The organism is Pseudomonas sp. V88_4 (assembly GCF_029967985.1).
Lineage (GTDB): Bacteria > Pseudomonadota > Gammaproteobacteria > Pseudomonadales > Pseudomonadaceae > Aquipseudomonas > Aquipseudomonas glycinae.
In genome coordinates, this window is the sequence record NZ_JASCAF010000002.1 from 284,467 (window position 1) to 340,588 (window position 56,122).

General features: G+C 59.1%; 55 protein-coding genes and 1 pseudogene (2 of these 56 running past the window's edge). 17 read left to right on the forward strand and 39 right to left on the reverse strand.

The annotated features are described in order from the left end of the window. Together QLG12_RS03925 and QLG12_RS03930 are read right to left on the reverse strand one after the other, a co-directional pair. Positions 1-399, reverse strand: the beginning of a protein-coding gene (locus QLG12_RS03925; RefSeq protein WP_197868187.1) for a phosphoethanolamine transferase CptA. The gene continues 1,347 nt to the left of window position 1, outside the view; the window shows 399 of its 1,746 coding nt (coding positions 1-399); the start codon lies at positions 397-399; the stop codon falls past the left edge of the window. 211 nt (positions 400-610) lie between these two features. Next, positions 611-793 carry a DUF6026 family protein gene (locus tag QLG12_RS03930; RefSeq protein WP_007957508.1) on the reverse strand — a complete coding sequence of 61 codons (183 nt, stop codon included), beginning with the start codon at positions 791-793 and terminating at the stop codon, positions 611-613. Between the two features lie 273 nt (positions 794-1,066). Between QLG12_RS03930 and gnd the strand changes: the two genes are divergently transcribed. From gnd to QLG12_RS03945, 3 genes and pseudogenes are all read left to right on the forward strand, one after another. Beyond that, the gene (gene gnd / locus QLG12_RS03935) at positions 1,067-2,047 is read left to right on the forward strand and encodes a phosphogluconate dehydrogenase (NAD(+)-dependent, decarboxylating) (protein WP_282473955.1); all 981 of its coding nucleotides are present in this window, start codon (positions 1,067-1,069) and stop codon (positions 2,045-2,047) included. Next, positions 2,044-3,567 (forward strand): glucose-6-phosphate dehydrogenase, encoded by a 1,524-nt coding sequence (gene zwf, locus QLG12_RS03940; RefSeq protein WP_197868185.1) that lies wholly within the window; start codon positions 2,044-2,046, stop codon positions 3,565-3,567. The genes gnd and zwf overlap by 4 nt, the downstream gene beginning before the upstream one ends. Continuing rightward, positions 3,564-4,281: pseudogene (locus QLG12_RS03945) on the forward strand (HAD family hydrolase). The gene zwf and the pseudogene QLG12_RS03945 overlap by 4 nt, the downstream one beginning before the upstream one ends. 45 nt (positions 4,282-4,326) lie before the next feature. On the opposite strand, the gene nhaB reads toward QLG12_RS03945, so the two are convergent. The 3 genes from nhaB to QLG12_RS03960 form a co-directional block, all read right to left on the reverse strand. After that, the gene (nhaB, locus tag QLG12_RS03950; RefSeq protein WP_197868183.1) at positions 4,327-5,829 is read right to left on the reverse strand and encodes a sodium/proton antiporter NhaB; all 1,503 of its coding nucleotides are present in this window, start codon (positions 5,827-5,829) and stop codon (positions 4,327-4,329) included. 74 nt (positions 5,830-5,903) lie between these two features. Next, positions 5,904-7,193, reverse strand: coding sequence for a hypothetical protein (locus tag QLG12_RS03955; RefSeq protein WP_282473956.1), 1,290 nt, complete (start codon positions 7,191-7,193; stop codon positions 5,904-5,906). Positions 7,194-7,478: 285 nt separating this feature from the next. Beyond that, complete coding sequence (locus QLG12_RS03960) at positions 7,479-7,745, reverse strand: hypothetical protein (protein WP_064381767.1); 267 nt, start codon at positions 7,743-7,745, stop codon at positions 7,479-7,481. Between the two features lie 345 nt (positions 7,746-8,090). Between QLG12_RS03960 and QLG12_RS03965 the strand changes: the two genes are divergently transcribed. Next, on the forward strand, positions 8,091-9,416 hold the full coding sequence (locus QLG12_RS03965) for a sigma-54 dependent transcriptional regulator (protein ID WP_064381766.1): 1,326 nt from the start codon (positions 8,091-8,093) through the stop codon (positions 9,414-9,416). An 82-nt stretch (positions 9,417-9,498) separates the two neighbouring features. On the opposite strand, the gene QLG12_RS03970 is transcribed toward QLG12_RS03965, so the two are convergent. The 9 genes from QLG12_RS03970 to QLG12_RS04010 form a co-directional block, all read right to left on the reverse strand. Beyond that, a complete protein-coding gene (locus QLG12_RS03970) occupies positions 9,499-10,803 on the reverse strand; it encodes a transporter (protein ID WP_039768189.1) in 1,305 nt (434 codons plus the stop codon). 45 nt (positions 10,804-10,848) lie between these two features. After that, entirely contained in the window at positions 10,849-11,595 is a 747-nt protein-coding gene (locus tag QLG12_RS03975) for a hypothetical protein (RefSeq protein ID WP_108561815.1), read from the reverse strand. A 43-nt stretch (positions 11,596-11,638) separates the two neighbouring features. Beyond that, on the reverse strand, positions 11,639-12,319 hold the full coding sequence (locus tag QLG12_RS03980) for a C39 family peptidase (RefSeq protein ID WP_108561817.1): 681 nt from the start codon (positions 12,317-12,319) through the stop codon (positions 11,639-11,641). A 63-nt stretch (positions 12,320-12,382) separates the two neighbouring features. Continuing rightward, complete coding sequence (locus QLG12_RS03985; RefSeq protein ID WP_197868181.1) at positions 12,383-13,387, reverse strand: heme utilization protein; 1,005 nt, start codon at positions 13,385-13,387, stop codon at positions 12,383-12,385. 71 nt (positions 13,388-13,458) lie between these two features. Next, entirely contained in the window at positions 13,459-14,028 is a 570-nt protein-coding gene (locus QLG12_RS03990; protein WP_108561821.1) for an adhesin, read from the reverse strand. Continuing rightward, on the reverse strand, positions 14,029-14,478 hold the full coding sequence (locus QLG12_RS03995) for a hypothetical protein (protein WP_108561823.1): 450 nt from the start codon (positions 14,476-14,478) through the stop codon (positions 14,029-14,031). 356 nt (positions 14,479-14,834) lie between these two features. Beyond that, on the reverse strand, positions 14,835-15,359 hold the full coding sequence (locus QLG12_RS04000) for an AAA family ATPase (protein ID WP_282473957.1): 525 nt from the start codon (positions 15,357-15,359) through the stop codon (positions 14,835-14,837). Beyond that, positions 15,356-15,919, reverse strand: coding sequence for a nicotinamide riboside transporter PnuC (gene pnuC / locus QLG12_RS04005; protein WP_064381759.1), 564 nt, complete (start codon positions 15,917-15,919; stop codon positions 15,356-15,358). Before pnuC ends, QLG12_RS04000 begins: the two co-directional genes overlap by 4 nt. A gap of 81 nt (positions 15,920-16,000) precedes the next feature. After that, on the reverse strand, positions 16,001-17,635 hold the full coding sequence (locus tag QLG12_RS04010) for a methyl-accepting chemotaxis protein (protein ID WP_064381758.1): 1,635 nt from the start codon (positions 17,633-17,635) through the stop codon (positions 16,001-16,003). 303 nt (positions 17,636-17,938) lie between these two features. On the opposite strand from QLG12_RS04010, the gene QLG12_RS04015 reads away from it, so the two are divergent. Together QLG12_RS04015 and QLG12_RS04020 are read left to right on the forward strand one after the other, a co-directional pair. After that, positions 17,939-18,769, forward strand: coding sequence for an undecaprenyl-diphosphate phosphatase (locus QLG12_RS04015; RefSeq protein WP_197868177.1), 831 nt, complete (start codon positions 17,939-17,941; stop codon positions 18,767-18,769). Further along, a complete protein-coding gene (locus QLG12_RS04020) occupies positions 18,766-19,194 on the forward strand; it encodes a DUF1294 domain-containing protein (RefSeq protein ID WP_282473958.1) in 429 nt (142 codons plus the stop codon). The genes QLG12_RS04015 and QLG12_RS04020 overlap by 4 nt, the downstream gene beginning before the upstream one ends. Here the strand turns inward: QLG12_RS04020 and QLG12_RS04025 are convergent. Both QLG12_RS04025 and QLG12_RS04030 read right to left on the reverse strand, forming a co-directional pair. Further along, complete coding sequence (locus tag QLG12_RS04025; RefSeq protein WP_127798052.1) at positions 19,191-19,550, reverse strand: MmcQ/YjbR family DNA-binding protein; 360 nt, start codon at positions 19,548-19,550, stop codon at positions 19,191-19,193. The two genes, QLG12_RS04020 and QLG12_RS04025, sit on opposite strands and share 4 nt — an antisense overlap. Next, positions 19,547-20,455: a LysR substrate-binding domain-containing protein gene (locus QLG12_RS04030; RefSeq protein WP_236192927.1), complete on the reverse strand. Its 909-nt coding sequence runs from the start codon at positions 20,453-20,455 to the stop codon at positions 19,547-19,549. The genes QLG12_RS04025 and QLG12_RS04030 overlap by 4 nt, the downstream gene beginning before the upstream one ends. Positions 20,456-20,582: 127 nt before the next feature. Here QLG12_RS04030 and QLG12_RS04035 point away from each other — a divergent pair, with 127 nt between their 5' ends. Together QLG12_RS04035 and QLG12_RS04040 are read left to right on the forward strand one after the other, a co-directional pair. After that, a complete protein-coding gene (locus QLG12_RS04035; protein WP_282473959.1) occupies positions 20,583-21,194 on the forward strand; it encodes an FMN-dependent NADH-azoreductase in 612 nt (203 codons plus the stop codon). A gap of 235 nt (positions 21,195-21,429) precedes the next feature. Continuing rightward, positions 21,430-22,467, forward strand: a complete 1,038-nt coding sequence (locus QLG12_RS04040) for a hypothetical protein (RefSeq protein WP_064381753.1) — start codon at positions 21,430-21,432, stop codon at positions 22,465-22,467. A gap of 4 nt (positions 22,468-22,471) precedes the next feature. On the opposite strand, the gene QLG12_RS04045 is transcribed toward QLG12_RS04040, so the two are convergent. Then, entirely contained in the window at positions 22,472-23,659 is a 1,188-nt protein-coding gene (locus tag QLG12_RS04045) for an MFS transporter (protein ID WP_282473960.1), read from the reverse strand. Between the two features lie 144 nt (positions 23,660-23,803). After that, a complete protein-coding gene (locus tag QLG12_RS04050) occupies positions 23,804-25,390 on the reverse strand; it encodes an ABC-F family ATPase (RefSeq protein ID WP_039768209.1) in 1,587 nt (528 codons plus the stop codon). A gap of 392 nt (positions 25,391-25,782) precedes the next feature. Here QLG12_RS04050 and lpxO point away from each other — a divergent pair, with 392 nt between their 5' ends. Continuing rightward, positions 25,783-26,682, forward strand: coding sequence for a lipid A hydroxylase LpxO (gene lpxO / locus QLG12_RS04055; protein ID WP_236192925.1), 900 nt, complete (start codon positions 25,783-25,785; stop codon positions 26,680-26,682). 42 nt (positions 26,683-26,724) lie between these two features. Here the strand turns inward: lpxO and QLG12_RS04060 are convergent, their stop codons facing one another. Continuing rightward, positions 26,725-27,585: a Ku protein gene (locus QLG12_RS04060; protein ID WP_282473961.1), complete on the reverse strand. Its 861-nt coding sequence runs from the start codon at positions 27,583-27,585 to the stop codon at positions 26,725-26,727. A gap of 191 nt (positions 27,586-27,776) precedes the next feature. Here QLG12_RS04060 and QLG12_RS04065 point away from each other — a divergent pair, with 191 nt between their 5' ends. Both QLG12_RS04065 and QLG12_RS04070 read left to right on the forward strand, forming a co-directional pair. Then, positions 27,777-28,118: a hypothetical protein gene (locus QLG12_RS04065; RefSeq protein ID WP_282473962.1), complete on the forward strand. Its 342-nt coding sequence runs from the start codon at positions 27,777-27,779 to the stop codon at positions 28,116-28,118. A 50-nt stretch (positions 28,119-28,168) separates the two neighbouring features. Continuing rightward, the gene (locus QLG12_RS04070) at positions 28,169-29,314 is read left to right on the forward strand and encodes a PQQ-dependent sugar dehydrogenase (RefSeq protein ID WP_282473963.1); all 1,146 of its coding nucleotides are present in this window, start codon (positions 28,169-28,171) and stop codon (positions 29,312-29,314) included. Here QLG12_RS04070 and QLG12_RS04075 read toward each other — a convergent pair. Next, entirely contained in the window at positions 29,307-30,407 is a 1,101-nt protein-coding gene (locus tag QLG12_RS04075) for a GNAT family N-acetyltransferase/peptidase C39 family protein (RefSeq protein WP_282473964.1), read from the reverse strand. The two genes, QLG12_RS04070 and QLG12_RS04075, sit on opposite strands and share 8 nt — an antisense overlap. Positions 30,408-30,499: 92 nt before the next feature. On the opposite strand from QLG12_RS04075, the gene QLG12_RS04080 reads away from it, so the two are divergent. Together QLG12_RS04080 and QLG12_RS04085 are read left to right on the forward strand one after the other, a co-directional pair. Beyond that, on the forward strand, positions 30,500-32,074 hold the full coding sequence (locus QLG12_RS04080) for a RimK family protein (protein ID WP_007957450.1): 1,575 nt from the start codon (positions 30,500-30,502) through the stop codon (positions 32,072-32,074). Between the two features lie 7 nt (positions 32,075-32,081). Further along, positions 32,082-33,005, forward strand: coding sequence for a magnesium transporter CorA family protein (locus tag QLG12_RS04085; RefSeq protein ID WP_085683743.1), 924 nt, complete (start codon positions 32,082-32,084; stop codon positions 33,003-33,005). A 56-nt stretch (positions 33,006-33,061) separates the two neighbouring features. On the opposite strand, the gene QLG12_RS04090 is transcribed toward QLG12_RS04085, so the two are convergent. After that, positions 33,062-33,367 (reverse strand): NIPSNAP family protein, encoded by a 306-nt coding sequence (locus QLG12_RS04090; RefSeq protein ID WP_197868167.1) that lies wholly within the window; start codon positions 33,365-33,367, stop codon positions 33,062-33,064. A gap of 20 nt (positions 33,368-33,387) precedes the next feature. After that, positions 33,388-33,873 carry a serine protease inhibitor ecotin gene (gene eco, locus QLG12_RS04095; protein ID WP_197868166.1) on the reverse strand — a complete coding sequence of 162 codons (486 nt, stop codon included), beginning with the start codon at positions 33,871-33,873 and terminating at the stop codon, positions 33,388-33,390. A 371-nt stretch (positions 33,874-34,244) separates the two neighbouring features. Between eco and QLG12_RS04100 the strand changes: the two genes are divergently transcribed. Beyond that, a complete protein-coding gene (locus QLG12_RS04100; protein ID WP_039768222.1) occupies positions 34,245-34,514 on the forward strand; it encodes a DUF1652 domain-containing protein in 270 nt (89 codons plus the stop codon). Here QLG12_RS04100 and QLG12_RS04105 read toward each other — a convergent pair. Next, positions 34,511-34,909: a hypothetical protein gene (locus QLG12_RS04105; RefSeq protein ID WP_282473965.1), complete on the reverse strand. Its 399-nt coding sequence runs from the start codon at positions 34,907-34,909 to the stop codon at positions 34,511-34,513. The genes QLG12_RS04100 and QLG12_RS04105 overlap by 4 nt on opposite strands. A gap of 90 nt (positions 34,910-34,999) precedes the next feature. Beyond that, the gene (locus QLG12_RS04110; RefSeq protein WP_282473966.1) at positions 35,000-35,260 is read right to left on the reverse strand and encodes a DUF2790 domain-containing protein; all 261 of its coding nucleotides are present in this window, start codon (positions 35,258-35,260) and stop codon (positions 35,000-35,002) included. Here QLG12_RS04110 and QLG12_RS04115 point away from each other — a divergent pair. After that, a complete protein-coding gene (locus QLG12_RS04115) occupies positions 35,253-35,390 on the forward strand; it encodes a hypothetical protein (protein WP_282473967.1) in 138 nt (45 codons plus the stop codon). The genes QLG12_RS04110 and QLG12_RS04115 overlap by 8 nt on opposite strands. Before the next feature lie 363 nt (positions 35,391-35,753). Further along, a complete protein-coding gene (locus tag QLG12_RS04120) occupies positions 35,754-36,050 on the forward strand; it encodes a hypothetical protein (protein WP_282473968.1) in 297 nt (98 codons plus the stop codon). A 150-nt stretch (positions 36,051-36,200) separates the two neighbouring features. On the opposite strand, the gene QLG12_RS04125 is transcribed toward QLG12_RS04120, so the two are convergent. Genes QLG12_RS04125 through QLG12_RS04135 form a run of 3 tightly spaced genes read right to left on the reverse strand, consistent with a single transcriptional unit; the run spans position 36,201 to position 39,491 of the window. Further along, positions 36,201-36,734 (reverse strand): hypothetical protein, encoded by a 534-nt coding sequence (locus QLG12_RS04125; RefSeq protein WP_232253667.1) that lies wholly within the window; start codon positions 36,732-36,734, stop codon positions 36,201-36,203. After that, positions 36,731-37,294: a transglycosylase SLT domain-containing protein gene (locus tag QLG12_RS04130; protein ID WP_197868164.1), complete on the reverse strand. Its 564-nt coding sequence runs from the start codon at positions 37,292-37,294 to the stop codon at positions 36,731-36,733. The genes QLG12_RS04125 and QLG12_RS04130 overlap by 4 nt, the downstream gene beginning before the upstream one ends. 1 nt (position 37,295) lies before the next feature. Next, on the reverse strand, positions 37,296-39,491 hold the full coding sequence (locus QLG12_RS04135; protein WP_282473969.1) for a type VI secretion system tip protein VgrG: 2,196 nt from the start codon (positions 39,489-39,491) through the stop codon (positions 37,296-37,298). Between the two features lie 363 nt (positions 39,492-39,854). Here QLG12_RS04135 and QLG12_RS04140 point away from each other — a divergent pair, with 363 nt between their 5' ends. Then, complete coding sequence (locus QLG12_RS04140; RefSeq protein WP_282473970.1) at positions 39,855-41,156, forward strand: OprD family porin; 1,302 nt, start codon at positions 39,855-39,857, stop codon at positions 41,154-41,156. 144 nt (positions 41,157-41,300) lie between these two features. Here the strand turns inward: QLG12_RS04140 and QLG12_RS04145 are convergent, their stop codons facing one another. The 12 genes from QLG12_RS04145 to QLG12_RS04200 form a co-directional block, all read right to left on the reverse strand. Further along, positions 41,301-41,921, reverse strand: a complete 621-nt coding sequence (locus QLG12_RS04145) for a hypothetical protein (RefSeq protein WP_282473971.1) — start codon at positions 41,919-41,921, stop codon at positions 41,301-41,303. A 44-nt stretch (positions 41,922-41,965) separates the two neighbouring features. Beyond that, positions 41,966-42,904: a carbohydrate kinase gene (locus QLG12_RS04150; protein ID WP_282473972.1), complete on the reverse strand. Its 939-nt coding sequence runs from the start codon at positions 42,902-42,904 to the stop codon at positions 41,966-41,968. Positions 42,905-42,917: 13 nt separating this feature from the next. Then, on the reverse strand, positions 42,918-44,414 hold the full coding sequence (gene xylB / locus QLG12_RS04155) for a xylulokinase (protein ID WP_282473973.1): 1,497 nt from the start codon (positions 44,412-44,414) through the stop codon (positions 42,918-42,920). A 204-nt stretch (positions 44,415-44,618) separates the two neighbouring features. Further along, entirely contained in the window at positions 44,619-46,091 is a 1,473-nt protein-coding gene (locus QLG12_RS04160; RefSeq protein ID WP_282473974.1) for a mannitol dehydrogenase family protein, read from the reverse strand. A 16-nt stretch (positions 46,092-46,107) separates the two neighbouring features. Next, the gene (gene ugpC / locus QLG12_RS04165; protein WP_197868157.1) at positions 46,108-47,211 is read right to left on the reverse strand and encodes a sn-glycerol-3-phosphate ABC transporter ATP-binding protein UgpC; all 1,104 of its coding nucleotides are present in this window, start codon (positions 47,209-47,211) and stop codon (positions 46,108-46,110) included. 23 nt (positions 47,212-47,234) lie between these two features. Next, positions 47,235-48,065: a carbohydrate ABC transporter permease gene (locus tag QLG12_RS04170; RefSeq protein WP_007957423.1), complete on the reverse strand. Its 831-nt coding sequence runs from the start codon at positions 48,063-48,065 to the stop codon at positions 47,235-47,237. Between the two features lie 8 nt (positions 48,066-48,073). Next, positions 48,074-49,000 (reverse strand): sugar ABC transporter permease, encoded by a 927-nt coding sequence (locus tag QLG12_RS04175; RefSeq protein WP_039768250.1) that lies wholly within the window; start codon positions 48,998-49,000, stop codon positions 48,074-48,076. Positions 49,001-49,153: 153 nt separating this feature from the next. Then, on the reverse strand, positions 49,154-50,464 hold the full coding sequence (locus tag QLG12_RS04180) for a sugar ABC transporter substrate-binding protein (RefSeq protein ID WP_197868156.1): 1,311 nt from the start codon (positions 50,462-50,464) through the stop codon (positions 49,154-49,156). 226 nt (positions 50,465-50,690) lie between these two features. Next, positions 50,691-51,596 carry an AraC family transcriptional regulator gene (locus tag QLG12_RS04185; protein WP_011334055.1) on the reverse strand — a complete coding sequence of 302 codons (906 nt, stop codon included), beginning with the start codon at positions 51,594-51,596 and terminating at the stop codon, positions 50,691-50,693. 75 nt (positions 51,597-51,671) lie between these two features. After that, complete coding sequence (locus QLG12_RS04190) at positions 51,672-52,511, reverse strand: phospholipase (protein ID WP_282473975.1); 840 nt, start codon at positions 52,509-52,511, stop codon at positions 51,672-51,674. A 133-nt stretch (positions 52,512-52,644) separates the two neighbouring features. Next, complete coding sequence (locus QLG12_RS04195) at positions 52,645-53,952, reverse strand: glycosyltransferase (RefSeq protein ID WP_282473976.1); 1,308 nt, start codon at positions 53,950-53,952, stop codon at positions 52,645-52,647. A gap of 82 nt (positions 53,953-54,034) precedes the next feature. Continuing rightward, a protein-coding gene (locus QLG12_RS04200; protein WP_282473977.1) for a hypothetical protein crosses the window boundary here: on the reverse strand, positions 54,035-56,122 show its 3' portion. It continues 1,779 nt past the right edge of the window; the window shows 2,088 of its 3,867 coding nt (coding positions 1,780-3,867); the start codon falls outside the window, past its right edge — the gene reads right to left on this strand; the stop codon is at positions 54,035-54,037.

Here is a 56,122-nt window from a genome sequence, read left to right on the forward strand (position 1 = left end):
GTGCGCGAGGAACGCCGGAACCATCCACCAGGCGAAGTACTGGGTCATGTACTCGCCGGCTTCGGACACGTTCGACTCGAACATGATGAAGATCACGCTCTGGGAAAATTCCTGCTGGTAGATGAAGAAGTAACCCAGGCTGGCCATCGAGCAGGCCCACAGCACCAAGCCGATCACGGCGGCGAGCAGACGGGTGCGTTGGGGGAACAGCAGCATCGGCGCAAGCCACACGGCGCTCATCACGAAAGCCTGGCGGAACCCGGTGAAGCCTGAGGTGCCCGTCAACTGGATCAGCAGTTGGGTGATACCGGAGAAGTACCAGAAAAACACGAACAGCCAGATAAAACCGGCCCAGTCGAAACCTGTCGCAGTCGTTTTGCTGCGTTTGAACACCGCCATTCAGCACTCCAGCTCAGTCGTCACATCCACCGCCGGGCGCTTCATGCAACCGGCGCATGAACCCGACGAACGGAGGCCGTGCACACACGCACGGCCAGAATGCGCCGGAGTATCAACAAGCGGATGTGAAAACTTTGTTAGTTGCCGAAATGGGCCAGAGGTGCAGCATGTCGGGAACGGCGATGGCCGCTCCCGAAGCGGGCGGGGGAGATCAGGCGTGGGGCGAGCGCTGTACGCGCGGCAGAGGCTGTGGCTCGGCGCCCTGGGTCAGCAGGCGCAATTGCGCGAGTTCCTGCTTGAGCTGATCGCGTTCATCTTTCAACTGCCGCAATTCATCGCGACGGATAGTGACGTACAGGGTTTGTGGCGGCATTGCTGTGTGTACTGTGCCCATTGCTCACCTCGCAAATGGCGTGTCTCAACTGCGGATCAGCCCCCGGTTTGGAGCCTTGATCTGCTATCGGCGCCGATTTTGATTTCTTTTGCTCGTGAATGGAACTTTTTTATTTTTCATGGTCGTTGTGTCTTCGGCACGTTTCCCGACGTTATCAGTCTGGATCGGGCACAATGCCCGGAAACTTCAACCCGACGCTCTGGACTAACCTCCATTAGTCGCGTTGGGCTATACCTTTGACACACTTTTATTTGTAGTAAGGAGCATCAGCACATGCAACTCGGGATTATTGGACTGGGCCGCATGGGCGGCAATATTGCGCGTCGTCTGATGCTCAACGGTCACACCACCGTTGTTTACGACCGCAATACCGCCTTTGTCGACACCCTGGCCGCCGAGGGCTCTACCGGCGCCGCCGATCTGCCTGCACTGGTCGCAGGCCTGGCCAAGCCGCGTGCGGTGTGGGTCATGCTGCCGGCCGGCGCACCGACTGAAGACACCATCGAAACCCTGAGCCATCTGCTCGAGGCGGGCGACACCATCATCGATGGCGGCAACACCAACTACAAGGACGACATCCGTCGGGCCAAGACCCTGGCCGAGAAAGGTCTGCACTACATCGACGTCGGCACCTCCGGCGGCGTCTGGGGCCTGGAGCGCGGTTACTGCATGATGATCGGCGGCGATGCCGAGACCGTTAAGCGTCTGGACCCGCTGTTCGCCGCGCTGGCGCCGGGCATGGGCGACATCCCGCGCACCAGGGACCGCAAGTCCGATGACCACCGCGCCGAGCACGGCTACATCCACGCCGGTCCCGCCGGTGCCGGTCACTTCGTCAAGATGATCCACAACGGGATCGAGTACGGCATGATGGCGGCCTTCGCCGAAGGCTTCGACATCCTCAAGACCAAGTCCAGCGAGTTTTTGCCGGAGGACCAGCGTTTCGACCTGAACGTGGCCGACATCGCCGAAGTCTGGCGTCGTGGCAGCGTGGTGTCGTCCTGGCTGCTCGACCTGACCGCCGATGCCCTGGCGGTCGACCCGAAACTCGACGGTTTCTCCGGCTCCGTGGCTGACAGCGGCGAAGGTCAATGGACCATCGAAGCGGCCATGGAACAGAAGGTGCCGGTACCGGTGCTGTCCAACTCGCTGTTCTCGCGCTACCGCTCCCGCGGCCAGGGCACTTTCGGCGACAAGATTCTTTCGGCCCAGCGCTTCGGCTTCGGCGGCCATGTGGAGACACCGAAGAAATGACCCATACGATCCGCAGGAAATCCAAGGCAGAACCCGCGCCACCGACCACGCTGTTTCTGTTCGGCGCCCACGGTGATCTGGTCAAGCGCCTGCTGATGCCGGCGCTGTACAACCTGAGTCGCGACGGCCTGCTGGATGATGGCCTGCGGATCGTCGGCGTTGACCACAACGCCATCACCGATGAAGCCTTCGCGCAAAAGCTTGAAGACTTCATCCGCACCGAGGTGGCAGCCAAGGTCGGCAAGGGCGATCAGATGCTTGATCCGGCCTTGTGGGCCAAGCTCGCCAAAGGCATCAGCTACGTCCAGGGCGATTTCCTGGACGACAGCACTTATTCGGCCCTGGCGGCGAAAATCGCCGACAGCGGCACTGGCAATGCGGTGTTCTACCTGGCCACCGCGCCACGTTTCTTCAGCGAAGTGGTGCGCCGTCTCGGCAGCGCCGGGTTGCTAGAAGAAACCCCGGAAGCCTTCAGAAGGGTGGTGATCGAAAAACCGTTCGGCTCCGACCTGCAAACCGCCGAGGCGTTGAACGCCTGCCTGCTCAAGGTCATGTCGGAAAAGCAGATCTACCGGATCGATCACTATCTGGGCAAGGAAACCGTACAGAACATTCTGGTCAGCCGGTTCTCCAACAGCCTGTTCGAAGCGTTCTGGAACAACCACTACATCGATCACGTGCAGATCACCGCCGCCGAAACCGTCGGCGTCGAAACCCGTGGCAGTTTTTACGAACACACCGGCGCCCTGCGGGACATGGTGCCCAATCACCTGTTCCAGCTGCTGGCCATGGTGGCGATGGAGCCGCCGGCCGCGTTCGGCGCCGATGCGGTGCGGGGCGAGAAGGCCAAGGTGGTCGGCGCGATTCGCCCCTGGACCACCGAGGAAGCGCGAGAAAACTCGGTACGCGGCCAATACGGCGCCGGCGAAGTCGCTGGCAAACCGGTGTCCGGTTATCGCGATGAAAACAATGTCTCGCCCGACAGCACCACGGAAACCTACGTGGCGCTGAAAGTAATGATCGACAACTGGCGCTGGGTCGGCGTGCCGTTTTACCTGCGCACCGGCAAACGCATGAGCGTGCGCGACACCGAGATCGTCATCTGCTTCAAACCGGCGCCGTATGCGCAGTTCCGGGATACCGAGGTCGATGAATTGCAGCCGACCTACCTGCGTATCCAGATCCAGCCCAACGAAGGCATGTGGTTCGACCTGCTGGCCAAACGGCCGGGGCCGGCGCTGAACATGGCCAACATCGAGCTGGGGTTCGCCTACAAAGACTTCTTCGAAATGCAGCCGTCCACCGGCTACGAAACCCTGATCTATGACTGCCTGACCGGCGACCAGACGCTGTTCCAGCGCGCCGACAACATCGAGAATGGCTGGCGCGCGGTGCAGCCGTTCCTCGACGCCTGGCAACAGGACGCAAGCGTGCAGAGTTATGCCGCTGGCGAAGACGGGCCGAAAGCCGCCGATGATCTGCTGACTCGCGATGGTCGCGTCTGGCATGGTCTGGGATGAGCGAGCCGATCCGTTTTCTGTTGAGTGACATGGACGGCACGCTGTTGCTGCCCGACCACGCTCCAGCAGATCGAAGCCCTGGGCGTCGATCTGCCGACGGCGGCGTTCAATGGCGGTACGATCGTCAATCCGGATGGCAGCATTCTGGTCGCTCACTACCTGCCGACGACGGCCGCGCTGACAGCGCTGGCACTGTTCGCCGATCAGCCGGACGTCGAAATCTGGGTGTTCAGCGGCGGCGACTGGCTGCTCAAGGATCCGCACGGGCCGATGGTGCCGCGCGAGCAGCATGGGCTCGGTTATCCGCCGGTGGTGGTCGACAGTTTCGAGCCTTACCTGGAGCGCATCGACAAGATCGTCGCGACCAGCAACAACACTGATCTGTTGATCGAGCTGGAGGCGCGTTTGCTGCCGAAGGTCAAGGGCATGGCGCAGGTGTCGCGCTCGCAGCCGGTGTATCTGGACGTGACGGCGCTGGAGGCCAACAAGGGCTCGGCGCTGGTGACGCTGGCTGAACATCTGGGCGTGCCACTGGCGCAGACGGCGGCGATTGGCGATGGTGGCAATGATCCGGCGATGTTCCATGTTGCCGGTCTGTCGATTGCCATGGGCCAGGCAGAAGACGCGGTGAAGCGTCAGGCCGACGTGGTGACCGGGCCGAACACCGAGGACGGTGTGGCGCAGGCCATCGAAAAGTACATCTCGCCGCGCTGATCGAGGCATAAAAAAACGGGAGCCCCAAGGCTCCCGTTATTGTTTCTACAGCCAGTAGCTCACGGCATACCAGCCCAGCAATCCCATCACCACGGTGTAAGGCAACGCCATCCATACCATTCGCCCGTACGACAACCTTACCAGCGGTGCAATCGCCGACGTCAGCAGGAACAGAAACGCGGCCTGACCATTGGGCGTCGCCACGCTCGGCAGGTTGGTGCCGGTGTTGATCGCAATCGCCAGTGTCTCGAAGTGTTCTCGGCTCATGTGGCCGGACAGGAACGCCTGTTTGACCTCGGTGATGTAAATCGTCGCCACGAACACATTGTCACTGATTGCCGACAACAGACCGTTGGCGATGAATAGCATTCCCGGTTGTTGCTCGGCCGGCAGTGCCAGGACCCACTGGATCAGCGGCGCGAACAGTTGCTGGTCGTGAATCACCGCGACCACGGCGAAAAACACCACCAGCAATGCGGTAAACGGCATGGCGTCCTTGAATGCACTGCCCAGTCGGTGTTCGTCGGTGATCCCGGTGAAGGCGGTGATCAGCACGATCACCATAAGGCCGATCAGGCCGACTTCCGCGATATGGAATGCCAGACCTGCAATCAGGATCAACGCAGCGCAGCCTTGCACCAGCAGGGCGGCGCGTTGACGCGGGGTGCGTTCGGCATTGTCTTCGGCGGCGTAGTTGGCCAGCACGGCACGTACGTTATCCGGCAGCAGCGTGCCGTAGCCGAACCAGCGCAGTTTCTCCAGCAACACGCACGTCACCAGTCCCGCGAGCAGAACCGGCAGGGAAACCGGTGCGACCTTCAGGAAAAACTCGGCGAAGTGCCAACCCATCTCGTGGCCGATCAACAGGTTTTGCGGTTCGCCAACCAGTGTGCAGACGCCGCCCAGTGCAGTACCGACGGCGCCGTGCATCAACAGACTGCGCAGGAAGGCGCGAAACTGTTCCAGATCCTCGTGATGCAGCGGGGGCAGATGCCGGTCATCGCTGAATTCGCTGTCCTGGCGCGGATCGTTACCGGAGGCCACCCGGTGGTAAACCGAATAGAAGCCGACGGCGGCGCTGATGATCACTGCGGTCACGGTCAGCGCATCGAGAAATGCCGAAAGAAATGCCGACAGAAAGCAGAACATCAGGGCCAGCAGCGCCTTCGAACGCACGCCCAGCAACAGGCGCGAGAACAGGAACAGCAACAGGTCTTTCATGAAATAGATGCCGGCGACCATGAACATCAACAGCAGAATCACCGGGAAATTGTGCTGCAACTCTTCGTACAGTGCCTGGGGCGTGGTCATTTTCAGCAGCAGCGCTTCGATCAGCAGCAAGCCGCCGGGCATCAGCGGGTAGCACTTGAGCGCCATGGCGAGGGTGAAAATGAACTCGATCACCAGCAACCAGCCAGCGGCGACCGGGCCGACGCTCCACAGCACCAGTGCGTTGAGGATCAGGAACCCGACGATGCACGCCTTGTACCAGCGGGGCGAATGCCCGAGAAAATTGTGCGCGAACGCCTGGGCCATCGAACCGGACATCAGCTGCTCCTTGTCTTAAGAAGCGCGCAAGTTGCCGTAAGCCATGGGGAAGATCAAGTGTGGGAAGATTCGCATCAGTGATTCAGATAGCGCGCCACTACTGCGCGGTAGTTGCCATCGAGCGAATAGCCGCCCACCAGAATCGCGCCATCGGGCTGTATCGCCACTGATGTGGCGGTATCGAGGCTGCGGCCCAGTCGCGTGCGCAACCAGCCATTGCCGGAACCGAAACTTCGATCCAGGCGGCCGTCGACCAGATAGCGGGCGATGATGAAGTCGGCCTCAACTCCGCCGATCGTCGCGCCAACCGCTACGATGCGACCGTCCGGCATTACCTGCGCCGCGCTCCACTGGCAGCCGCTGGGTCCGATATCCAGCAGATGCGGCTGACCGTCATTGCAGTGCAGATCGGGGCGACCGTTGCCGTGGACAGACAGGGCCATGCATCGGATCGGATCGCGACTGCTGCCAAAACAATGCAAATGCTCCGCTGATTCGATGACTTGATTGACCAGAGCACTGCGTCCCTGGACTTTGAAGGCCATGAAGCCGTCCACCGCAAAACGTTCGTCGAGCTGCCCGTCCGGCAGATAGCGTGCAAGCAGGCCTTCCTGCGGAAAGTCGATGGAGCCGCCCACCACGATTCTTCCGTCTTCTTGCAGCAGCACGCTGCCCAGCCAGGTATTGAGCAGCAAGTGGCGAACCATGACGAAGCCGCGACCATTGAAGGATGGATCCAGGCTGCCGTCGGGTTTGAGGCGGATCAGCATGCCGACGTGATCGGCCAGCTCGAAGTGATGATTGGCGATCAGCAGGATGTGGCCGTCCGGTTGCACTGCGAAGTCGCAGGCTTCTGCGCCCGGAACGCCCGGCGGCAGCCAGGCGTCACGGGTGCCCATGGAGAGGTCACCGGGCAGGCGGACGATTTGCCGACCATTGTCGCCGAAGTCCGGGTCAGGTCGGCCCTGGGCATCGAACATCGCCAGGGCGGGCAGGGTGCGATGTTCTGATTCGTAGTGCAGGCCCGCCAGCAGAATCCGCCCGTCGGGCAAGACTTGAACCTTGCCGCCGGTGGCTTCGAAACCGGCAGCGAACCGGCCTATCACGCTGCCTTGAAAGCCGAACCCCAGATCCGCCGAGCCGTCCTCAAGCAGACGGGCCAGACCGAAACAACTGCCTTGAGCAGTGCCCACCTTGGCGGCGACCAGGATCCTGCCCTGCGCGTCGAGCGCCACGTTCTGGATCAGGCTGGACGTACTGCTGGCGAAATAAACCTGAGCCAGGCCGTTGCTGGAAAAGGTCTTGTCGAGTTGTCCGGCGTTATTCGCTAGCGTCGGGAGTGCGATAGCGGTCTGGGTTGACATGCATGCTTCTCCTTGCGAGTCGACCGATTTCCGGGAGGCGGAACGGGTAACTGCATGAGGGAGACATTCAATCCCTGAATACACGCAAGTACAACTGACAGAATTAACAGGTGGAGGGTCGCACTGTGCCAGAACAGTGTCTTTTTGAACCAGTCGCAAGCCTGCCAAGTATTCAGGCGCGAAAGTATTGAGGAAAGTTGTACAGAAAGACTGAAGTTGGAAATGGATTCGCAACTAGCAGAAGAGGGCGGATGACTTGAACGTCATCCGCATTACCCACAAATATCAGTGTGGCATCGACCAGGATTGCAACGCATAGCCTTCTTCGCTTAGTTCGGCGCGGGCCTGTTGCAGCAGGTGTTCAAGTTGCGCCGGATCGGAGTAGGCGCTGCTCGGGATCTGGGTGCGACCGATGTGGGAATTGGTGCGGTCGATCACGGTGAGGCAGAGTTCGCCATTCCCGTCTTGTGGGGCCCAGGCGACGCATTGGAAAGGTTTGAATGCGCGGTTGGCGATCAAAAGAGCTTCGTTGATACGGAGCGGGGCGTTCATTGGGGTCTTCTCTCTATAGTGCCCAATCAAGTGATGTGCCGTCGGTTGGGCTGACCGTTCGGCGAGTTACTTGTACTGATGCACGCAACCCGCTGACAGGTCACACGGAATCTGAAGAAATTTCGACTTTCTTTCATACACTCAATATTCAGACAGATTTTGAAAGCCTGGCGAAAGAATCAAGTCGATAGCTAACTAATAAAGCCGCTTCTTATAACCGCTTCACTTGTATACCTATAAGCAATCGATACAAGACGCCGTCAAATTCTTGCTAATGTAACAGTCAGGTTTGCCAAATGACTGTTTTTACGATCATTTCCTAAAATTTGGCGCCAAGGAACAGTCATGAACGAAGCGCCTGCATTACGACGTTTACTGGTCGTCGACCCGTGCGACGATTGTCACCGATTATTGCCGGGTTTACGTGCTGCAGGTTGGGACGTCGACAGTTGCAGCCTGGAAAATGCCGCCGACCGAACGTGCGATGTAGGCCTGTTGCGTTTACAGCCTTTTCATCTGGAACGTCCCGAAGCCGTCAAAGAGCTGATCAGCCGCAGTGGTACCGAATGGATAGCCGTGTTGAATCAGGAAGTGCTGCGTTTGCAGAACGTCGGTGATTTCGTTTGCGAGTGGTTTTTCGATTTCCACACCTTGCCGTTTGACGTGTCGCGGGTGCAGGTCACCCTCGGTCGCGCGTTCGGCATGGCGCGCCTGCGCGGTCAGGGCACGATACACGTCGATCAGCAGGAACATGAGCTGCTGGGTGACAGCAAACCGATCCGCGAGCTGCGCAAGCTGCTGAGCAAACTGGCCCCCACCGAGTCGCCAGTGTTGATTCGCGGCGAAAGCGGTACCGGCAAGGAACTGGTCGCCCGCACCCTGCACCGGCAGTCGCAACGCCACAGCAAACCGTTTGTGGCGATCAACTGCGGGGCGATTCCCGAGCATTTGATCCAGTCCGAACTGTTCGGTCACGAGAAAGGCGCGTTCACCGGCGCCCATCAGCGCAAGGTCGGGCGTATCGAAGCGGCCAATGGCGGCACCTTGTTTCTCGATGAAATCGGCGATCTGCCGCTGGAACTGCAAGCCAATCTGTTGCGCTTTCTTCAGGAAAAACACATTGAACGGGTCGGCGGCAGCCAGCCGATTCCGGTCGATGTGCGGGTGTTGGCGGCGACTCACGTCGATCTCGAAGCCGCCATCGAGAAGAAGCGGTTTCGTGAGGATTTGTACTACCGGCTCAATGTGCTGCAAGTGGTGACCGCGCCGTTACGTGAGCGCCACGGCGATCTGTCGATGCTGGCCAACCATTTTTCCCATTTCTACAGCCACGAAACCGGCCGTCGTCCGCGCAGTTTCAGTGAAGACGCGCTGATCGCCATGGGCAAACACGACTGGCCGGGCAATGTCCGTGAACTGGCCAACCGTGTGCGTCGAGGCCTGGTGCTGGCCGAAGGGCGGCAGATCGAAGCCCGTGACCTGGGGCTGATCAGCCAGCAGTCGATCGCGGCACCGATGGGTACTCTTGAAGACTACAAGACCCGTGCTGAACGCCAGGCGTTGTGTGATGTGTTGAACCGGCACAGCGACAATCTCAGCGTTGCCGCCAAAGTGCTGGGGGTTTCCCGGCCGACTTTCTACCGATTGCTGCACAAGCACCAGATCCGCTAGGGCGCGGCGCTTCCTGGCTCCAGGAAGCTGAAAAGGCCCGCTGTGATGCAAGTCGCAGCGGGCCTTTTCATGCTGTCGCGGTTTAGAAGTAGTACGGGAATTTCAGGCTGAAGGAGAAGTCCGGGGCATCGTCCGTCATGCCGATGGACAGGTTGGGCACGATGGTCAGGTTGTCGGTGGCCGCGATGGTCATGCCGACGTTGAAGTAACCGGCGTTGGCGTCGCTGGACACCACCGATTCCCAATCCCCGCCATCCTGTTTCAGCTTGCTCTTGCGTTGCACCAGGTCAGACACGGAGAACGACATACTCATCTTCTCGTTCAGTGCGAAGGCAACACCGGCACCAATCTGGAAACTGTCGCCGATGCGAACCTTGCCCGGGTTTTTCTGGTTGACCGTGGAGCTGATGTCGTCGAACGACTCCTCGAAGTTGTGGGTGTAGGACAGACTGCCGAACAGCACGGCCGGGTCAAACGTCTTGACCAGCGAGATGCCCGGGGTGATCGACCAGACGCCGTTGCCGGTAGGCAAGGTGTCAGGCACGAACAGGTTCGAGTTGGCATCGGTCTGGCGCAGCTTGATCCCGAACGGGTCCTTGCCCGTAGGCGCCTTGACCCGTAAGGAAACCACGGCGTCCGGAGTGTTGACCGACTCGTCCAGGAACTTGTACGCAATGCCGAAGTTGACGTCGCCGAGAGTCGGGTCGCGGCTGACGTCCTGTTCGGTGGTGACGTTGGATGCACCGCCATTGCCGCCACCGGACTGATAGGTCGATTCGCGGTAGACCACCGGCACGTTCAGGTCGAACTGCCAGCGGTTGTCGAAGTTGTAGCGGCCCGTCAGGTCCAGGGTCCAGGTGTCGGCCTTGATCCGGTCGAGGTTGATGTTGCCGAGGAAAATCGAGTCCAGGGCGAGGAAGCCGTTGAGAATCAGCTGGCGGGTGTCGTAGCGCGAATAGGTCACGCCGGTTTCAAAGCTGAACTTGCCGCCGCCGAAGAAACCGCTGGCTTCGTCGTACAGGTTGGACACACTCTGTGCCGGTTGCGAATCGTCGGCCAGTGACTGGCCATAGGATGCGCCGCTACCCCCAGCGGCGCCCCCCGAAGCCGCTGCAGCCCCGGTGCCGGTGGCGACCCGGTTGCCTTTCATGTCCGAAGGCGATTTGGCCAGGCGTTTTGGGGGTGGAGAAGCGGGTTGTTCTTCGACCTGCCGGACCCGCTGTTCGAGCACCGCCAGGGCTTTCTGTTGTACTTCGTATCGTTGCTTAAGCTCCAGAAGTTCCTGTTTCAGGGCTTCTACGTCGGCATCGGGTGCTGCTTGCAGCATCGCCGCCGGTAGAAGAGTACTCAAACATACAGCGGCACGCAGTGATACTGATCGATACATGAATAAGCCGTCCCTTTAAGCCCAATGATCGAGACTCAGCGTAGTTCAATATCCGATGTTGCGTAGTGCCCTGAGTTGAGTCAGGTTGCAGTCCAGTGCGCCGGCACTCATGCCGTTATTGTTAAGGACAACGTTGAGTTGCGTCAGGTTGTTGACTACGTTCGCGTTACCCAGCAGACGGGTGTTTTGCAACAGTCCACCCTGGGCGACCTGTTGCAAGGCTGTACCCTGATTGCCGGAGGCCTGAATGGCCATTTGCACACCGCCATTTGTGGCTGAAACCGCGACGCTGCCGGCACCGTTGCTGCCGGAAATGGTCTGGCCTGCCATCAAGGCCTGGCCTTGGGCGGGCGCCAGGGCGGGTGCCTGACTGGCTTCTTTGACGTTGATCGCAACGTTGTTGTAGGCGGAGTTGCCGTCACCAGCGGCGCGCACACTCTGCGTTACGCCCTGGCTGGAGTTGAGTCCCGCGCCACCCACGACCGAGCCAGTCCCCAGTTCCGGGGTATTGCCGTTGCCGTGTTCCTTGATGGTCGAGACGTAGAATTCAGGTTTTACCGAAGCGGCCTGCAATTGCATCGTGGCCGATGCCCCGATCAGGTCGCCACTGGCGTTGCGCCAGGTACTGCTCATGACGACGCCGAAGCTGATGATCCGCCCCGGCATGACATAACGACCGCGCAGCTCTGCGAGCTCCTGGTCCTTGATTTCGATGGGTTTGAATCCTGCATTGGCATAGCCTGATGCGCTCGCTGCCAGGCAGGCGGCGGCCAGCCAGTATGAGGTTTTCATCTGCTGCTCCCGGGACATCCAGCCCCAATCTTGTAATCGGCGATTAAAAGAAGTCGCTCTGTATGAACCCGAAGTCCATCAATTCAGCATCTTTGACCGGGTTGAATCCATCCAGCTTGTTTTTGGCCGTCAGCGGTGTCGGAGGACTGCGTAATGCATTGGTCTTGTCGTATCCGGGGCCGACGATGGCAAAGACAATGCCGTTCCAACCTTTCACAAAGTCATCATGGGAGTAGCGTTTGTGTCCTAAAACCGGGTCTCCGATGTAAACCCAATCCTTGTCCGCCCGCTGCATCACCACGAAATGCTTGTAGCCGCGAATTTCCATCAGTACCACCACCGGGATCGTGACTGCGTCGAGTTTTTCCCGGGGAATCTTGTAGCCCCTGGCGCGCATGCCGATGCTTTCTATGTAGCGCTTCATGTCGAGCATGGAGAAACCTTGAGTACGGACAAGGTCCTGGTCAGCGTTGACCAGCATGCCTTTGATGATGTGCTCTTCATCGACGTCGAGCCAATAAGCCTGGCGCAATACCGTCGCCAGTGCGGCGGCGCCGCAACTGAAGTCGGTTTTCTGTTCGACGATGTCGGCAAACTTGCGCTCACGAATGCTTTGCACGTTCTTGTAGACAAGCGTGCCGCCCGGCAAGGCAGCAACCGGCATCTGGGCAGCCTGGGTCAGGCCACAGAAGCAAAGCAGAGCGAGAAGGGCAGTCTTACGCATGATCGATACGCCTTTGCGGACTGAGGAAAAGCCCCGTTTCCGGGGCTTTCGTTTCGATCGCGATTACATGCAGGATTTGCAACCTGCGGCGATGGACAGCGTATTGCTTTGTTGGTTGCTAACGCCAGCGGCGTTGTTGTAACCAGCGTTACCCGAGAAGTTGTTACCAACATTGGAGATGGAAGCGTTGTTGGTCACAGGGTTTTTCCAGCCATCAGGGGTCATCACTTGTTGAGTGGTCACACCTGCCAGGCCGAATACGCCCACGGCTACGAAGTCAGATTTCTGATCTTTGCCGCCGCCGTTACCGCCATGGCCCCGGTCGTTGTTGCCATAGCCGCCACCGCCGTGACCGTGATCATCATCTTTGGTGGTTGCAGTGCCTGCGGCCACGAAGGCGCCGACAGCGTTGACAGTGCCGGTGAGGGTATCTTTTTTGTAGGTTTGAGTGCCATTGTTGGCCACAGTCAGGCCAGTGGAGCTTTGGTTCGCAGCAGCAGCGGCGTTAGCTACACGACCACCCGATACAGCAATTGCCAGGTTGTTTTTCTGTTGGTTGAAGTTGCCGGCACTGTTGTTCACGCCAATGTTGCCGGAACCGCCGTTACCCACGTTGTTGAGGTTGGCGTTGTTGGTGGTGGAGTAGTTGGCAACAGCGTTGTTGTTGTTGACCTGAGTTGCGCTGGAAACAGACACCGCAGAGCCGAAGATGAAGCTTTCGTCGGCAGTGGCCAGAGCGGCGGCGTTGTCTTGCTGGTTGCCATCGCCGGCGGTGTTGTTCATGCCAACGTTGCCGTTGGTGCCATTGGCAGAGTTGTTGACGTTGGCATCATTCTTGGTGCCTTGGTTGCCAACCAGGTTGCCATCGCTGTTTTGAGTGTCGAGCACTGCAGCCCCGGCGCCAGCGCCGATTTGCAGCAGTTGTTCCAGGGTTGGGCCTTTTGGTTCATGGTTGCCATGCCCGTTACCATGACCGTGATTATCATCACGACCGCCTGCCTGTGCTGCGATTGCCATCACTGCTGCGAGTGCGAAAACCAGTGGTTTGAGGGCCATTGTAGGTTTCATGGTGTTTCTCCGTCGTGCTTATTAGTTGGTTAAGTGTTGGTACTTTCTAATTGCACTGCTTCTTGTTTGGGTCAGTCAGCGACCCGGATGCTCAGGGTGTTAGCCATTCGGTTCCCCACCCCGGCACTCTGGTTCACCTGGATTACCCCGCGACTGCCGGTGAAGGCCTGATCACTTGTCGTGACCTGGCGACTGCCGGGGGTACCAGTTGCTCCTGAGCTCGGTAACAACGCCACGTTCTGTTGAGAAAGGGCGCTATCGTCAACGCTCTGCGGGGCAGCACTGATGCTGACGCGCGTCACGTTGGCCATCTGGTTATTGGCCCCGGCGCCCTGGTTCACGCCCAGGATCCCGTTGCCATTGCTAAAAGAGTTGCCGCCAATGTTGGCGCTGGCATTGCCAGTGCGGTCGGCGGGCGTATTGATGTGCTGAATGACACTCGTGGTCGCGCTGGCACTGGTGCCGATGGCGATCGCTTTGGTGTTGGTTTGTTGCATCTGGTCGCCGGCCGCCTGGTTGACGTTGTAGTTGCCGCGGTACTGGATGCCGGTTTCCTGAATGTTCGCGTTGTTCACGGAACTCGGGTCAGCCATTGCGCTGGCGCAGCCGAGGAGGGCGAGCAGGAGCAGGGAGCGATTCATTTATTGACCTCCAGCCATGCGAGTCAGAGGGGCAAGACCGGAGCTCATGGCACGGTTGACGGTATTGGAGATCGAGCCGCCGGCACCGCCGCCGTGGCCGCCTCCCATACCAGGCAAGCCATTCGGATTGGTCACAGTGTTCATGCCGGGGATGTTCGAAGTCGGGGTGGTGATATTTCCGCGAATCGAGGATCCGCTGGCTACACTGGCAAATTCACCGTCGTTGAGTTCGGTGCTGGTCATTGCTTGACCGATGCGGCCCGAAGGATTGGCATTGACGGTGGTGGGGTACGGGTCTTTGCCGCCGCTGCGGCCGATCGGGATCGGCTGGACGTCACGATTGAGCACGATCACGCCATTGCCTTCGGCCTGAACGTTGAAACTGAGGAAAGTGCTGGCAGCTGATCCGATCAGCAGAAGGCAGGTGAAGGCTTTATTGATATTCCCCACGACGGCAATTCCTTCTTCAGCGGGCTGAGCCTGTTCAGCGTTGTGAAGGAGAGAGCGAAAGCTGTGCCGCTTTTGGAATGTCTTTAAATTTCAATGCGTTGGGTTTGACGAGCGCAGGCCTGATACAAAAGCTGTTTCATCGTTGAAACAAGTCACTGCCTTCGCAACGCCCTAAAGCCATTGCAAAGCTCTGGAACAAGGGTTTGCGCGCAGGTGTTTCAATTGCGTAACACGTCGCATGACAAAGGGATGAAGGGCGCTGAGACGGGCACTTTGCACCCGCAGGAGTGTTTCAGGAACGGACACTTTGACCCCAAAACAGGGGATGCACCGGGTCAACCAGCCCGAAAACCGGGTCAGTTCGCGAGCAGGTCGCGAACCGCTTTGAAGGCTTGCTGCTGGCGTTCGGCCCAGTTGCCCTGAATGATCTGCAAGGGCCGATGATGTTTCTGCAGCCAGGTTCGAGTGGCGTGATAGAACGCGAGCCGTTCATCCAGGTCAGGCTGGCAGCGCTGACCATCGTCCGTCCACTCGATCTGTTCGGGAGAGAGCAGCAGGTGCAAGTCGTAATGACGGGCCAGTAATTCGCTTTCCAGCCACGGTGGGCAGTCGTCAAACAGGGTCTGGCTCCACAGAATGTTGCTCAACAGATGCGTATCGAGAATCAGCAGGCGTGGCTGCTGCGCGCGTGCCGCATCTTCCCACTGCAACTGGCCGCGAGCGATCTCGGGGATGTCGGCCAGGCAGGTATCGCGAGGGTTCTGCTCCATGAACCAGCGCACGTACTCGTCCACCCGCAAACCGCCGAATTGCTGTTGGATTCCGGCCGCCAGCCAGCTCTTGCCCGTGGACTCGGGGCCGGTCAGGACAATCACTTTCATCGTTGCAAAGCCGGGTCGGCACGCCATTCGCGCCAGCCTTGCACCGCGATCAGGGTGAACAGTGCATACAGCGCCGCCGTGAGGTATAGCCCTTTATAAAGGAACAGGCCGACGAAGATCACATCCAGCACGAACCACAGCGCCCAGCATTGCAGACGCTTGTGGGCCATCCAGAATTGCGCGACCAGGCTGAAACCGGTCAGCGCAGCGTCGAGCCACGGTTGCGCCGCGTCGGTCCAATGGGCCATGGCAGCGCCCAGCAGCAGACTGCCGACAGTGCCGATCGCCAGTCCCTGTACTATCGAGCGCGTGTCGAGCCGACTGACCTCGCGCCCGTCATGCATCGTCCCGGCTCGGGTCCATTGCCACCAGCCATAGATTTGCAGCCCGGCATACACCACCTGCAGCAGCATGTCCGAATACAGTTTCACCTCGAAGAACACCCAGGTGTAGAGCGACACCATGACCAGCCCGATCGGCCAGCACCACGGATTCTGTTTGACCGTGAGCCACACGGCGATCACGCCGAGGGCGGCGGCAAACAGTTCTAGCCCGGACATGCAGGATCCTTGGAGGAATAAAAGAGGGAGCGGATTGTACCGAAAAACAGGTGGGAAACGAGTTCCCACCTGTTGCAGGGATCAGACTCGGAACTGGCGCAGCAGCCCGTTCAGTTGTTCGCTGAGCTGGCCGAGTTTCACGCTGGCCACGCTCGACTGCTCGGCCGCCAGCGCGGTGCTGTGGGACAGGCCCGCCGCCTGGGTGACGTTCTGGTTGATGTCTTCAACCACGTGCGCCTGTTGCAGCGTTGCGCTGGCAATCGAGGCGTTCAGACCATTGAGGTTGCGCAGCGCCTGGCCGATGGCATTCAGGCTCGCACTGGCCAGGCCGGCCTGTTCGATGGTCAGTTGCGAAGCCTTGCTGCTGTCGCCGATCACCTTCACGGCGGCCTCGGAATGATTTTGCAGGCGTTCGATCATCGTCTGGATTTCCGCCGTGGACTTCTGTGTGCGCTGAGCCAGCAGACGTACTTCGTCAGCAACCACCGCGAACCCGCGACCCTGTTCACCGGCGCGAGCTGCTTCAATGGCGGCGTTGAGGGCGAGCAGGTTGGTCTGCTCGGCAATCGAGCGGATCACCTCCAGCACGCTGCCGATCTGCGTGCTCTCGGTCGCCAGTGTGCGAATCACTTCGACGGCCTGATCGATGGTGCCTGACAACTTGTCGATCTGCTGCAGGCTGCCGTCGATGTTGACCTGGCCTTGCTGGGCCTGAGCCTCGGCGTCACGCATTTCGCTGGCAGCGTGCTCGGCGTTTTTCGCCACGTCCTGCACGCCGTAGGTCACTTCGTTGACGGCGGTGGCCACCAGCTCCATCTGCTGCGACTGCTGCTGGCTGCGTTGCTGCGCTTGCGCCGCGTCGTTGCCCAGTTCGCTGGATGATTGGCCCAATGCGCTGGCGGACACCTGCAAGTCACCGATCACCCGGCGCAGCTTGGCGGTGAAGGCGTTGAAGTGATGGGCCAGCTGAGTGACTTCGTCCTGGCCGTGGGTATCGAGACTTCGGGTCAGGTCGCTTTCGCCGCTGGCGATGTTGGCCATGGCGTTCACGGTCTCCTGCAACGGACGGACGATGCTGCGGGCAATCAGAATCACCAGCAACGCCATGATCACCGCGATGACCAGACCTACCACCGACGCCTTGATCACCTGGCCCTGGAACTCGGCCTGCACGTCATCGACGTAAACGCCGGAACCGATCACCCAGCCCCAAGGCTCGAACAGTTTCACGTACGACGTCTTGGCCACCGGTTCACTGGCGCCCGGCTTGGGCCAGCGGTAGTTGACCATGCCGGCACCTTTGGCCTTGGCGATGGCGACCATTTCGTTGAACACCGCAAAGCCGTCAGGGTCGCGGATAGCCGAGAGGTTCTGGCCTTCAAGCTTTGGATTGGTCGGGTGCATGACCATCACGGGCGTGAGGTCGTTGATCCAGAAGTAATCGTTCTGGTCATAACGCAGGCCACGGATCGCGGTCAGCGCCTGTTTCTGCGCTACGTCGCGGGTCAGGGTTCCTGCTGCTTCGAGGCTCTGGTAGTAAGTCAGCAAACCGCTGGCGGTCTGCACCACATGCTGGGTTTTCTGGGCCTTGGCATGGTAGAGGTCATCATGGATCTGCTTGAGCATCAACACGCCCAACGTCAACAGCATGACCACGGCCACAATCAAGATGAGCCACAAGCGTCGGCTGATCGACACACTGCGCAAGCTGTTCATAACGCTGTCACTCCGGATTCTTTTTCTTGTAATAAACCACCGCCAGCATCCAATCACGTTTCGGTGACCGGGCATACGCGACCCAAGTCGTAGAACGCGGCAGCGCTATTACGGCTTGTCTGTTAGGATTTCGGCCCCGCGCGTAAAAACCTGAATCCAAATTGTTTTTTCACGGAATTTTGACTGTTTCGTGTGGATCCTGTGCGTGCGGAATCGGTACAGCTTTAACCAGCTACGCTGAACGCAGTGAACGTAAAAAATACTATCGGGGCATGCCTCTGTGCATCGCTCTCTGGGGGATTGATGGATCTTTGGACGGCCTTGCAGGCACTGATTCTAGGAGTTGTAGAGGGGCTGACGGAGTTTTTGCCCATTTCCAGTACCGGACACCAGATCATTGTTGCCGACTTGCTCGATTTCGGAGGCGAGCGGGCCATGGCGTTCAACATCATCATCCAGCTCGGTGCGATTCTCGCGGTGGTCTGGGAATTCCGCCGCAAGATCCTCGACGTGGTGATCGGCTTGCCGACCCAGCCGAGTGCCCGGCGTTTCACCGCCAACCTGCTGATCGCCTTCCTGCCCGCCGTGGTGCTGGGGGTGATCTTCGCCGATCTGATACACCATTACTTGTTCAACCCGATCACCGTGGCCGCCGCGCTGGTGGTGGGCGGGATCGTGATGTTGTGGGCCGAGCAGCGTCAGCATGAAGTGCACGCCGAAACGGTCGATGACATTCGCTGGACGGATGCGCTGAAGATCGGATTCGCTCAATGCCTGGCGATGATCCCCGGCACTTCGCGCTCCGGCTCGACCATCATCGGCGGTCTGTTGTTCGGCCTGTCGCGCAAGACTGCCACCGAGTTTTCGTTCTTCCTGGCGATGCCGACCATGGTTGGTGCGGCAGTGTATTCGGGCTACAAGTATCGCGACCTGTTCGTGCCGGCAGATTTTCCCGTGTTCGCGATCGGTTTCGTCACCGCGTTCATCTTCGCCATGATCGCGGTGCGCGGCCTGCTCAAGTTCATCGGCAGCCACAGCTATGCGGCGTTTGCCTGGTACCGGATCATTTTCGGTCTGGTGATTCTGGCGACCTGGCAGTTCGGCTGGGTCGACTGGACGGCCGCCCAGCCATGAGTGACTCCCGCGCACGCCGCCCGGATCGCGGTCCTTCCGGTGGCAATATCCAGCACTTGAAATTGAAGCTGGTGGTGCTGCTGATCGTCTGCGCGCTGCCACTGTTCGGCTCGTTGTCGATGTGGCTGCGCGGGATTTCTCTGGTGCCGCTGACGGCTTACGGGCTGGTCAGCGTGCTGGCGTTTTTTCTGTACTGGGCGGACAAGCGCAAGGCGCGGGCCGACGCCTGGCGCACACCGGAAAACATCCTGCACGCGGTAGAACTGGCGGGAGGCTGGCCGGGTGCGTTGATCGCCCAGCAGGTCTTCCGGCACAAGACGCGCAAGGTGTCTTTTCAGGTGCTGTTCTGGATGATCGTGGCGTTGCACCAGGTGTTCTGGGTCGATCAGTTGTTCCTGGGTTCGAACCTGCTGGCGCTGTTCTAGAGCAACAGCCCGACCTGCACGCGCTTGGGCAGCTTGCTCACCACCAGTTGATGGGAACGCTGCAGCAAGCCTTGCAATTCCTCGGCGCCCAGCGGGTAGGGCGGGTGCATGATGATCCACTGCGCCCGGGCCAGATACGGCGCCGGGTGAATGCCAGGCCGGTCGCAATGACCGAGAAACAGATCCTTGTCGACCTTGAACGCCAGCGAATCACCACGCAATCCCTGTAAGGCGAACATCTTGTTGCCGGCAATCGAAAACACCCGCACGCCACCCCATTTGTAGTCTTCCCGGGCGCCGGGCAGGGCCAGGCAGAACTCTGCGACGTCCTGCTCGCTCATCTTCCCTTGTTTCATAACAGCCGTTCTCCACAGGCATTGAACGATTCGACCAGATGATCGATCCACGCGCGCACCGCCGGCATCACCCCGCGCCGATGCGGATACACCGCTTGCAGCCAGCCGCCGGGCAGTGACCAGTCCGGCAACAATTGCACCAACGTGCCGTTGTTCAGTTCCGTTTCGCAATACATCATCGGCAACAGGGTGAAACCCTGGCCGGCCAGCACGCACGCCTTGCGCACAATGAAATCGTCGATCCCCAGGCGGGCTTCCAGCGCCAGATCACAACTCTTGCCGTGCTGATCAAGTAGGCGCACATGCACCATGCGATCGGCCTCCAGAGCGCCCAGCACCGGCAGGTTTTTCAAGTCCTGCGGATGATTGATTTCCAGACCCCGGACAAAGGAAGGGCTCGCCACCACCACCATTTGCGCCTGACGCAAGCGGCGGGTCACCAGCATCGGTTCTTCATCGCCGTGTTCGCGCACGCGCAGGGCCACGTCGATGCCTTCGGTAATCAGGTCGACCCGGCGATTGATCAAGGTGACCTCCAGTTGCACCTGAGGGTACTTGCCAAGGAAATTGCTGATCACCACCGGCAACATTTCATGGGCCAATCCGGTGGGGCTTGACACTCGCAAGCGTCCGCGAGGCTCGCTGGACATGCTGGCCACCGTTTCATCAGCCATTTCCGCTTCCAGCAGCATTGCCTGACAGTGGCGCAGGTAACGCTCACCGACCGCCGTCAGCTTCAGTTGGCGAGTGGTGCGCTGCAGCAAACGTGCGCCGAGGCGCTCTTCCAGCTCGGCGATGCGCCGCGAAAGCCGTGATTTGGGGATGCCGAGCAGGCGGCCGGCGGCGGCGAATCCGCCGGCCTCCACCACTTTGGCGAAATAGTAGAGATCGTTGAGGTCTTGCATCTGGAAGTCCGACTGTTCTATCAGTGGGACAAACTATCGCATTGTTGCCGTCTAATCAGCTATTGGTTTCGTCGGTAGGATTGTCTCCATTCCGTCGCCACCGGCGATTCATTCCAGGAGATTCCACATGAAACTGCTGCACATCGATTCGAGCATTCTGGGCGACAATTCCGCTTCCCGTCAGCTGAGCAGTCAAGTCACTAAAGCCTGGCAAGCTGCCGAGCCAAGCGCTGTCGTGACTTACCGCGACCTGGCCGCCGACGCCATCAGCCACTTCTCGTCGACCACTCTGGTTGCCGCCGGCACCGCCGCTGAACTGCGCAACGCCGCACAACAGCACGAAGCCGAACTGAGCGCCACCACCCTGGCCGAATTCATCGCCGCCGACGCCATCGTCGTCGCTGCCCCGATGTACAACTTCACCGTGCCGACCCAGCTCAAAGCCTGGATCGACCGCATCGCCGTCGCCGGCCAGACCTTCCATTACACCGAAGCCGGCCCTGAAGGCCTGTGCGGTGGCAAGAAAGTGGTGATCGTGTCCACCGCTGGCGGCATCCACGCCGGACAGGCTTCGGGTGTGGCCCACGAAGACTATCTGAAACTGGTCTTCGGCTTCCTCGGCATCACCGACATCGAAGTGGTTCGTGCCGAAGGCCTGGCCTATGGCGAAGAAGTACGCAACAACGCCATGAGCGCTGCTCAAGCAAAAATCGACGAGCAGTTGTTCGCCGCCGCGTAAGGCTTGCGTAAAGAACAGCTGCTGTTCAGGAAAACTCCAAAAAACTCTGTATTCTGGTTCTGCAAGGGCCAGGTACGGAGTTTTTTGTTTCTGACTGTTACATAATCTGGCCCGGGTTATGCAGTCCGATGATCAACGTCTGAGTGCAACGCCGCGCCGGATCACCCAGCCTCGGGATTTCGGGCGTCGGACACCACGGATCTTTCGATTGAGTAACAACAGGGTGGGGCATCCCATGATGCGTCTTTGTGCAGCGTTACTGATTTGCCTGCTCGGCAGCCTGAATTCAGTGCACGCTGCGCCTGGCCAACATCCGCGCTGGAGCGTCGGTTATCACGAGATGACGTTCCTCGACCCGCTCGACCTGCAACCGATGCGCGCCATCGCGTTCTATCCCTCCAGCGACCGCGAACACATGAGCCTGCTCGAAGGCTATTCGGTCGAGGCCGGCGAAGACACCAAAGTCGCCATCGGCCGTTTCCCGATGCTGATGCTGTCCCACGGCAACACCGGCACGCCACTGGCGCTGCACGATCTGGCCACGTCATTGGCACGCAAGGGCTTTGTGGTGGTGGCGGTGATTCACCCCGGCGACAACTCCAGGGATCACAGCCGCCTCGGCACGTTGAGCAATCTCTATGGCCGGCCGATCCAGATTTCCGAAGCGATTACCGCGACGTTGGGCGACCGCATGCTCGCGCCGTACGTGAACGCCGAACAGGTTGGCGTGATCGGCTATTCGGCGGGTGGCGAAACGGCGTTGATTCTGTCCGGCGCGCAGCCGGATCTGGATCGTCTGCGCCGTTATTGCCAGGAACGCCCGGACGACCGCGACGCCTGCAACACCCAGGGCGAGTTGATTGTTGACCGCGACGATCTGCAACCGGTGGCCGATCCGCGCGTGCATGCGTTGCTGCTGATGGCGCCGCTGAGCCTGAAGTTCGGTCGCCATACGCTGGCCGATGTGCATGTGCCGGTGCTGCTCTACAGCGGCGACGGCGACAAACTGGTGGCTTTCGACAAAAACGCCGCCGCTCTGGCGCGCAAACTGCCAACGGCACCGGATTTCAAATTGCTGGCTGGGGCAGGGCACTTCGTGTTCATGGCGCCATGCAATGAGGAACAGATTCGTGCGATGCCGGCCCTGTGCACCGATGCCGATGGCGTGGACCGCGAAGACATCCACCGCAACCTGATTTCCGAGGCCGGGCGGTTCTTCTCCCATGCCTTGGGCAGGCCGACCCGCGCGGGGATGCAGACGGCGGATCAGTGAGCGCTTACGCCATGGCCCGGCGCTTGAGCAGCAGGGTCAACGCCAGTCCGGTCACGGACAGCATGGCCGCACTGAAGAAAATCCACGAATAACCCAGGTTCAGCGCCACCGCACCCATCAACGGCCCGGCAATCGCCAGCGCCAGATCGAAGAACACCGCATAGGCACTCAATCCGGCGCCGCGACTGGAGTTGGGCACTTGCTTGATCGCCTCGACACCCAGCGCCGGGTACACCAGCGACAGGCCGAATCCTGCCAGACCGGCGCCGATCAAGGCATACGCGGTCGAAGGCGCCAGCCACAGCAGTACCAGGCCGACGGTTTCGATGGTCATGCAGGCAATCGCCGAGGTGAATCCGCCGAAACGGCCGATGGCCGAAATGAACAGCAGCCGCGACAGAATGAAACATACGCCGAACACGGTCAGGCAGTACGCAGCGCCGGTCCAGCCGCGATTGAGGTAATACAGGGTGATGAAAGTGGTCAGCGTGCCGTAGCCAATCGACGCCAGGCTCAGGCTGGCGCCGAACGGCGCAATCCGCCCGAACACCGCCCAGAACGGCAGCCGTTCACCGCGCACCACCGGCACTGACGGTTTGTTACGGATCAGCAGCAAGGCGCCGGCCGCGAGCAGTGACAACACAATGCCCAGGCTCTCGAAACCATAATCGGCGACCATCACCACGCCCAGAGGCGCGCCGATGGCAATCGCGCCGTAAGACGCGATGCCGTTCCAGGAAATCGAGCGCGCGGTGTGTTCGGCACCGACCTGGCCCATGCACCAACTGATGGTGCCGACGCCAATCAGGCCTTGGGCGATCCCCAGCAGCAGGCGACCGACAATCAGGATCGACAGGCTCAACAGCGGCAAGCTCTGCAGCAGCGTCGAAATAAGCGTCAGCACACCGCTGAGCACAATCCCCGACAAGCCATACACAATCGCCCGTTTGGTGCCGACGGTGTCCGACATCCGTCCGGCCATCGGCCGGCTGAGCAGGGTGGCCAGGTATTGTGAACCGATCACCAGACCCGCGATCACGGCACTGAAACCCAGTTGTTCGTGCACGTAGCCGGGCAGCACCGCAATCGGCAGGCCGATGCAGAGGAAGGCTATGAAGGTATAGAAAACGATGGACACGATCTGCAAGGTGATCGCCAAAGAACTTTGCGGTGGCTGTTGCTGCGCAGACATGAGGACTCGTTCGCGGGCGGCGGTGGGAGAGTTCGCATCATGGCGTGGCGTTGGATTAAAAGGAAGCAGGCTAACGATCTTTTCCTCAACGCAAAAAAAGCCCCGTCACAAGGACAGGGCTTTCTGTTTACCGCTCGATTCGACTCAGAACACTACGCCTTGGCTGCGCAGGTAATCGTCGTAGGTGCCGCTGAAGTCGGTCACGCCGTTCGGGCTCAGCTCGATGATACGCGTGGCCAGGGACGATACGAACTCACGGTCGTGGCTGACGAAGATCAGCGTGCCCGGGTAGTTTTCCAGCGCCAGGTTCAGCGCCTCGATCGATTCCATGTCCAGGTGGTTGGTCGGTTCGTCCATCACCAGCACGTTCGGCTTTTGCAGGATCAACTTGCCGAACAGCATGCGACCTTGCTCACCACCGGAAATCACCTTCACCGACTTGAGGATCTCGTCGTTGGAGAACAGCATGCGGCCCAGGGTGCCACGGATCACTTGCTCGCCCTGAGTCCACTGACCCATCCAGTCGAACAGGCTGACGTCGTCTTCGAAGTCGTGGGCGTGGTCCTGAGCGTAGTAGCCCAGCTCCGCACTTTCAGTCCACTTCACCGAACCTGCGTCCGGGGTCAGTTCGCCCATCAGCGTGCGCAGCAGGGTGGTCTTGCCGATACCGTTCGGGCCGATGATCGCCACGCGCTCGCCGGCTTCAACGGTAAAGCTGAAGTTTTTGAACAGAGTCTTGCCGTCGAAGCCCTTGGACATCTGCTCGATGGTCACGGCCTGGCGGTGCAGCTTCTTGGTCTGTTCGAAACGGATGAACGGGCTCACGCGGCTCGATGGCTTGACCTCGGCCAGCTGGATCTTGTCGATCTGCTTGGCGCGGGAAGTGGCCTGCTTGGCTTTCGAGGCGTTGGCCGAGAAGCGGCTGACGAACGTTTGCAGTTCGGCGATCTGGGCTTTCTTCTTGGCGTTGTCCGACAGCAGTTGCTCGCGGGACTGGGTCGCCGCGGTCATGTACTCGTCGTAGTTGCCCGGGAACAGGCGCAGCTCGCCGTAGTCCAGGTCGGCCATGTGGGTGCAGACGCTGTTCAGGAAGTGACGGTCGTGGGAAATGATGATCATGGTGCTGTTACGCGCCGTCAAAATCGTTTCCAGCCAGCGGATGGTGTTGATGTCCAGGTGGTTGGTCGGTTCGTCGAGCAGCAGCACTTCCGGATCGGAGAACAGGGCCTGAGCCAACAGAACACGCAGCTTCCAGCCCGGCGCAACTTCGGTCATCGGGCCGAAATGCTGCTCCAGCGGAATGCCCAGACCCAGCAGCAGTTCACCGGCGCGGGATTCGGCGGTGTAGCCGTCCATCTCGGCGAATTCGGTTTCCAGCTCGGCCACGGCCATGCCGTCTTCTTCGCTCATTTCCGGCAGCGAGTAGATGCGGTCGCGCTCGGCCTTGACCTTCCACAGCTCTTCGTGGCCCATGATCACGGTGTCGATCACGGTGAATTCTTCGTAGGCGAACTGATCCTGGCGCAATTTACCCAGGCGTACGTTGGGCTCGAGCATGACCTGGCCGCCGGACGGCTCAAGGTCGCCGCCGAGGATTTTCATGAAGGTCGACTTGCCGCAACCGTTGGCGCCGATCAGGCCGTAGCGGTTGCCGCCGTTGAATTTGACCGAAACGTTTTCAAACAGCGGCTTGGCGCCGAACTGCATGGTGATGTTAGCTGTAGAAATCAAAGGTTTTTCCTGCGAAGCGTGCTGAGTAGCGAGGGTGCAGCCGGAGCGCTTGGCCCGAGTCGAAGTGCGCTGAGGCGGGACTATCCCGTCATCAACCAAGGGGGCGCGTAAAGTTTGGCGGCGATTGTACTGGTCTGGCTCTTTAAACGATAGGGCGCTGACATTCCGATTGCCGTTTGGAGCAATCGCGAGACAGTTTTTCACAGATGAAGGTTCACTATTGGTTACAAACTGTGGCTAAAATGCCATCTACTCACCCAGTGCCTTGTCCGGCATGGGCTCAAGGATGCGCCATCGGGACGTTTTTTTTTGATTTCAGACCACTGCCACAGACCTTGGGCCACAGCCCGAAAGGCGCGCAGTTTGTTCACTTCTGACGTGTGACGATTTCCGTGAAACTCATCATTGCCGCTGTATATGTCATTTCCATTGCATACGTGCACTTGCGCGGGCGCGTACGACACAAACTCGGTCGTCAACTGAGCGATCACTCTTCGTTTCTGGCACCGATCAACTGCTTCCTTTATCTGTTCTCGAAAAAGCCCAACACGCCGTACCTCGATCCGAAGGATTTCCCCGATCTGACTCCGTTGCAGACACACTGGGAAGAAATCCGTGAAGAAGGCCGCAACCTGCTGCGTGCCGGCGAAATCAAGCGCTCAAACCAATACGACGATGTCGGTTTCAACTCGTTCTTCAAGACCGGCTGGAAGCGTTTCTACCTGAAGTGGTACGGCGACAGCCACCCGTCGGCGCTGCAACTGTGCCCACGCACCACTGAGCTGGTGCAAAGCATCGGCTCGATCAAGGCTGCGATGTTTGCCGAGTTGCCGCCGGGCTCTAAATTGGTGCGTCACCGCGATCCGTATGCCGGTTCGTACCGCTATCACCTTGGCCTGGAAACGCCGAACGACGCCGGTTGCTACATCAACGTCGATGGCGAGAACTATCACTGGCGTGATGGCGAAGCAGTGATGTTTGACGAGACCTTTATTCATTACGCGGAAAACACTACGGATCAGAACCGGATCATTCTGTTCTGTGACGTTGAGCGTCCGATGAAGTATCGCTGGGCGGCGGCGTTCAATGGCTGGTTCAGCCGTACCGTGATGTCGGCGGCGGGTGCGCCGAACGATGCGGGTGACCGCACCGGTGGCATCAACCGGTTGTTCACCAGGATCTACAAGATTCGCCTGCGCGGCAAAGAGCTGAAAAAACGCAATCGCAAGCTCTACTACATGGAAAAGTGGGCGATCTTCGGCGGTTTGCTGGCGGTCTTCATTTTGATCTGACGAATCGGGCGACTGTTGCAAGACAGTCGCCCGATTCACTTTTTACGAGGCTTTTTTGGCCTTCTTCGCCGGCGCTGCCTTACTGGCGGTCTTCTTCGCCGGTTTCGCCGGGGCTTTCCCGCCGAGGCTGCGCTTGAGCAGTTCGGTCAAGTCGATCACATCAGCCGATTTGCGCTCTTCTTCTGCGGAAACGGTTTCAACGTCTTCGATCTTGCCTTCATGGGCCTTCTTGTCCACCAGCGCCATAATCTTGTCTTCGAACTCGTCGTTGTAATCCTCGGGCGTCCAGTCCGCTGTCATGTCTTCCACCAGCCGTTTGGCCATGTCCAGCTCGCCCTTGGCCAGTTGCGGCTTGGTCACTTCGCTGCCCAGCTCAAGTTCGTCGAGGCTGCGTACCTCCTGCGGCCAGCGCAGCTTCACCAGCACCAGCGCCGACTCCAGAGGCATCAACGCTGCCAGGTATTGGCGGGTGTGTAAAACGACGCGGGCGAGGGCGACTTTTTTGGTTTTGCTCAGGGTCTCACGCAGCAAGGCGTAGACCTTGCCGCCGCGCTTGTCCGGGGCCAGGTAATAAGGCGTGTCGATGTTCTGCAACGGGATCTGGTCACTGTCGACGAAGGCGAAAATGTCGATGGTCTGGGTCGAAACCGGGTGCGCCGAACGGATTTCTTCCTCGCTGAGCACCACATAGCGGCCCTTTTCGTACTGCACGCCTTTAACGATGTGCTCTTTGGTGACTTCCTTGCCAGTAACCTTGTTGACTCGTTTATAGCCGACCGGGTCCATGCTGCGGCTGTCGAGCCAGTCAAAGTCGACGCCCTGGGATGACGTCGCCGAGACCAGTGCCACGGGGATGTGTACCAGACCGAAACTGATTGCGCCTTTCCAGATTGCCCGAGCCATGTGCTGTTCTCCGAGTGATGTTCGGGTGACCCGTGGCCCGGCGTAAAAGTTTCCGTTGTTTGCTGGGTGCCGCTAAACGTCAGGTCAAGCCGTGTTACATCTTGTTTAGCGGTGACGGGTTAACAAATGCGAACCCACGGCGTAGCGTGGACTCGAAGGCTCTAGTCCCTGCGCACCGAAAGAGGCCGTTCATGAACCGTTTCCTGCTTGGCATTGCGTTGCTCGCCCTCAGTGGCGGGCTGGTTCACGCCGATGGCGCAATAAGCCATACATCGCTGTTGCTGGCACAAAGTCCGACCGGCAACAGCAACAATCCCTACAACAGCCCGATCCACCGCGCGAACCCCAACAGCATGCAGGGCACTCAGCCCAGCACTCCGCCCGTTCGCGGGCCGAACACCGTCCCCGTGCCGCGTCCGCCGACCCTGGAAAATCGCGGCATCGGCAATGGCCAGCCGCTGCGCTCGGTCCCGAGCAAGCCACCGACCTTCATTCCCAATCCTCCAGCCCGTAACAGCGGGAGCAACCGTTGAATGGCAGAACCGTTTCTGTCAGCCCTTCAAACGAACAAAAGGAATCGTTCATGTTGCGTAAAACCCTTCTGGCCGGCTTGTGTGCCAGTGCATTGATCGCCGCACCAGCGTTCGCCGCCGCTCCCAAAGCGTTGCAAAGCGAGCAGGGCACCCTCGAAGTCACAACGATTACCCAAGGTCTTGAGCACCCATGGGCCTTGGCTTTCCTGCCGGATCGCCAGGGCATGCTGGTGACTGAGCGCCCCGGCAACCTGCGAGTGGTGGATGGCGTCGGCAAGCTGTCTGCGCCGATCACCGGTGTGCCGGACGTCTGGGCCAAGGGGCAGGGCGGATTACTTGACGTGGTGCTTTCACCGGATTTCAAACAGGATCGCCTTGTATACCTGTCTTACGCCGAGGGCGGCGGTGCGGGTGACAAGGCAGGAACGGCGGTGGGGCGCGGGCGCCTGTCGGACGACCTGAAAACCCTGAAGGACTTCCAGGTGATTTTCCGCCAGGAGCCAAAGCTGTCGGTCGGCAACCACTTCGGTTCGCGACTGGTGTTCGATCGGGACGGTTATCTGTTCATCACTTTGGGCGAAAACAACGACCGCCCGACCGCACAGGATCTGGACAAGCTGCAAGGCAAGGTCGTGCGTATCTACCCCGACGGCAAGGTGCCCGATGACAATCCCTTTGTCGGTCAGTCCGGCGTACGACCGGAAATCTGGTCCTACGGCCACCGCAATCCCCAGGGCGCCGCGCTCAATCCATGGACCGGCACCTTGTGGGAAAACGAACACGGCCCGCGCGGCGGCGATGAAGTGAACATCATCGAGCGCGGCAAGAACTACGGCTGGCCGTTGGCGACCCACGGCATCAACTACTCCATGCAACCGATCCCGGAAGCCAAGGGCAAAACCGCCGAAGGCACGGTCGGGCCGCACCATGTCTGGGAAAAATCCCCGGGCGTCACCGGTATGGCTTTTTACGATGCCGATCGATTCAAGCCGTGGCAGCACAATCTGTTCATCGGTGCGCTGGTGACGCAGGAGCTGATCCGCTTGCAGTTCGACGGCGACAAGGTGGTGCATGAAGAACGCTTGCTCGGCGAACTGAAACAGCGGATCCGTGATGTACGCCAAGGGCCGGACGGTTACCTGTATGTGCTGACGGATGAGTCCGACGGTTCGCTGTACAAGGTCGGACTCAAGTAGTCCGGGCGTAGAGCACCACCGCCGCCCGCAATTTGCCACGACCGAAGCGGCACATTTTCTCGAACTCCCCATGGCTGACCGGCACGTGCTGGCAATCCATGGGCTGGCGATGCTGGCTGTGGTCAACATCCGGGTCGTGCAGGTAGACGAAGTCTTCGTCGCAATCGGTAACGATCACCCAGTGCGGCGACTTCGAGCGGGTCAGGCGATAGCTGCTGATCAGCACCAGAGGCTGGCCACCGTTGGCCAGCAGTGCGGGTACGTCCATCGTTACGCCAATGGATTGATCGACATCGGTGTCGTTCAGTTGCGCCATGAACTCGTCATGCACCAGGCGCATGACGTCTTTTTTATGCGCATCGCGCACGCCGTCGAGAAACAGCGGCCCGCTCATGCTCAGTTGCAAACGCACTTTGAAACCCCGGCGCCACGCCGCCAATGCCAGGCCTTGCGGGCTGCAGCCGCCATGGCCGGCGGTCATGAACACCGTGGTTGCCTCGCGCCACAACTGCAATTCCTCGCGCCGCTCCAGCAAACGATCGGCCTGCAACGCGCCCATGGCCATCAGCAGGCAGGCCGGGCCGCAAGTGAAATCGGTGGTTTGTCGGTAATAGGGGACCTTGATGTTGCGTGAGTCGCGGTGCTGGAGAATGCGTTTCTCCAGACGCAGCGCGTCGGCGTGATCCTCGTAGTAGTCGTGGATCAGCGCAAAGCGCCGGTAGCCGTTGCGCTCGTACAGGGCGATGGCGGCCGGATTGTCAGTGCGCACTTCCAGCCGCAGATAGGCGCAGTCGTGCTCAAGCGCACAGGCCTCGATCCGTTGCAGCAATTGCTTGCCCAGACCACCGCCGCGCGCCTCGGGGGCAATCGCAATCGAATACAGCCGGGCCAGTGAGGTGCCGCGATGAAACAACACCAGCGCATAACCGGCCAGTTGACCCTCGCGTTCGGCCACCCACAATTGCCCGTGGGCCCGGGTGATCATCCATTGAAAACTGCGGCGGGTGAGCCGGTCCGTGGTGAAACAGTGCATCTCCAGCGTCAGCAACGCTGGCAAATCATCAACGACCGCCAAGCGAAAAACAGCATTCATATGACCACCGTAAAAGTTGCGTAACGAAACGGGACTTTCGAAAAATTTCGTGCTTAATAGAAAAGGTCTTGTTCTCCAACGGATCAATTTCTATGTCAGCGGTACAGGGTCATTGGCGCGAAGTATCCAGTCAAAGTTTGCCACCGGCAACTTATTTAAAACCGCAGATCAGAACATCCAGTCAAGTGTTGATCATCGTCGAACGCAAGGAAGACTGGGCCTCGTACTTCCCCAGCGAAGACATTCTGACGGCGCAGGAATACCTCGAACAACCTCCCGACAGCGAGCCGGGAAAACGGGTGCAGGTGATCAACCTGTGCCGCAGCTACAAGTACCTGGGCCACGGCTACTACTGCTCGCTGCTGGCTGAGGCCCGCGGGCACAAGGTGATTCCGTCGGTGCGCACCATCAGTGAACTGACCCGAAAATCCCTTTACGGGTTGGCGCTGGATGATCTGGATAAAACCCTGGAAAAAGCCCTCAGCCATCATCTCTACAGCGACACCGAAGGTTTTACGCTGACACTTTATTTCGGCAGAACCCATATAGAGCCGTTGCAGGATCTGGCCCGGCAATTGTTTGAAGTATTTCCATGTCCGATTCTGTTAGTTGAGTTTCGTCGAACTAACGGTTGGCACATCGAAGGTATTAAGTCCGGGGCCTTGCACAAGTTACGCGACGATCAGGAAGATCAGTTTGCCAATGCGCTGGACGGCTTCAGTCGCAAAATCTGGCGTGTTCCGCGTTCGCCGCAAGTGGCGCGTTATGACCTGGCTATCCTGCATGATCCGCAGGAAGCCTTGCCACCGTCCAATGCCCGCGCGCTGGAAAACTTCGTGCGGGTCGGCAAGGGCATGGGCATCGATGTCGAGCTGATTGAGCGCAAGGATTACGCAAGGCTGGCCGAGTACGACGGCCTGCTGATCCGCGAGACCACCAGCGTCGACAACCACACTTATCGCTTCGCCAAGAAAGCCGAAAGTGAAGGGCTGGTGGTGATGGACGACCCGACGTCGATCCTGCGCTGCACCAACAAGGTCTACCTCACTGACTTGCTCAACAGCCATCAACTGGGCATGCCGGCGACGGAAATTCTCTACAAGGAGCGACCCGAAGACTTCGAAAGGGTCGGCGAACGCCTCGGTTTTCCATTGGTGCTGAAGATCCCTGATGGTTGCTTCTCCCGAGGCGTGATCAAGGTCGAGAGCCAGCAGGCTTTGCTGGAAGCCACCGCCGAGCTGTTCGAACACTCGGTGCTGTTGCTGGCTCAGGAGTTTTTCTACACCGAGTACGACTGGCGCATTGGCGTGCTCAACCGCAAACCGATCTTTGCCTGCCAGTACTTCATGTCCAAGGGCCATTGGCAGATCTACAACCACAAGGCCAAGGGCCAGGACGTCAACGGCGAATGCCGCACGCTGGCGATCCACGAAGCGCCGCGCGCGGTGGTGGAACTGGCGGTGAAGACCGCCAACCTGATCGGCGACGGACTTTACGGCGTCGATTTGAAACAGGCCGGCGACAAGGTGGTGGTGATCGAGGTCAACGACAACCCGAACCTCGACGCCGGCATCGAAGACGCCTACCTGCAGGACGACCTGTATTCGCTGGTACTGGAAGAGTTCGTGCGGCGTCTTGAGCTGAAACGCCGCGGTCAGGCCTGGTGACCGGCCGATGATCAACAGCTTTGCACTGAATCACGGCGGGTTGCAGCGGGTCGAGCGGCTGGACGCCGAGGTGATGCTGTTCAGCGATCCCGACGCCGCCGAGCGCGACTTGCTGCACAGTCACTTCAAACTAGATGAACATGCGCTGGCTTCGGCGCTCGACCCGGACGAGGTGTCACGGATCGAGTTTCACCCCGATCACTTGTTCCTGATCTGGAAACGCCCGGAGAACTATTCCGGCGGTGGCAGCCTGGCCTTTGAGGTTTCGTCCTGCGGCTTGCTGTTCTCGCCGGGCCAGTTGCTGGTGATCGCGACCGACGACACGCCGCTGCACGGCGTCGGCACACGCCAGCCATTGAACACGCCGCTGGATGTGTTGCTGGACCTGCTTTTCAACAACATCCATCACTACCTCGGGCATCTGAAGGTGATCAAACTGGTCGCCCGGGAGTTGCAGCAGAAATTCAACGCCTCGATGCAAAACCAGCATCTGGTGCAGATGTTCAATCTCAGCGAAAGCCTGATCTATTACATCAACGCCCTGCACAGCAACGGCGCGGTGCTCACGCGGCTGCGCAATCACGCGGAAAAACAGCATTTTGGCAGCGAAGCCATCGGCCTGATCGACGACCTGATCATCGAAAACAACCAGTGCTACAAGCAGGCGGAAATCTATTCGACGGTGTTCTCCGGGCTGATCGACGCCCGGGGCAACCTGATGAACAACAGCATGAACAACCTGCTGCGCAAACTGACGCTGATCAACGTGGTGTTCCTGCCGCTCAATCTGATTGCGAGCATCGGCGGCATGTCGGAGTTCAGCATGATGACCGCCGGCACGCCGTGGTGGGTGTCGTACCCGTTGTTCCTGGCGGCGATGCTGCTGGGAGCGGGCGGGATGCTGTTCGGGCTCAGGCGTCTGGCGAAATGACCGGGGCCGAGCGTTTGCGATCCTGCCGTTGGCAGTTGCCAACGGCGTTGAAGCGTTCAGGGCAGCAGTGGGCGTAGAAAACTGCGCTCGTAGCTGATGATGAACTTCTTTTCGACCAGATCGGCCACCAGTGCCGTGCTTTCCGGGTCGGTAAGAGCGACGTGGCGATAACTTTCGTAATCCGCCAGCGACGGGAAACTGAACAGGCAATACGCGAGATTGCTCGCGCCTTCCGAGGGCAGGAAGTAACCATGATGCGTTCCTCCCAACCGTTCGACGATGCCGAGCCAGGTCTTGGCGTAGGCCTCGAATGCGTCCAACTGATAGGGGTCAATCACGTATCTGACGTGGCAGGTAATCAAGGCTGCGGCTCCTTTGCAGATTATTCAGGTATTGCCACGCCAATCTTGTCCGAGGCCGACCATATACGAAATCGCACTTGGACGTCCTGCGGTGCGTAAACCACGATCGGCAGTTTGCTGTTGTAGCGCACGGTAAAGCCTTCACCGATCACCGGCACGAATGCGCGTTTTTTCTGGGTGCCGGGCGGGCAGGCCATCAGCGTGCTCATCGGGCCGCTGACTTTTTCCAGGCGGTAGAACGGATAACCCCAGCCTTCGAGGTTTTTCTCTTCGAGGGTGCCGCCCAGGCGTTGGCGGTTGCAGTCGACTTCGAGGGTCTTGCCAGCGAGGATTTCGACTTTGAAGTTTTCTTCCTGAGCCTGCTGCGGCAGGTGGATGACTTGGCGAGTGAAGCCCGCTTCGGCCTTCGGATAAGGCGCGGTGTCTTCAAGTTTGGCGGCGTGGGTGAGGGTGGACAGGCTGGCGAGCATCAGGCCGGCGGTCGCGTAAACAGTGAAATTTCCCATTGAAGCCTCCTGGCGGGTGTACGTTGGTTGACGGGCATTCTCACTGCCATGGGTGACGAATGCAAACCGCCAGCCGCTTGCAAATTGCAGTGCCTGCACGACCGGATCTTGCATTTTGCAACTGGCCAGTTGCCTGCTTTTTTGCCAAGCCATTGATTTGCAAGGAGGTGAAAGCGACCCGATGAAAGGCACGTTTTGTGCGTTGATCTGGTGCAGCGCACCGAGTTCGGGCGCCTACACTCCAATGGGCATTTCGCAGTACAGCCGCTTGTCACAACCCAAGGATTCAGCGGGGACACACCCGTGGGAAGCGTGGCAACGGTCGACGTGAATACTTGATTGGCAGTCTCACAGTAAGGAGAGGTTTCGCCATGTTTCTGTCTGCCTTGGAACTCCGCAACATCATTGAAAGCAGCTTTCTGCCGAAACGCTGCCAGTGCACGCTGTCACCGGATTTGTCGATGACAGTCAAGGTGTATGGCGATCACCAGACCGATCAGGTTGAGCTGCAGGTGAGTGGCATCGATGCCAGTCATTTGAACAGCTGTCGGGAAATCAACGGCCTGATCGCCGGGTTGCGCTCGGATCTTGCGCAACAAACGGCAACCCATCATTCAGTGCCGCGATCCCGAGTCGTCTAACCGACTGTTTCACCCAGTTCGACCGTCACGCGCCGGGCCTGCAAGAAGCCAAGGCCCAGCGCGAACTCGACCAGCACCGCGAGCAGAATCCCGGGGCCGGCGTGGCCGTTGAGCCATTCAGCGAACCCCAGCACCGCCAGGCCGAAACAGCCGATGATAAAGCCGTTGCTCAGCGCATTGCGTGCGATCGAGACCGGCGCGTTGCGCACCAGATAAAACATCACTCCTAACGCTGCAAACAGCACTGCGCTGCGCCGTGCGACGAATCCGGCTGCTTCCGAATACTCGATGCTCCAGATCGCCAGCAACATCTGTGGTGCCAGACCCCACGCCAAGGAAAGCAGAAAACACAGGGAGAAGGTGAGGGTCGAGAGCGTGCGAAACGACAACTGCATGGCGAATCCTTGCGGCAGTGGGGAGGGCCCCGAGCATACCCTTCGAGACCCGTGCTCGCCTACCGCAAAGCCGCAAATCAGAGCTTTCTGTCAGTTCTGGAAGCTGCACGCGTCAGATAATTTACGGTAACTGATTTCTTCCGGTTTACCGGTGTTGTCGAGGTATTTCATGTCGGCGGTGATGACCTTGCACTCCTGCGTCGGCGGCTCCGTCAGGGAAACCACTTTGGCGACATGCAGCGGCATGCCGTATTCGTAGGGAACAGCGTTGGAAGTGTCATTAGCCTGGGCCAGCCCGGCAAACGCGGTGCAGGCGAGGGCGGTGGTGAGCAGGAACGGACGAATGTTCATGATGGACTCCGGTGCGACGGAAATGGAGTTCGGCGGATCGCCAGCCAAACCTGCCGCACTCGGCGTCAGCCAGGAGCTGAGGGTGTGCGGTTCAGTAGAGTTTTTGACCGCGGCGTTAAGCGATGGTTAACCGGGCTGAACGCCGGCTGTCTGGGCGGGGATTGTTTCGCGGGGGAGTCTCGGCGGATTCCTACGAGGGTGGATGCCTTGTCTGCTTTCGGGGGCTGGAGCGGGGCAGTTATGGTTTGGCGTCGCTGCAAAATCAGCGGCTTAGGTTTGGTCACCTAACGTAATCACCTGTGCATGTGTGCCATTATTCGCCCGACGGACATTCGTGTCCGTGGAGTGCATTGCTGTGGCGGCTGTGTGCAGGGTCGCCTTCGGGCGAGCCGAGTCAGGTGGTTCTCGGTTGACCAAGCCTGTACACAGTCCGCCTCCCCATCGTTTGGTCACGGTGCTGGCGGTTACTTTCAAGCTGCCTTGAGTAATTCCAATGCCAATCCTGAAATTAAGCTCCGCCCGCTATCTCCCGCTCAACAGCGGCGTCACCGACAGCGCACCGCTGGTCATCGACACCCAAGCCAACCCGAAAGACCTCTTAGAAGCCGCCGTGCAACGCATCCGCGCCGCCAGTGACCTGCTCGAAACCCTGCACTGCCTGTGCTTCAAACACGCCGATGTCCAGGACATTCCCCACATCACCCATGCGCTGTACCTGCTGACGCAGGATGGCAGTGATTTGCTTCAGGTTGCCCAGCAGAAAATGCTGAACTGGCAGGCGCCGGTTTGATTTTTAGAGCGGCGGCCTAGCATCCACGGGCAGAAAACTTGAATTATCTGCCCGTGCTTTCGCCGGTTCAAAGTAGCTAACAGAGCTATTTAGACTCTCACGGGGAGTGACCCTACGATCAAATAGAACGCGAAGCCCAACGCAGAGTCATTATTTGAGATCGATGACTTTGAAACCTTTTTTATCGGGTACCGTATTCACTCCCTTGGGTTCTTCTGGCTGGCCTTTTGGGGTGATGTAGTCGTAAACGACAAATTTTTCGGGGATTTCATAGCCATCGTTGGGAATGACCAGGCGCATCTCCCGAGCACTCAGGTACAGAGAAACCGGCAGGGCCTTTTCGGCAAAATCGATGCGTTCCAGCGTTCCGCTGTCTGGATTCTTGCGTAAAACAGCGCCCTTCAAATAGGGAGAGCCATAGTTCATGGCGTAGATCAAAACGGAGCCCGTGCATTTTGCCAATGCAATTTCACCGACGAAGTCCGAGTCGGGCATGTCAGTGAAGGCAGTTTCTGTCTGGTTGTTGAGTTTTACGAAGAGTCGCTGCCCGTCCTCACTTGAAGTGGACAGCAGTGAGGCAGTGGTTCCATCTGAAAGCGGGCAATCCAGTAGCGTTTTCTTCGTTTCGGCGAAAGCAGGAAGGCACACTAGAGCGAGGACAAAAGCGAATCCGGCTTTTATCATTTCAATGTATTCCTCAGAACATCCATCGAGTTGGGATTGGCGTCCAGTTTTTTGGCACAGTCACTGATTTTGCGGTAGTAAACGCCATTCGATTTCCCTCGATACTTCTTGTAAGCCTCCTCAGTGGAACTTGAGATGTCGAGCCAATATTGCATGTACTCCGTGCCGATCTTGATGTTCTCGGCCTCGTCCCAAATAGAAGGCGATGCGTAAAAAGCAGCCCCTGCACTGAAGGCCTCGTCTGTCTGGGCTTGGTTGGGCATCCGACCGAGCTCTTTTTTCTTTCGGTATTTATAGACCTGCTTAACCGCAGGCTCCTGCATTTGCATGAGGCCTCTGGCAGAGTGCTTACCACGACCGGCTTCGGGATCGAAATGCGATTCCATGTATATCTGGCAGATCACCGTGTTGGTGTCGATCTTGGATTTATTATTGGCCTCAACCAGTTTGCGTATTTCTTTCAGGCGTTGGCTGTCATCCACAACAACTTTCGCTGAAGCCGTATCAGCTTTCGGCGTGAGTGGTCTCTGAGCGGTAGTCAGTGGCTTGTTCTTGGCCATTTCAATCGTCCCATCCAGGGTTAATAGGCGGAATATCGTCATAGACTTCAATGACGGCCGTTTCCGCTTCCGTGCTAGAGATTTTTGCTGTTCTTCCCTCATCGTTCGTTCGACCGACAATGCTTTTGCCGGAGGAGGTCTTAATCACGTAGGGGAAGTTCTTCAGTGGTAACCCTGTCTCTTGGCTGGTTACAAGGAAGTCCAGGTCGTGTTCGGTTTTCTCTGGAACGATTTTTCGCTCTAAAAGCTGCCCAACACTTCCGATGGCGGCAGCAATGGGAATGACGGGGGCCAAGATATTGATCCCAGTACCTACCCCCGGCGCACCGCCGGTGTTGGCCTTCACTTCCGCACCACTGATGGTCACACCACCCGCATCGACCTTGACGAAACTACCGCCAGCCTTCGCCGTCAGTTCCATCCCACCCTCGATCACGACCTTGTCGCCGGCGTGGTAGTGAATCTCCGTGCCCGCTTCCACGAACTGACCGGTGCCGACCTTCACATGTTGGGTCACGCCGACAGTCAGGTGATCGTTGGCGCGCATTTCACTCTTGCGATCCAGATGAGTGATGCGGTGCTCTTCAACCTTGAATTCACTTAAAACATTGGCTTCGACCGTGTCATGCCGTTCATTGCCAACGCGGATCTTCTGGTCGTGCTCAATGTTCTCGTCCCAGTCGCGCTGGGCGTGGATGTAGATCTGTTCCGCGCCTTTCTTGTCTTCGATGCGGAATTCGTTGTAGCCCTTGCCGCCCGGTGAACTCAGGGTCTTGAAGGTGCTGCGGGTCTTGTTCGCCGGGAGGTCGTAGGGAACGACGTTTTCCTTGTGGTACAGGCAGCCGGTCACCAATGGCTGGTCGGGGTCGCCTTCGAGGAAGGTCACCAGCACTTCCATGCCGATCCGTGGGATGGCGATGCCGCCGTAGGCTGCGCCGGCCCAGCCGCTGGCGACGCGCAGCCAGCAGGTGGTCTTGTCATCGGCCTGGCCTTCTCGGTCCCAGTGGAATTGCACTTTCACGCGGCCGTACTGGTCGCAGTGAATTTCTTCGCCAGCGGGGCCGGTGACGATGGCGGTCTGGCTGCCGAGGACTTTCGGTTTCGGGTGTTCGAGGGCAGGGCGGTAGTGGGCGTCCCACGGGGTGGCCACGAAGCTGTTGCGGTAGCCCTGGTGGAAATCGCTTTTGTTGTCGGTGACGTCGCTGGTGACGTTTTCTCCCAGCACTTGCGGCTGTTTGCCTTCGTGGAAGACTTCCAGCAACAGCCACAGATCGTTCCATTCGACGCGCGGGTGTTCGGCCAGGGTCATGAAGTGGCCGCTGGTCAGGGTCGGTTCGTCACCTTTGCCTTCGGCGAGTTTGTAGTCGCTGCGATGGCGCTCCAGCGCGCGGGTCGAGAGGAATTTGCCGCGCTCGCGTGTGGTGAAGCGGCCGGGGTAGTCGTAGTCTTCCAGGTCCGGCATGAACGCGGATTTGACCGCGCTTTCGGGCAGGATCTTTGGTTTCTCGAAATCGTAATCGCGGCGGCTGACGCGGCTGGTACGGGTTTCCAGGCGCAGGTTGAAGCGCTTGATCACCGGTTTGTCGGCGGTCATGCCGGAGTCTTGCTGGTAGTTGACCGGTTTCAGTTTGCGGAACACGGTCTGGTCGTCGCCGAACACCAGTTTGTGGCCGCTGCTGCTGTGCTGGAAGTGGAAGTGAATGCCTTCCTCTTCGCACAGGCGCTGGATGAAATGCAGGTCGGATTCGTCGTACTGCACGCAGTACTCACGCTCCGGATACTCGGCGCCGAGCTGGAAGCTATAGGCGTCGGCCAGGATCCCGCGATCTTCCAGCACCTGGGCAATGATCTTCGGCACCGTCAGCTGCTGGAAAATCTGCTGGTCATGGTTGTGCCGCAGGTAGGCCAGTTGCGGCACCAGGCTCAGGCTGTAGCGGGTCAGGGTCTTGCCGGAATCGCCTTGCTCGATGCGATACACCAGACCATGAATCGTGCCCTCGCCAGTGGCGCCGAAGGTCAGGCAGCCAGGCTTGTGCAGGAGTTCTTCAAGATTGAGGTCGGGACGGGCGCTGACCAGTTCGATGTCGAAACGGAACGGTTCGTTGAGGGCTTCGCGACCGGTGAAACTGAGGACTTGCAGGTCGGCGGAAGCGCCTTCGAGCGTGAGGGTAATGTGGGTAGCGTTGGCGTCCAGCATGCCTTGATTTCCGTCCTTTGGATTAGCGTGGGCGGATGGTGCAGGATTAAACCGCCTCGTTCAAGGCGCAAATGCCGTAGAGGCGGTGCTCCGAGCCCATAGGGAAAACCCTTAGACCCACGGTTTGGCCCAGTAAAACAGGCACTTGCGGACGGACCAATCTGCCGCGGACGCCGAATGCAGCGTCCAGGAACAACCAGTCAGTTTCAGACTAAAGTCGTCTGTGGCACGTCAAAGCCATCTGCCATCATTGCCCTTCACCCCCGCGTGTTCACTGCCTCCCGGTTCTTTATCGATCCGGGATGGGAGCTGTTTTCTGGTTGTTTGCGCCTCTGCGCAATCGTTGTTCTGTTGGAGTTTTCAATGCGTCCCCCATTTCCCCTCACCACCCCGCGCCAGTCGCTTGGCTTCGGAGCCTTTGTGCTGTGCGCCGGTTTTACCGCGCAGGTCCAGGCCAGCGGTTTTTTTGAAGACACCACGGCGAAGATCGAGTCGCGCACGGTGTACTTCAACCGCGATTTCCGTGACGGGCACACCTCCAGTGATCAGGGCGCGTCCAAGCGCGAAGAGTCGGCGCAGGGTTTCATTCTCAATCTGCAATCGGGCTACACCGAAGGCACCGTCGGTTTCGGGATCGATGCGCTGGGGATGGCGGGTTTCCAGCTCGATTCCAGCCCGGATCGCAGCAACAGCGGTCTGTTGCCGTCCAGTGGCGACAACCCGCGCGGTTCGAAAGGTCAGTACGCAAAAATGGGCCTGACCGCCAAGGTCAAAGTCTCGGATACGGTGCTGAAATACGGCGCGCTGCTGCCGGATCTGCCGCTGCTGAAATACAACGACGGCCGTCTGCTGCCGACGATGTTCAACGGTGCGATGCTGACCTCCAAAGAGGTGAAGGACCTGACCTTCATGGCCGCGCGGCTGGACAAGTACACCGCCCGGGATTCGACCGATTCGCAAGACATCCGCGTGCACTGCAAGAACAAACGTTATGCCTGCAACACCACCGCCGATCATTTCGACATGTACGGCTTCGACTACAAGATCAACGATCGCCTGACCGCGCAGTATCACTACGCCGAGCTGGAAGACATCTATCGCCAGCACTTCGTGGGCCTGTTGGCCAACCAGCCGTTGGGTGACGGCGTGTTGAAAGCCGATCTGCGCTTGCTGAAGAGCGCCGACAGCGGTGATGCGAAAGCCGGTTCCATCGACAACCGCGCGTTGAGCGGCATGCTGTCCTACGGCATCAGCGGTCACACCTTCAGCGCCGGTTGGCAGCGCATGAACGGTGACAATTCGATGCCGTATCTGGATGGCAGCAACCCGTATCTGGTGAACTACGTGCAGGTCAACGACTTCGCGGCCGCGCAGGAACGTTCATGGCAACTGCGTTACGACTATGACTTCAAGGCGATCGGCATCAACGGCCTGAGTTTCCTGACCCGCTACGTGAACGGCGATCACATCAAGGTCCCGGGCAGCAATCAGGAAGGCAAAGAGTGGGAGCGTGACAGCGAGTTGAAGTACGTGATTCAGACCGGCACGTTCAAGGACGTCAGCCTGCGGTTGCGTAATGCGACGTACCGGACGAACTACGAGAAGTTTGCCCGGGACGTGGATGAGACCCGGTTGATTGTGAGTTACAACTTTTCGGTGTTGTAACCCATGGGTCGGCGGTGTCTGAGCTGACGTCTTCGCGGGCAAGCCCGCTCCCACAGGAATTTAGGGTGACCACAATTTAGTGAGCACCCGGGAAACCTGTGGGAGCGAGCTTGCTCGCGATGGCGTCCTGAAGGGCAACGAAGGTCAGAGCCAATGCCAGAACCGGCTCCAGAACCCGCGATTCAAATCGTCCTTGCACGCCGCGTATTGCTGGCCGTACATGTCCGAACGGTTCTGCACCTTGCGCGCCACCGGCATCAGCCACGCCTTGCTGGCGTAAGTCTTCTGGCGAAAGCCGCCCCAGCCTTCGTGGTAGTTGAGGTACTGGTTGTAGGCGTCGTATTTGTACACGCCGTTGATCGAGGTGGTCTTGTCCATGTACCAGCCGACGAAGTCGATAGCGTCGTCGAAGTCTTCGCGATCGGCGCCGTATCGGCCGGTGCTTTTCTGGTAATCGGACCAGACTTCATCCTTGGCCTGCGCATAGCCGGAGGCTGTCGAAACCCGGCCCCACGGGATCACCCACAACAGGTATTTGCGCGGCGTCTTGGCGTCGTAGCGGTAGCCGGACTCCTGATACATGATCGCGAACGGCACCTGGATCGGTACGCCCCAGCGCTTTTGCGTGACTTGCGCCGCATCGTACCAATCACTTTTTTCGCGGAAAATCTCGCAGAGGTTTTCCGGCGAACGCGGTGGCGATGTTCCGCAACCGGTCAGCAGTGCCGCCAATACCAACAGTCCAACCGTGCGCCGCGCATTCAAAAGCCGTCATCCCGTCGTGCAAAAAAGGGCGCCAGTCTACGCGGTCAGGTCAACTGGTGGCGATAAGGCAAATCCGGACCTGTTTTGCTGCATGTAAGGGCGGCGGCCTGTACGGCAAACCTGAGCATGCCGTCGATCTGTTCGCGGCTCAGGTGCTGCACGTCTTCCACCGAATCCAGCTCATGCTCGGTCAGCCAGGTGATCAGCGCGGCCTGGAAGGTATCGCCGGCGCCGACGGTATCGGCAACCTTTACCGAGCTTGCCGGCACTGACCATGAGCCGTGAGCGCGGCTGAACACCGTCGCGCCTTCACCGCCACGGGTCAGGAACACCACCTGGCAGCGATGCTGCAACCAGCCTTCGATGACGCGCGCCGGATCCTGCTCGGGATACAGCAGGCTCAGATCTTCGTCGCTGACTTTGATCAAGTCCGCCAACGGCACCAGCGTAGCGATTCGCTCGCGCCACAGGTCGATGTTCGGCTCCGGGTTGAGGCGCACGTTCGGGTCGAGGCTGATCAGGCGTTTGCCGCTTTCACGTTGTACCAATGCGAGCAAGGTATCGGCAATCGGTTGCACCACCAGCGAGAAGGAACCGAAGTGCAGGCCGCGCACTTCAGGCCCCAACGTTGGCAGGTGCGCCAGACTCAATTGGCGGTCGGCGCAACCTTCGCCACGGAAGCTGTAGTGCGGCGAGCCGTTGGCGCCCACCGCGACCATCGCCAGGGTGGTCGGTGCGGCGAAATCCACCAGGTAATCCGGGCGTACGCCTTCATCCTGCAGCACTTGCTGCAAGCGCCGGCCCAGGTAGTCGGTGGACAACCCGCCGAACAGCGCCGAATCCACACCCAGCCTGCGCAAACCCACGGCCACGTTGAACGGCGAGCCACCGGCAATCGCCTTGAAATTGACTTTCGACGCCTGCCCGCCGGCATCGTCTTCGCTGAAGAAATCGAACAGCGCTTCGCCACACACCAGGTACATAGTTGTTTGCTCTTTATAAGGTTGCGACATGCAGTCGATAGCGTTCATAGGCCTGCTGGAAGGCCGCGACGTTGGCGGCAACCGGCAGGGTTTCACTGTTCAGGTCGAGCTTCACGCAGCGCTGGCACAGGTCCGCCAGGGTGTCTTCGTGGCCGTTCGACCACGACTTGCACCACGCCGCCTGAATCGCCGCGCCGAGGGCGGCGGCTTCGCTCTGCTCGGTGCAGATCACCGGGGTGTTCATGATGTCGGCAACGATCTGCCGCCACACCGCGCTTTTCGAGCCGCCGCCGATCAGGCAAATGCTGCGGCTTTGTAAACCATTCTGGCGCAACAGATCCAGTCCATAACGCAGGCCAAAGGTGGTGCCTTCGACGGCGGCGCGGCACAGATTGGCCTGGGTCAGGTTATCGATCGTCAGGTCGTGCAGGCTGCCGGTGGCGTGGGGCAGGGGCGGCACGCGCTCGCCGTTGAGGAACGGCAGCATGCTGACACCTTCGGCGCCAATCGGGGCCTGAGCCACCAAGGCATTGAAAGCATCGAGATCGAGGTTGAACAGTTCGCGGATCGCGCCGGTGGCGTTGGTCAGGTTCATGGTGCAGATCAACGGCAGCCAGCCGCCGCTCGACGAACAGAAGGTCGCCACCGATGCGTCCGGGCTGACTTTCGGTGCCTCAGCGTAGGCGTACACCGTGCCGGAAGAACCGAGGCTCATGGTGATCGCGCCCGGCTGAATATTGCCGGTGCCGATGGCGCCCATCATGTTGTCGCCGCCACCGCTGGACACCACCGCGTTCGGGTTGATGCCCAGCTGTTCGGCGATTGCGGGCAGGATCGTGCCGACTGCTTGATGGGCGTCGATCAGCTCTGGCAGCGCGGATTGCAAACGACCGCTGGCATCGATGTCACGCAGCAACTGCAAATCCCATTGGCGGGTGCGCACGTTGAAATAGCCGGTGCCGGATGCATCGCCGTATTCGCTGCATGCACGGCCGGTGAGCCAGAAATTCAGGTAGTCGTGGGGCAGTAGAACTCGCGCGATGCGGGAGAACACATCCGGATGCTGTTCCTTGGTCCATAACAGTTTGGACACGGTGTAGCCCGGCGCGATGACCACGCCGAGGCGTTCCAGCGAGCCTTGCTCACCGCCCAGATGAGCGAGCAGTTGATCGTTCTCTGGTGTGGTCTCGGTGTCGCACCAGAGCTTGGCCGGGCGCAGGACCTGGCCTTGGTCGTCAAGCAGTACCAGGCCGTGTTGCTGGCCGGAGACGCCGATGCCGAGGATCGACTGGCCGTCGACATTTGCCGCCAATAAAGCGCGACGGGTGGCGAGGGCGAAAGCCTCCAGCCATTGCGCGGTGTCCTGTTCTCGACGGCCGTTGGCGCCGCTGATCATCGTGTGGGCGGCGGCGCCCTGGCCGAGAACCTGACCGCTGACAGCGTCGAGGATGATCGCTTTGGTGCCTTGGGTGCCGCAGTCGATGCCGAGGAAGAGTTGTTGGTTGTTCATGAGTGAACCTGTTGATTCGCGGTGAAGATCAAGGGCCACCCCTCACCCCAGCCCTCTCCCCAGAGGGGAGAGGGGGGAAAGGGAGCAGATTTGTATCGGCATCAAATCCTGAGTTCTACTCCGGACTTTCAGGTCGGCGTAGCTCGAATAAACACCTCGGTCGGCTCCCTCTCCCTCTGGGAGAGGGCTGGGGTGAGGGGCTTTTCAGGCCAGAATACGCTCGAGAGTTCGCGTCACACCTTCTTCTCGCAAGTTGTCCAGACACCACTCAAACGCCGCAACAAACTCTGGCGAACGCGGTATCACCGTACCGAAGATTTCTTCAACCCCCAACAACCGCTCAGTGATCAAAGCATCCTCCGCCACCAACCCCTGACAGAATGCCGCCCGAGGATCCGGAATCGAGTAAGTGTCGCCATTCTCGTCCACGCCCTTCAAGTAAAGTGCCCAAGCCGCCACCACCAAGGCCGCGCGTTTGGTCTCGCGCCCATCGGCAATCAACCGATTGATCGTCGGAATGGTGAACTTGGGAAACTTCGACGACCCATCCGAGCAAACCCGCTCCAGCTGATCGGCAATCGCCTGATTGGAAAACCGCGCCACCAGCGTGTTCTTGTACTCGGTCAGGTCGATCCCCGGCACCGGCGCCAGTTGCGGGGTTACGTCCAGGTCCATATAGGCGCGCATATAGCGCACGAACAGCGGGTCGTTCATGGTTTCGTGAACGAAGCGGTAACCCTTCAAAAAGCCCAGATAAGTCAGCGCCAGATGGCTGCCGTTGAGCAGTTTGATCTTCATCTCTTCGTAGGGTGAAACGTCGTCGGTGAACTGCACACCGACCTTTTCCCAGGCCGGGCGGCCGTTGACGAACTTGTCCTCCAGCACCCATTGCACGAAGGGTTCGCACACAACAGGCCAGGCGTCGTCGACGGCGTGTTTGTCCGCCAGTTGCAGGCGATGCGCGGTGCTGGTCATCGGCGTGATGCGATCGACCATGGCGTTGGGGAAACTGACGTTGGTGTCGATCCAGTCGTGGAGGTCCGGATCCAGCAAAGCAGTAAAGGACAGCAGTGCCTTGCGGGTGACCGCGCCGTTGTGTGGCAGGTTATCGCACGACATCACCGTGAACGCCGGAATGCCCGCCGCACGGCGTCGGGACAGTGCCGCGCAGAGGAAACCGAACACGGTTTTCGGCTGTTGCGGGTTCGTCAGGTCGTGCTGAATCTGCGGCAGGTGCGCCATGAATTCGCCGTTGCTGTCGTCGATGCAATAACCGCCCTCGGTGATGGTCAGCGAGACGATGCGGATCTGCGGATCGGCGAGTTTGTCGATCAGCACCTGGGCGCTGTCTTCGGCCAGCAGCATGTCGCGGATCGCGCCGATGACCCGGACTTCGGTGTCGTCGCTGTCACCCAGTTCGAACAGGGTGAACAGGTAGTCCTGCTCCTTGAGGTCGTCCCGGGCGCGGCGGTCTTCGGCGCGCAGGCCGACGCCGCAAATCGCCCAGTCCAGCGCTTCGCCGGTGTTCATCAGCGCATCGGTGTAATACGCCTGATGCGCGCGGTGGAAGCCGCCGACGCCGATATGGGCGATGCCCTGGCGGGTTTCGTCCAGGCTGTAGGCCGGCAGTTTCACTTCGGCGGCCAGGCGGTTGAGGTTTTGCTGGTTCAGTTTCATCGGGTCAGTCTCGAAATCAGGCGGCCGCGCGCAGCGGGCGGGTCAGCGCCACGCCGTTGGCATCGAACAGATGGCAGTGGGAGGCGTCCAGGTGCAGGTTCAGTTGTTCGCCGTAGCGGCTCGCCAGATCACCACGCACGCGCATGGTCAGGGCTTCGCCGGCGTTGGTCTTGACGTGGCAGAAGGTGTCGCTGCCCAGCCGTTCGCTGACGTCGGCGGTGACTTGCAGCGTGCAGTCGCCCGCTTGCGCCAGTTCCAGATGTTCCGGGCGAATGCCCAGGGTCACGGCGCTGCCGACGCTCAGATTCGCCGCGTTGAACGGCAGAGTGATGCGGGTGCCGGCATCCAGCGAGACTTCGCAACTCGCGCTGTCGATACGCGCGATCTTGCCTTTGAGGAAGCCCATTTTCGGCGTGCCGAGGAAACCGGCGACGAACAGGTTGGCGGGGTTGTGATACAGCTCCAGCGGCGAGCCGACCTGCTCGATCTTGCCGCCATTGAGCACCACCACCTTGTCGGCCATGGTCATGGCTTCGACCTGATCGTGGGTCACGTAGATCATTGTCGCTTTCAAGTCTTTGTGCAGGCGCAGCAGCTCAAGGCGCATCTGTACGCGCAGCGCGGCATCGAGGTTGGACAGCGGCTCGTCGAACAGGAAGATTTTCGGGTTGCGCACGATCGCCCGGCCGATAGCCACGCGCTGACGCTGGCCGCCGGACAACTGTTTTGGCTTGCGTTCCAGCATCGGCCCGAGTTCGAGAATGCGCGCCGCTTCACCGACTTTCTTCTCGACTTCAGCCTTCGGCACGCCGGCCAGGTCGAGGGCGAACGACATGTTTTTCTTCACGGTCATGTGCGGGTACAGCGCGTAGGTCTGGAACACCATTGCCAGATCACGCTTGGCCGGACTGACTTCGGTGATGTCGCGTCCGTCCAGTTCGATGGTGCCGCCGCTGACCTCTTCAAGGCCGGCGATCAGGCGCAGCAGGGTGGATTTGCCGCAGCCCGACGGGCCGACGAACACCACGAATTCCTTGTCGTTCACTTCAAGGTCGATGCCCTTGATGATGGAAAAACCTTCGAAGCCTTTTTGCAGATTCTTGATTTTCAGGTTGGCCATGGTGGCGCTCCTCATGCGAATTCTTATTTCACGGCGCCGAACGACAGGCCGCGCACCAGTTGTTTTTGGCTGATCCAGCCGAAGATCAGGATTGGCGCGCAGGCCAGGGTCGAGACGGCCGACAACTTGGCCCAGAACAATCCTTCGGGGCTTGAGTAGGAAGCGATCAGCGCGGTCAGTGGCGCGGCTTTGGACGAGGTCAGGTTCAGCGACCAGAACGCCTCGTTCCAGCACAGGATCAGCGACAGCAGTACGGTCGAAGCCAGGCCGCCCTTGGCGATCGGCAGCAGCACGCGGAGCATTTCCTGGGCGAGGGTGGCGCCGTCGAGGCGGGCGGCTTCGAGGATGTCCTTGGGGATGTCCTTGAAGTAGGTGTAAACCATCCAGACCACGATCGGCAGGTTGATCAGCGTGTAGATCACGATCAGCGCAATGCGCGTGTCGAGCAGGCCGAAACTCTTGGCCAGCAGGTAGATCGGCATCAGCACGCCCACCGGAGGCAGCATTTTGGTGGAGAGCATCCACAGCAACGTGCCTTTGGTGCGCTGGGTTTCGTAGAACGCCATCGAGTAGGCTGCCGGCACCGCGATCAGCAGGCACAGGGCGGTGGCACTGAAGGAAATCACTACCGAGTTCCAGGCGAAACTGAAGTAGTCGCTGCGCTCATTGATGTGCAGGTAGTTCTCCAGCGTCGGCGTGAAGATGAACTGCGGCGGCGTGGCGAAAGCGTCGATTTCGGTCTTGAAACTGGTCAGCACCATCCAGAAGATCGGGAAGAAAATGATGATCGCGATGGCCCAGGCCAGCGTGCCGAGCAGCAGGCTTTGCAGCCGGCGGGATTGTTGAAGAGTCATGGCAGGCCTCAGGCTTTGTCAGTCAGGTTTTTGCCGATCATCCGCACCAGAATGATCGCGGCGATATTGGCGATGACCACGGCGATCAGGCCGCCGGCCGAGGCCATGCCGACGTCGAACTGCACCAGCGCCTGGTTGTAGATCAGGTAGGCGAGGTTGGTCGACGCGTAGCCGGGGCCGCCGTTGGTGGTGGTGAAAATTTCCGCGAACACCGACAACAGGAAGATGGTTTCAATCATCACCACCACCGCAATCGGGCGTGCCAGATGCGGCAGGGTCAGGTGCCAGAAAATCGCGATCGGGCCGGCGCCGTCGAGGCGGGCGGCTTCTTTCTGTTCCTGGTCGAGGGACTGCATGGCGGTCATCAGGATCAGGATCGCGAAGGGCAGCCATTGCCACGAGACGATGATGATGATCGACAGCAGCGGGTAGTGAGCGAGCCAGTCCACCGGCTGCGCGCCGAACAGCTTCCAGATGTAGGCGAGGATCCCGGACACCGGATGAAAAATCAGGTTCTTCCAGATCAGCGCACCGACCGTGGGCATGATGAAGAATGGCGAAATCAGCATCACCCGCACGATGCCGCGACCGAAGAACTCGCTGGCCTCCAGCAGCGCACTGATCAATACGCCGAACACCACGCTGATCAGCAGCACGCTGCCCACCAGCAGCAAGGTGTTGGTGGCGCCGGGCATGAAGCCGGAGTCGGTCAGGAAGTAGGTGAAGTTTTCCAGCCCGACGAATTCGTTGGTGCCCGGGTCGAGCAGGTTGTAGCGGATCATCGAGAAATAGACGGTCATGCCCAGCGGCACGATCATCCACAGCAGCAACAGGGCCACCGAAGGGCTGACCAGAAACCAGCCGGGATTGGCCACGCGGCTTTTGCGCCGGGGCTGCGACAGGTCGATGTGGGCTTTGGCAGTTGAAGTATTCATGGTGATCACAACCGAGTCATACAGACCTATGGAGATCCCCTGTGGGAGCGGGCTTGCTCGCGAAGGCGTCGTGTCAGACAAAAATGTTTCACTGATACACCGCTTTCGCGAGCAAGCCCGCTCCCACAGAAGGCAGGAGAGGCTTTCGCAGGATTACTTCGGATAACCCGCGCGCTTCATCTCGCGTTCGGTGGTTTGCTGGGCGGCGGTCAGCGCCTGGTCGACCGTGGTCTGGCCGATCAGTGCGGCGGAGAACAGCTTGCCGACCTGTGTGCCGATCCCCTGAAACTCGGGAATGGTTACCAGTTGAATGCCGATGTACGGCACGGGTTTGAGGGTCGGTTTGCTCGGGTCGGCCGCTTTCAGTGATTCCAGCGTGACTTTGGCAAACGGTGCGGCGCTCATGTAAGCGTCGCTGTAGGTCGAGGCGCGAGTGCCCGGCGGTACGTTGGCGATGCCGTCAGTTTTGGCGACCAGTTCGCCATATTCCTTGGAAGTGGCCCAGGCGCTGAACTCTTTAGCGGCGTCCTTGGCCTTGGAGCTGGTCGGAATCGCCAGCGCCCACGAGTACAACCAGGCCGAGCCTTTGTCGGTGACCTGATGTGGCGCGTAGGTGAAGCCGACGTGATCGGCGACCTTGCTTTGGGTCTTGTCGGTGACGAACGAGCCGGCGACGCTGGCATCGACCCAGATCGCGCATTTGCCGCTGTTGAACAGGGCAAGGTTTTCGTTGAAACCATTGCTGGAGGCACCCGGCGGGCCGGATTTCTTCATGGTGTCGACGTAGAAGTTCAGCGCGTTTTTCCATTCCGGACCGCTGAATTCGGGTTTCCACTGCTCATCGAACCAGCGCGCGCCGTAAGCGTTGGCCACGGTGGTGATCAGCGCCATGTTCTCGCCCCAGCCGGCCTTGCCGCGCAGGCAGATGCCGTACTGCTCCTTGTCCTTGTGGGTGAGTTTTTCGGCGAAGCCGGCGATCTGTTCCCAGGTCGGGCGCTCCGGCATGGTCAGGCCGGCATCCTTGAACAGGTCGGTGCGGTAATAGGTGATCGAGCTTTCGGCGTAAAACGGCAGGGCGTACAGCGAACCCTTGACTGAAAGGCCTTCGCGCACCGACGGAAACACATCGTCGAGGGCGTAGCTGGCCGGCAGATCCTTCATCGGCTCCAGCCAACCCTTGGCCCCCCAGAGTGCGGCTTCGTACATGCCGATGGTCAACACGTCGAACTGACCGCCCTGAGTGGCGATATCGGTGGTCAGGCGTTGACGCAGGACGTTTTCCTCCAGCACCACCCAATTGAGCTTGATGTCCGGATGCTCGGTCTCGAAGGTTTTCGAGAGCTTTTGCATGCGGATCATGTCGCTGTTGTTGACGGTGGCGATGGTCAGGGTCTGGGCGCCAAGGCTGACGCTGCTGAGGGTCATGCAGGTGAGGGCCAGCAGAGCTTTTGCAGTGGGTTGCATCGTGCACTCCTTTTCTGCACCCGGCGGGGGGCAGAAGGACAGTTATTGTTTTTGTGTTCTTCCGGCGGGGGAAGAATGTGCACTGATTACAGCCTTCTGACGCAGGGCTGACAAATCATCCCTAGCACTCGAATCGATACTTTTTTGCACTCTGGATTGGCGCGATAAACGCAGGGAAGGGCGTTTCAGCAGGGCGAGGGGCGCGAAACCGTACAGATTGTCCTGCTCAGCCGTGGTTTTGCTCGGTCAGGCGCTGCACCACCAGCCGCCGGTAATGCGAAGGCGTCATGCCTTTGAGCTGCTGAAAGCGCCGATTGAAATTGGAAATATTATTGAAGCCCGACTCGAAGCACACCTCGGTCACCGGTTTGTCGCCATCGGCCAGTAACTCGCAGGATTTGCTGATGCGCAGGCGATTGACGAATTCGATGAAGTTGCGCCCGGTGGCCTGCTTGAACACGCGGCTGAAATAGGTGGGTTTCATGCCCAGGTGCTCGGCGACTTCTTCAAGGGGGAGCTCGCGGGCGTAGTGGGCGAAGATGTAATCCACCGCGCGGTTGGTGCGGTCGATGTTGTGCTCGTCGGCCAGTTGCGGGGTGGTTGCGCCGGACAGCAGTTGGTAGTCGTCGCATGCCGCCAGCAATTCCATCAGGATGAAAAAGTGCCCGAGACGGGTGATGCCGGTTGAATCGGCGATGCGTTGCATCAGGGTCATGGCCTGACGAATTGTCTGCGGCGAGCGGAATTCGATGCCGTATTGCGCACGCTCGAGCAGCGGCGCCAGGGTCTTGAGTTCGGCAAATACCTGATGGCCGCTTTCGAACAGTTCATCGGTGAAGTTGACCAGCATGTCGCGCTTCTCGACCACTTCATCCTCGGCCACCTGGCTGATCCAGTTATGCGGCAGATTCGGGCCGGTCAGGAACAGGGTCTGAGGATAGAAGTTGCCGATGTAGTCGCCGATGAACACCTTGCCCGAACTGGCGACGATCAGGTGCAGCTCGTACTCCTTGTGAAAATGCCAGCGCACCAGCGGGCAGGGGAAACCGTGCTGGCGATAGATGATGGACAACCCGTTGTGGTCATCCATCAGCTCATAAGAGGGGTCGGTCACGCGGGCTGTTCGGGTCATGGCAGAGCGCTTTTATTGTTATCGCCCGATGATCATGCCTCGTTCCTCGTCGGTTGCGCCAGTTTCCATTACCGCTCAGAGCGCCCTTTCCCGGACTTTCATCAGGTTGGCAATCCGGCAAATCTCTACCAGGTCCGACTCTTCGATGAAGTCGACATTGATGATATTGCACTTCAATGCCCAGTCACTGTTGTCCAGATCGAACCATTCGTTCAACTGGTCATGGATGTCGACGGGACCGCCCAGGTACGAATAACTAGTGGCGGACAACGACCAGGGACGCCAGGAGCCCGGTGGATTCTGCATGACACTGCCGATGAACGTCCTCAGCTCGTCAGGCGAAGTCGTATCGGTGCCTGACCACTTATGGCTTACATACTCGTGGAATATCGTGTGATCAAGTTCTATGCCTGGACCGGCGGCAAACACTCGCTGTTGCGGGCTGGCGCGCTTCAGCTCTCGCAGGCTCAGAGCCGCGTTCCAGCGTGGGATAAGTCGATGCCCGAGAAAACTGCTCATTATTTTATTGAAGTAGTCGTGGTCGAAGTCTTTGCCATCAAGTTTGTGAAAATCAAGAACAATGAATTCGTCAGGGTTTTTTTGCAGAAAAAGTTCTACGTCGTTGATCAGCTGCCCTAAAGTCCGAGAGTTTCGAAAACCATTATGGTGAAGAATGAATTTTTTTGGACCTTCGGCACTGGCTTCGTAGCTCAGGCGAATATCCAGCGCTCTGGAACCATGGTGCAGTTGGGCGTAAAAGGTATCGTGCTGACATACCAGCCAATGGCGAGACGGGTAGAGCGGATAGTCGGCGCGCCAGTCACTGCCTGCGTTGTGGGTGCCGGGCAATGTCAGTTCAGCGATTGTCAGTGTATCAATGGCGGGCGTTGCGCCCATCCAGTTATTGTTGCTCATTTATGCATCCTGCGTGATTTAAAGAGTCGTTGGCAATTCAAGTTTTTGTTTGAATGGCACTTGCAGGATGTTTATAGCGTTTAACTTTTTCAATGGCTATTGGTGGATTGATGCAAGTTGTTGGTGATTGATTTTATAGTTTTCCGTCATCTCGGTTGTTCCGGTTTTTTGCTTCGATCCACTGCGCCATGTACTGAGTGCTTTTGTGTGCGTGATGACGCAACATGCTGCCAGTGAAGTTGTTTTTTCGGAGTTGCGCGAGATGTTTACGGCAGTATTTGATTTTCTCAATAAGGGCAGGACCGTGAATCGCTTGTTGATAGCGATCACGCAATAGTGTGCTGCCTTGAGTTTGAGCGGTTTGCCACAGCCCCTCGTCCTTGTACAACTGAACCGCTGCATCGGCGAACGCGCGCGCCGACTGCGTCACGGCTCCTGGCCAGAGATGATCCGTGTGCATACCCTCAGCACCGATCGGCGTCGTCACGCTGGGCGTTCCGCAGAGCATGGCATCGATCAGCTTGCCCTTGATGCCAGCGCCGAAACGCAGGGGGGCCAGGCAAATCCGGGCATCGGACATGACCTGCAATGCATCCTCCGCCCAGTTCATGATGTGAAACCCCTGGGACGCATTGTGCAGCGCTGTTGCCTTGGGCGGCGTATACGCGCCGTAGACATGTAATTGTGCCTTGGGCAGTTGCTCGCGAATCAGCGGCCAGACTGTCGTCTTCAGCCACAGAACGGCGTCCCAGTTCGGGGCGTGACGGAAATTGCCGATACTGAGGAAGTGCGCGCGCTCCTCGAAGGGTTTTGACGGTGTGCCGAGTGGTTCGACCATCAACGGACACCAGTGCAACAACTCCGGTGGCAGCTTGAACTGTTGTACCAGCAACTCGATTTCCACTGGCGAGATCATCAGGTTCAGATCGCAACGATAAAGCGCGGCGATCTCGCGCTTGGCCAGATCGGTTTCGGCCATCAGTTCGAACTCTTCGGCGAGCGCCGGGGCAAACAATCCCTGGAAGTCGTTGGCGTCGTCGCTGAGCTTCAGTCGATCTTTCAAGCGCTGGTGTCGAGCATGCCGCAGGCTCTGCAGGTCCGACGTTTCCAGAACGCGCAAGGCATCGGGGCAGTGTTTTTCCACTCGCCATCCGAACTGTTCTTCGATCATGAACTGGTCGAACAACACGATGTCCGGGGCCAGTTCACTGATAAACACATCGAAACTGCTGTTGTTCAGTTCGATCGGTACTTCGTGAATGCCCAGCGCAGTCAGATCGGCACGGTGCTCACCGGTACCGGCCGGGCTGGCAAAGGTAACTTGCCAGCCTTGTCGCAGGAACGTCTCGAGAATCTGCATCACATGCCCGCTGGCGGCGGAGGAGCGAGGTTCCGGCCAGACGTAACCAATGACGAGGACTTTGGTTGCGGGCTGACTCATGAGTAACGATTCCTGGGACAAAGGGACAAAAAAAGGCGCGCGAATTAGAACACAATGCGCGCGCCTGCCAATCCGCTTTTTATCAGGTCGGTGCCTTGCTCAGCTTGAGTCGCACCGAGCCGTCGATGAAGCCAAGCCTGTTGGTGTTTTTCAAGCCGTTCTGAATGCGAGCGAGATTGAGCAAGAACGTTTCCCGGTGTGTCCGTGCCTGATCGAGCATTGATACCGCCAGTGAGTAGGAATCGGCGTTGAGCAATGCCGGATGCTTTTTAACGAGCGACGGCAGCTTATTTTCAATAAGCCCCAACAACTCGAAGCCCTCATCATGAGTGGCCCGGAAATGCGGATTGGAAAGGTTTTTAGGGTGCGCCTTGTGAGCATCCTTGGCGAAATCCAGCAATCCTGCCACGTCCATATCGGCAGGCCCGGCGCCGGCCTGTTTCAATTGCCCGTAATACAAGTCCAGGGTGTCCGGCGCGCCGTGAGCCATTTCATGAACCAACACATCTCCAATCCGGCCATCGTCGTATTTGGCTATACGGTAATAGTCGTCCAGTCCGTCGGGGTAGATCACCAGAAATCGCTCCGGAGGGTTTTTCAAGTACGAGCCGTCGAGGACGCTGGCCTTCCAGCGCCTGTAAACCGGCGGCCGCAACGCAGCGTTGGCTTCCGAGCCTTTTTTGAACGACATGTTGGCAAGCGTGACGTAATCCAGATCGTTGCGCATGTTGTGCAAGTTGGCTTTCACATGCCTGAGTACTTCATCGGAATCATTGCCAAAGACGTGCTTGAGAACCGCGCGCATGTCAGCGTTGTCGTTCTCCAGGAGCATCAGAACAGCATTATCGAGTTTGGATTTGGCTGTCGGCAGGGCTCTTTTCACATAGGCGCGGGTATAGCTGAAGGGTTTCGAGCGACCGAAGAGTCGGCGAAGCGGCGCCAAGGGCGAGACTTTAAGGTTTCTCAACTTGGGTCCCCAGGCACCGCCAACCCTGTGATTCAGTGCATACCAGTCATTGTTTCGCTGAAGTGCCAACAGACTGACCGCATCCCCCGGATTGTTCGCAGCCTTCCAGGTACCTTGAAACAGGTCTGATTTCTGCGCAGCCTTGACCAGATCGTAGGATTGCGCGCTTCCAGTCAGTTTGCGCAACTGGCCGGTGGCGGTTTCCAGAGTGTTCAGCCCGTATTTGCTCAGAAGCAGCACGCCCTTTTTGGCCAGGCGCCCACCTTGCACAGCCAACGTCGGCAACCCGTCCAGCGGGTTGAAAATGGACACCGAAAAATGCGCCCCTGCCTTGGCAATGCTCAGAGCCTTGGCGGTCGTCGAGGTGGTCTTGCCGGCGATGCCGACAATCGTTGCACCGAAACCGACAACCAGTCCCAGTAACGCCAGACCGTCGAGAATGCAGCCGCCGATGCCCTCGGTTACTTGAGACGCGTCACCGGATCGCAGGTCCTCGACACATTTCTTGAAAGGCACGATCACATTGATGATGGCTTCATTCACCTGATCATTTTCGGCGCGTATTTGCTGCAGTTCGGTCTTTGCGTACAACGATGAATACAGTTCGTCACGAGTGGCCACCGGGTGATTGCCCAGAATCCCTTGCGCCAAGGATTGGAAGGCTGCGGAAAAGAAAAGCGGAACCGGATGCACTTCCTCGGACGTCAGGGTGAAATGCCAAAGCTTTTCCACGACCGCGCCAGACTTCACACCGTGTTTCGGCTCGCTGCCATTGAGATAGGCGTCGAGGTCAAGAGGCCATTGGCGCTCGGGTTTTTTGGGCTGAAAGTCCGTGTCCGCGCCTTTGTAGGACAGTGAAGGCTCTTCATACACAACCCCGGTGGAACGCAACATGTCGGCCAGCTCCGGGCGCTCGCGACAAAGTCCCCTGAGAGAGAACAGTTCATAACAATGGAATGCCTTACCGTTTTGGCAGCCCAGAATAATGCCGTAACGCCCCTTGGCAGCATTGCGATGGCGTTGGGTTTCTTCAAATGGATTGAGCGTGTTTACCGACTTTCGAACGGTATATAACGTGATGAAACCATTGGCCAGCATTGTCCTGTCACGTTTGGGCAAGTTTGACACTGCCATTTTGATGATGGACTGGAGGCTCTTCTGCAAAGTTTGATGGTATTGCTCAAAAACCTCGTCGAACAGCGA

What these genes read in the sequence shown, in the direction of transcription:
- QLG12_RS04170 (WP_007957423.1), bottom strand. Translation starts at nt 48,065, where the DNA reads ATGACTCTTCAACAATCCCGCCGGCTGCAAAGCCTGCTGCTCGGCACG.
- eco (WP_197868166.1), bottom strand. Translation starts at nt 33,873, where the DNA reads ATGGGAAATTTCACTGTTTACGCGACCGCCGGCCTGATGCTCGCCAGC.
- QLG12_RS03990 (WP_108561821.1), bottom strand. Translation starts at nt 14,028, where the DNA reads ATGAATCGCTCCCTGCTCCTGCTCGCCCTCCTCGGCTGCGCCAGCGCA.
- QLG12_RS04150 (WP_282473972.1), bottom strand. Translation starts at nt 42,904, where the DNA reads ATGTACCTGGTGTGTGGCGAAGCGCTGTTCGATTTCTTCAGCGAAGAC.
- QLG12_RS03975 (WP_108561815.1), bottom strand. Translation starts at nt 11,595, where the DNA reads ATGAAAACCTCATACTGGCTGGCCGCCGCCTGCCTGGCAGCGAGCGCA.
- QLG12_RS04010 (WP_064381758.1), bottom strand. Translation starts at nt 17,635, where the DNA reads ATGAACAGCTTGCGCAGTGTGTCGATCAGCCGACGCTTGTGGCTCATC.
- QLG12_RS04110 (WP_282473966.1), bottom strand. Translation starts at nt 35,260, where the DNA reads ATGAACATTCGTCCGTTCCTGCTCACCACCGCCCTCGCCTGCACCGCG.
- QLG12_RS03985 (WP_197868181.1), bottom strand. Translation starts at nt 13,387, where the DNA reads ATGAAACCTACAATGGCCCTCAAACCACTGGTTTTCGCACTCGCAGCA.
- nhaB (WP_197868183.1), bottom strand. Translation starts at nt 5,829, where the DNA reads ATGTCCGGTTCGATGGCCCAGGCGTTCGCGCACAATTTTCTCGGGCAT.
- QLG12_RS04100 (WP_039768222.1), top strand. Translation starts at nt 34,245, where the DNA reads ATGTTTCTGTCTGCCTTGGAACTCCGCAACATCATTGAAAGCAGCTTT.
- QLG12_RS04160 (WP_282473974.1), bottom strand. Translation starts at nt 46,091, where the DNA reads ATGAAACTGAACCAGCAAAACCTCAACCGCCTGGCCGCCGAAGTGAAA.
- QLG12_RS04115 (WP_282473967.1), top strand. Translation starts at nt 35,253, where the DNA reads ATGTTCATGATGGACTCCGGTGCGACGGAAATGGAGTTCGGCGGATCG.
- QLG12_RS04035 (WP_282473959.1), top strand. Translation starts at nt 20,583, where the DNA reads ATGAAACTGCTGCACATCGATTCGAGCATTCTGGGCGACAATTCCGCT.
- QLG12_RS04195 (WP_282473976.1), bottom strand. Translation starts at nt 53,952, where the DNA reads ATGAGTCAGCCCGCAACCAAAGTCCTCGTCATTGGTTACGTCTGGCCG.
- QLG12_RS03955 (WP_282473956.1), bottom strand. Translation starts at nt 7,193, where the DNA reads ATGTCAACCCAGACCGCTATCGCACTCCCGACGCTAGCGAATAACGCC.
- QLG12_RS04070 (WP_282473963.1), top strand. Translation starts at nt 28,169, where the DNA reads ATGTTGCGTAAAACCCTTCTGGCCGGCTTGTGTGCCAGTGCATTGATC.
- QLG12_RS04080 (WP_007957450.1), top strand. Translation starts at nt 30,500, where the DNA reads ATGTCAGCGGTACAGGGTCATTGGCGCGAAGTATCCAGTCAAAGTTTG.
- QLG12_RS04060 (WP_282473961.1), bottom strand. Translation starts at nt 27,585, where the DNA reads ATGGCTCGGGCAATCTGGAAAGGCGCAATCAGTTTCGGTCTGGTACAC.
- QLG12_RS04040 (WP_064381753.1), top strand. Translation starts at nt 21,430, where the DNA reads ATGATGCGTCTTTGTGCAGCGTTACTGATTTGCCTGCTCGGCAGCCTG.
- ugpC (WP_197868157.1), bottom strand. Translation starts at nt 47,211, where the DNA reads ATGGCCAACCTGAAAATCAAGAATCTGCAAAAAGGCTTCGAAGGTTTT.
- QLG12_RS04135 (WP_282473969.1), bottom strand. Translation starts at nt 39,491, where the DNA reads ATGCTGGACGCCAACGCTACCCACATTACCCTCACGCTCGAAGGCGCT.
- QLG12_RS04025 (WP_127798052.1), bottom strand. Translation starts at nt 19,550, where the DNA reads ATGAAACAAGGGAAGATGAGCGAGCAGGACGTCGCAGAGTTCTGCCTG.
- QLG12_RS04130 (WP_197868164.1), bottom strand. Translation starts at nt 37,294, where the DNA reads ATGGCCAAGAACAAGCCACTGACTACCGCTCAGAGACCACTCACGCCG.
- QLG12_RS04045 (WP_282473960.1), bottom strand. Translation starts at nt 23,659, where the DNA reads ATGTCTGCGCAGCAACAGCCACCGCAAAGTTCTTTGGCGATCACCTTG.
- QLG12_RS04000 (WP_282473957.1), bottom strand. Translation starts at nt 15,359, where the DNA reads ATGAAAGTGATTGTCCTGACCGGCCCCGAGTCCACGGGCAAGAGCTGG.
- QLG12_RS04015 (WP_197868177.1), top strand. Translation starts at nt 17,939, where the DNA reads ATGGATCTTTGGACGGCCTTGCAGGCACTGATTCTAGGAGTTGTAGAG.
- gnd (WP_282473955.1), top strand. Translation starts at nt 1,067, where the DNA reads ATGCAACTCGGGATTATTGGACTGGGCCGCATGGGCGGCAATATTGCG.
- QLG12_RS03970 (WP_039768189.1), bottom strand. Translation starts at nt 10,803, where the DNA reads ATGTATCGATCAGTATCACTGCGTGCCGCTGTATGTTTGAGTACTCTT.
- QLG12_RS04140 (WP_282473970.1), top strand. Translation starts at nt 39,855, where the DNA reads ATGCGTCCCCCATTTCCCCTCACCACCCCGCGCCAGTCGCTTGGCTTC.
- QLG12_RS04030 (WP_236192927.1), bottom strand. Translation starts at nt 20,455, where the DNA reads ATGCAAGACCTCAACGATCTCTACTATTTCGCCAAAGTGGTGGAGGCC.
- xylB (WP_282473973.1), bottom strand. Translation starts at nt 44,414, where the DNA reads ATGAACAACCAACAACTCTTCCTCGGCATCGACTGCGGCACCCAAGGC.
- QLG12_RS04085 (WP_085683743.1), top strand. Translation starts at nt 32,082, where the DNA reads ATGATCAACAGCTTTGCACTGAATCACGGCGGGTTGCAGCGGGTCGAG.
- QLG12_RS03965 (WP_064381766.1), top strand. Translation starts at nt 8,091, where the DNA reads ATGAACGAAGCGCCTGCATTACGACGTTTACTGGTCGTCGACCCGTGC.
- QLG12_RS04175 (WP_039768250.1), bottom strand. Translation starts at nt 49,000, where the DNA reads ATGAATACTTCAACTGCCAAAGCCCACATCGACCTGTCGCAGCCCCGG.
- QLG12_RS04180 (WP_197868156.1), bottom strand. Translation starts at nt 50,464, where the DNA reads ATGCAACCCACTGCAAAAGCTCTGCTGGCCCTCACCTGCATGACCCTC.
- QLG12_RS04120 (WP_282473968.1), top strand. Translation starts at nt 35,754, where the DNA reads ATGCCAATCCTGAAATTAAGCTCCGCCCGCTATCTCCCGCTCAACAGC.
- QLG12_RS04020 (WP_282473958.1), top strand. Translation starts at nt 18,766, where the DNA reads ATGAGTGACTCCCGCGCACGCCGCCCGGATCGCGGTCCTTCCGGTGGC.
- zwf (WP_197868185.1), top strand. Translation starts at nt 2,044, where the DNA reads ATGACCCATACGATCCGCAGGAAATCCAAGGCAGAACCCGCGCCACCG.
- QLG12_RS04125 (WP_232253667.1), bottom strand. Translation starts at nt 36,734, where the DNA reads ATGATAAAAGCCGGATTCGCTTTTGTCCTCGCTCTAGTGTGCCTTCCT.
- QLG12_RS03930 (WP_007957508.1), bottom strand. Translation starts at nt 793, where the DNA reads ATGGGCACAGTACACACAGCAATGCCGCCACAAACCCTGTACGTCACT.
- QLG12_RS03960 (WP_064381767.1), bottom strand. Translation starts at nt 7,745, where the DNA reads ATGAACGCCCCGCTCCGTATCAACGAAGCTCTTTTGATCGCCAACCGC.
- QLG12_RS04105 (WP_282473965.1), bottom strand. Translation starts at nt 34,909, where the DNA reads ATGCAGTTGTCGTTTCGCACGCTCTCGACCCTCACCTTCTCCCTGTGT.
- QLG12_RS03980 (WP_108561817.1), bottom strand. Translation starts at nt 12,319, where the DNA reads ATGCGTAAGACTGCCCTTCTCGCTCTGCTTTGCTTCTGTGGCCTGACC.
- QLG12_RS04185 (WP_011334055.1), bottom strand. Translation starts at nt 51,596, where the DNA reads ATGACCCGAACAGCCCGCGTGACCGACCCCTCTTATGAGCTGATGGAT.
- QLG12_RS04075 (WP_282473964.1), bottom strand. Translation starts at nt 30,407, where the DNA reads ATGAATGCTGTTTTTCGCTTGGCGGTCGTTGATGATTTGCCAGCGTTG.
- QLG12_RS04065 (WP_282473962.1), top strand. Translation starts at nt 27,777, where the DNA reads ATGAACCGTTTCCTGCTTGGCATTGCGTTGCTCGCCCTCAGTGGCGGG.
- pnuC (WP_064381759.1), bottom strand. Translation starts at nt 15,919, where the DNA reads ATGTCCGGGCTAGAACTGTTTGCCGCCGCCCTCGGCGTGATCGCCGTG.
- QLG12_RS04190 (WP_282473975.1), bottom strand. Translation starts at nt 52,511, where the DNA reads ATGAGCAACAATAACTGGATGGGCGCAACGCCCGCCATTGATACACTG.